The 53,768-nt window shown below is 63.0% G+C and carries 65 protein-coding genes (2 of these 65 cut by a window edge); 30 read left to right on the top strand and 35 right to left on the bottom strand.

Going from position 1 to position 53,768, the window contains the following annotated elements; all coding sequences use genetic code 11:
- From EN850_RS03340 to purL, 5 genes are all read right to left on the bottom strand, one after another.
- Positions 1 to 592 carry the beginning of a multidrug effflux MFS transporter gene (locus EN850_RS03340; protein WP_189521819.1) on the bottom strand. Its footprint begins 632 nt before the window's first position, so 592 of the gene's 1,224 nt are visible here — the first part of the coding sequence; its start codon is at positions 590 to 592; its stop codon lies off the left edge, out of view.
- A gap of 228 nt (positions 593 to 820) precedes the next feature.
- Complete coding sequence (gene grxD / locus EN850_RS03345; RefSeq protein WP_013895877.1) at positions 821 to 1,156, bottom strand: Grx4 family monothiol glutaredoxin; 336 nt, start codon at positions 1,154 to 1,156, stop codon at positions 821 to 823.
- A gap of 151 nt (positions 1,157 to 1,307) precedes the next feature.
- A complete protein-coding gene (locus EN850_RS03350; protein ID WP_015318146.1) occupies positions 1,308 to 1,541 on the bottom strand; it encodes a BolA family transcriptional regulator in 234 nt (77 codons plus the stop codon).
- 111 nt (positions 1,542 to 1,652) lie between these two features.
- Positions 1,653 to 2,204: a hypothetical protein gene (locus EN850_RS03355; RefSeq protein ID WP_246689136.1), complete on the bottom strand. Its 552-nt coding sequence runs from the start codon at positions 2,202 to 2,204 to the stop codon at positions 1,653 to 1,655.
- A 20-nt stretch (positions 2,205 to 2,224) separates the two neighbouring features.
- Positions 2,225 to 4,456 (bottom strand): phosphoribosylformylglycinamidine synthase subunit PurL, encoded by a 2,232-nt coding sequence (gene purL, locus EN850_RS03360; RefSeq protein ID WP_136090640.1) that lies wholly within the window; start codon positions 4,454 to 4,456, stop codon positions 2,225 to 2,227.
- Between the two features lie 232 nt (positions 4,457 to 4,688).
- Here purL and EN850_RS36245 point away from each other — a divergent pair, with 232 nt between their 5' ends.
- On the top strand, positions 4,689 to 4,853 hold the full coding sequence (locus tag EN850_RS36245) for a hypothetical protein (protein WP_167531216.1): 165 nt from the start codon (positions 4,689 to 4,691) through the stop codon (positions 4,851 to 4,853).
- Positions 4,854 to 4,929: 76 nt separating this feature from the next.
- On the opposite strand, the gene EN850_RS03365 is transcribed toward EN850_RS36245, so the two are convergent.
- On the bottom strand, positions 4,930 to 6,339 hold the full coding sequence (locus EN850_RS03365) for a PLP-dependent aminotransferase family protein (protein WP_136090641.1): 1,410 nt from the start codon (positions 6,337 to 6,339) through the stop codon (positions 4,930 to 4,932).
- A gap of 94 nt (positions 6,340 to 6,433) precedes the next feature.
- Here EN850_RS03365 and EN850_RS03370 point away from each other — a divergent pair, with 94 nt between their 5' ends.
- On the top strand, positions 6,434 to 6,685 hold the full coding sequence (locus EN850_RS03370) for a DUF1127 domain-containing protein (protein ID WP_127279750.1): 252 nt from the start codon (positions 6,434 to 6,436) through the stop codon (positions 6,683 to 6,685).
- An 8-nt stretch (positions 6,686 to 6,693) separates the two neighbouring features.
- Here EN850_RS03370 and EN850_RS03375 read toward each other — a convergent pair whose 3' ends face one another.
- From EN850_RS03375 to purC, 7 genes are all read right to left on the bottom strand, one after another.
- On the bottom strand, positions 6,694 to 7,335 hold the full coding sequence (locus EN850_RS03375; RefSeq protein WP_135918701.1) for a Pr6Pr family membrane protein: 642 nt from the start codon (positions 7,333 to 7,335) through the stop codon (positions 6,694 to 6,696).
- 7 nt (positions 7,336 to 7,342) lie between these two features.
- Positions 7,343 to 7,750 carry a hypothetical protein gene (locus EN850_RS03380; RefSeq protein WP_135880197.1) on the bottom strand — a complete coding sequence of 136 codons (408 nt, stop codon included), beginning with the start codon at positions 7,748 to 7,750 and terminating at the stop codon, positions 7,343 to 7,345.
- A complete protein-coding gene (locus EN850_RS03385) occupies positions 7,747 to 8,412 on the bottom strand; it encodes a glutathione S-transferase family protein (RefSeq protein ID WP_135880198.1) in 666 nt (221 codons plus the stop codon). Before EN850_RS03385 ends, EN850_RS03380 begins: the two co-directional genes overlap by 4 nt.
- 64 nt (positions 8,413 to 8,476) lie before the next feature.
- Complete coding sequence (purQ, locus tag EN850_RS03390) at positions 8,477 to 9,145, bottom strand: phosphoribosylformylglycinamidine synthase subunit PurQ (RefSeq protein WP_127280766.1); 669 nt, start codon at positions 9,143 to 9,145, stop codon at positions 8,477 to 8,479.
- Positions 9,142 to 9,396: a hypothetical protein gene (locus EN850_RS03395; RefSeq protein WP_127280765.1), complete on the bottom strand. Its 255-nt coding sequence runs from the start codon at positions 9,394 to 9,396 to the stop codon at positions 9,142 to 9,144. The genes purQ and EN850_RS03395 overlap by 4 nt, the downstream gene beginning before the upstream one ends.
- Positions 9,397 to 9,414: 18 nt before the next feature.
- Positions 9,415 to 9,657, bottom strand: a complete 243-nt coding sequence (gene purS / locus EN850_RS03400; protein WP_127280770.1) for a phosphoribosylformylglycinamidine synthase subunit PurS — start codon at positions 9,655 to 9,657, stop codon at positions 9,415 to 9,417.
- A 43-nt stretch (positions 9,658 to 9,700) separates the two neighbouring features.
- Positions 9,701 to 10,495 (bottom strand): phosphoribosylaminoimidazolesuccinocarboxamide synthase, encoded by a 795-nt coding sequence (gene purC / locus EN850_RS03405; RefSeq protein ID WP_013532127.1) that lies wholly within the window; start codon positions 10,493 to 10,495, stop codon positions 9,701 to 9,703.
- A gap of 276 nt (positions 10,496 to 10,771) precedes the next feature.
- On the opposite strand from purC, the gene EN850_RS03410 reads away from it, so the two are divergent.
- The gene (locus EN850_RS03410; protein ID WP_127280658.1) at positions 10,772 to 11,092 is read left to right on the top strand and encodes a DUF1476 domain-containing protein; all 321 of its coding nucleotides are present in this window, start codon (positions 10,772 to 10,774) and stop codon (positions 11,090 to 11,092) included.
- Positions 11,093 to 11,201: 109 nt separating this feature from the next.
- Positions 11,202 to 11,975, top strand: a complete 774-nt coding sequence (locus EN850_RS03415; protein WP_127280659.1) for an HpcH/HpaI aldolase/citrate lyase family protein — start codon at positions 11,202 to 11,204, stop codon at positions 11,973 to 11,975.
- A gap of 19 nt (positions 11,976 to 11,994) precedes the next feature.
- On the opposite strand, the gene EN850_RS03420 is transcribed toward EN850_RS03415, so the two are convergent.
- Positions 11,995 to 12,549 carry an alpha/beta hydrolase gene (locus EN850_RS03420; RefSeq protein WP_127280660.1) on the bottom strand — a complete coding sequence of 185 codons (555 nt, stop codon included), beginning with the start codon at positions 12,547 to 12,549 and terminating at the stop codon, positions 11,995 to 11,997.
- Positions 12,550 to 12,794: 245 nt separating this feature from the next.
- Between EN850_RS03420 and EN850_RS03425 the strand changes: the two genes are divergently transcribed.
- Complete coding sequence (locus EN850_RS03425) at positions 12,795 to 13,607, top strand: VOC family protein (protein WP_135915482.1); 813 nt, start codon at positions 12,795 to 12,797, stop codon at positions 13,605 to 13,607.
- Positions 13,608 to 13,797: 190 nt separating this feature from the next.
- Here EN850_RS03425 and purB read toward each other — a convergent pair whose 3' ends face one another.
- The 3 genes from purB to EN850_RS03440 all read right to left on the bottom strand — a co-directional run bounded on the left by purB (position 13,798) and on the right by EN850_RS03440 (position 16,510).
- Positions 13,798 to 15,105 carry an adenylosuccinate lyase gene (gene purB / locus EN850_RS03430; RefSeq protein WP_136090642.1) on the bottom strand — a complete coding sequence of 436 codons (1,308 nt, stop codon included), beginning with the start codon at positions 15,103 to 15,105 and terminating at the stop codon, positions 13,798 to 13,800.
- Positions 15,106 to 15,263: 158 nt separating this feature from the next.
- Positions 15,264 to 15,728: a hypothetical protein gene (locus EN850_RS03435; protein ID WP_189590973.1), complete on the bottom strand. Its 465-nt coding sequence runs from the start codon at positions 15,726 to 15,728 to the stop codon at positions 15,264 to 15,266.
- Between the two features lie 56 nt (positions 15,729 to 15,784).
- The gene (locus tag EN850_RS03440; RefSeq protein ID WP_127279376.1) at positions 15,785 to 16,510 is read right to left on the bottom strand and encodes a DUF2259 domain-containing protein; all 726 of its coding nucleotides are present in this window, start codon (positions 16,508 to 16,510) and stop codon (positions 15,785 to 15,787) included.
- Positions 16,511 to 16,643: 133 nt separating this feature from the next.
- On the opposite strand from EN850_RS03440, the gene EN850_RS03445 reads away from it, so the two are divergent.
- On the top strand, positions 16,644 to 16,898 hold the full coding sequence (locus tag EN850_RS03445; RefSeq protein WP_023773164.1) for a DUF2171 domain-containing protein: 255 nt from the start codon (positions 16,644 to 16,646) through the stop codon (positions 16,896 to 16,898).
- 9 nt (positions 16,899 to 16,907) lie between these two features.
- On the opposite strand, the gene EN850_RS03450 is transcribed toward EN850_RS03445, so the two are convergent.
- Entirely contained in the window at positions 16,908 to 17,933 is a 1,026-nt protein-coding gene (locus EN850_RS03450) for a P1 family peptidase (protein ID WP_135915483.1), read from the bottom strand.
- On the bottom strand, positions 17,933 to 19,006 hold the full coding sequence (locus EN850_RS03455; protein WP_135915484.1) for an ABC transporter substrate-binding protein: 1,074 nt from the start codon (positions 19,004 to 19,006) through the stop codon (positions 17,933 to 17,935). Before EN850_RS03455 ends, EN850_RS03450 begins: the two co-directional genes overlap by 1 nt.
- A 178-nt stretch (positions 19,007 to 19,184) precedes the next feature.
- On the opposite strand from EN850_RS03455, the gene EN850_RS03460 reads away from it, so the two are divergent.
- The 7 genes from EN850_RS03460 (at position 19,185) to EN850_RS03495 (ending at position 25,691) form a co-directional block, all read left to right on the top strand.
- Positions 19,185 to 19,712, top strand: coding sequence for a flavin reductase (locus tag EN850_RS03460; RefSeq protein ID WP_127869549.1), 528 nt, complete (start codon positions 19,185 to 19,187; stop codon positions 19,710 to 19,712).
- A complete protein-coding gene (locus tag EN850_RS03465; protein WP_135915486.1) occupies positions 19,709 to 20,638 on the top strand; it encodes a MoxR family ATPase in 930 nt (309 codons plus the stop codon). Before EN850_RS03460 ends, EN850_RS03465 begins: the two co-directional genes overlap by 4 nt.
- A 5-nt stretch (positions 20,639 to 20,643) precedes the next feature.
- Positions 20,644 to 21,894 carry a VWA domain-containing protein gene (locus tag EN850_RS03470; protein WP_135915487.1) on the top strand — a complete coding sequence of 417 codons (1,251 nt, stop codon included), beginning with the start codon at positions 20,644 to 20,646 and terminating at the stop codon, positions 21,892 to 21,894.
- A 49-nt stretch (positions 21,895 to 21,943) separates the two neighbouring features.
- Positions 21,944 to 22,282: an XdhC family protein gene (locus EN850_RS03475; RefSeq protein WP_127280086.1), complete on the top strand. Its 339-nt coding sequence runs from the start codon at positions 21,944 to 21,946 to the stop codon at positions 22,280 to 22,282.
- A 6-nt stretch (positions 22,283 to 22,288) separates the two neighbouring features.
- On the top strand, positions 22,289 to 22,993 hold the full coding sequence (locus EN850_RS03480) for an XdhC family protein (protein ID WP_136090643.1): 705 nt from the start codon (positions 22,289 to 22,291) through the stop codon (positions 22,991 to 22,993).
- Positions 22,990 to 24,600, top strand: a complete 1,611-nt coding sequence (locus EN850_RS03485) for a molybdopterin-binding/glycosyltransferase family 2 protein (RefSeq protein WP_136090644.1) — start codon at positions 22,990 to 22,992, stop codon at positions 24,598 to 24,600. The genes EN850_RS03480 and EN850_RS03485 overlap by 4 nt, the downstream gene beginning before the upstream one ends.
- Before the next feature lie 236 nt (positions 24,601 to 24,836).
- The gene (locus EN850_RS03495; protein WP_135915490.1) at positions 24,837 to 25,691 is read left to right on the top strand and encodes an alpha/beta hydrolase; all 855 of its coding nucleotides are present in this window, start codon (positions 24,837 to 24,839) and stop codon (positions 25,689 to 25,691) included.
- Positions 25,692 to 25,701: 10 nt separating this feature from the next.
- Here EN850_RS03495 and EN850_RS03500 read toward each other — a convergent pair whose 3' ends face one another.
- A complete protein-coding gene (locus EN850_RS03500) occupies positions 25,702 to 26,751 on the bottom strand; it encodes a DUF1176 domain-containing protein (protein ID WP_136090645.1) in 1,050 nt (349 codons plus the stop codon).
- 140 nt (positions 26,752 to 26,891) lie between these two features.
- On the opposite strand from EN850_RS03500, the gene EN850_RS03505 reads away from it, so the two are divergent.
- From EN850_RS03505 to EN850_RS03525, 5 genes are all read left to right on the top strand, one after another.
- Complete coding sequence (locus tag EN850_RS03505; protein ID WP_135915492.1) at positions 26,892 to 27,398, top strand: DUF1993 family protein; 507 nt, start codon at positions 26,892 to 26,894, stop codon at positions 27,396 to 27,398.
- A 15-nt stretch (positions 27,399 to 27,413) separates the two neighbouring features.
- Positions 27,414 to 27,662: a hypothetical protein gene (locus EN850_RS36250; RefSeq protein ID WP_189522157.1), complete on the top strand. Its 249-nt coding sequence runs from the start codon at positions 27,414 to 27,416 to the stop codon at positions 27,660 to 27,662.
- A gap of 368 nt (positions 27,663 to 28,030) precedes the next feature.
- Positions 28,031 to 28,492, top strand: a complete 462-nt coding sequence (locus tag EN850_RS03515; protein ID WP_135932270.1) for a hypothetical protein — start codon at positions 28,031 to 28,033, stop codon at positions 28,490 to 28,492.
- 118 nt (positions 28,493 to 28,610) lie between these two features.
- Positions 28,611 to 29,678, top strand: a complete 1,068-nt coding sequence (locus EN850_RS03520; protein WP_136090646.1) for an aldo/keto reductase — start codon at positions 28,611 to 28,613, stop codon at positions 29,676 to 29,678.
- A 46-nt stretch (positions 29,679 to 29,724) separates the two neighbouring features.
- Positions 29,725 to 30,987, top strand: a complete 1,263-nt coding sequence (locus EN850_RS03525; RefSeq protein ID WP_189590974.1) for a cysteine desulfurase-like protein — start codon at positions 29,725 to 29,727, stop codon at positions 30,985 to 30,987.
- 15 nt (positions 30,988 to 31,002) lie between these two features.
- Here the strand turns inward: EN850_RS03525 and EN850_RS03530 are convergent, their stop codons facing one another.
- From EN850_RS03530 to EN850_RS03570, 9 genes are all read right to left on the bottom strand, one after another.
- The gene (locus tag EN850_RS03530) at positions 31,003 to 32,031 is read right to left on the bottom strand and encodes a histone deacetylase family protein (RefSeq protein WP_135864169.1); all 1,029 of its coding nucleotides are present in this window, start codon (positions 32,029 to 32,031) and stop codon (positions 31,003 to 31,005) included.
- Complete coding sequence (locus tag EN850_RS03535) at positions 32,028 to 32,546, bottom strand: GNAT family N-acetyltransferase (protein ID WP_127280114.1); 519 nt, start codon at positions 32,544 to 32,546, stop codon at positions 32,028 to 32,030. The genes EN850_RS03530 and EN850_RS03535 overlap by 4 nt, the downstream gene beginning before the upstream one ends.
- A gap of 9 nt (positions 32,547 to 32,555) precedes the next feature.
- Positions 32,556 to 33,485, bottom strand: a complete 930-nt coding sequence (locus EN850_RS03540; RefSeq protein WP_136090647.1) for a 3-keto-5-aminohexanoate cleavage protein — start codon at positions 33,483 to 33,485, stop codon at positions 32,556 to 32,558.
- Between the two features lie 5 nt (positions 33,486 to 33,490).
- Positions 33,491 to 34,867: an aspartate aminotransferase family protein gene (locus EN850_RS03545; protein WP_127869536.1), complete on the bottom strand. Its 1,377-nt coding sequence runs from the start codon at positions 34,865 to 34,867 to the stop codon at positions 33,491 to 33,493.
- A gap of 1 nt (position 34,868) precedes the next feature.
- The gene (locus EN850_RS03550; protein ID WP_136090648.1) at positions 34,869 to 36,509 is read right to left on the bottom strand and encodes a N,N-dimethylformamidase beta subunit family domain-containing protein; all 1,641 of its coding nucleotides are present in this window, start codon (positions 36,507 to 36,509) and stop codon (positions 34,869 to 34,871) included.
- A gap of 8 nt (positions 36,510 to 36,517) precedes the next feature.
- Positions 36,518 to 37,282 carry an amino acid ABC transporter ATP-binding protein gene (locus EN850_RS03555; protein WP_127869534.1) on the bottom strand — a complete coding sequence of 255 codons (765 nt, stop codon included), beginning with the start codon at positions 37,280 to 37,282 and terminating at the stop codon, positions 36,518 to 36,520.
- Positions 37,279 to 37,938, bottom strand: a complete 660-nt coding sequence (locus EN850_RS03560; RefSeq protein WP_127869533.1) for an amino acid ABC transporter permease — start codon at positions 37,936 to 37,938, stop codon at positions 37,279 to 37,281. Before EN850_RS03560 ends, EN850_RS03555 begins: the two co-directional genes overlap by 4 nt.
- A 13-nt stretch (positions 37,939 to 37,951) precedes the next feature.
- Positions 37,952 to 38,599 carry an amino acid ABC transporter permease gene (locus EN850_RS03565; protein WP_136090649.1) on the bottom strand — a complete coding sequence of 216 codons (648 nt, stop codon included), beginning with the start codon at positions 38,597 to 38,599 and terminating at the stop codon, positions 37,952 to 37,954.
- Between the two features lie 66 nt (positions 38,600 to 38,665).
- Complete coding sequence (locus EN850_RS03570) at positions 38,666 to 39,448, bottom strand: ABC transporter substrate-binding protein (RefSeq protein WP_136090650.1); 783 nt, start codon at positions 39,446 to 39,448, stop codon at positions 38,666 to 38,668.
- A 136-nt stretch (positions 39,449 to 39,584) separates the two neighbouring features.
- Between EN850_RS03570 and EN850_RS03575 the strand changes: the two genes are divergently transcribed.
- Entirely contained in the window at positions 39,585 to 40,544 is a 960-nt protein-coding gene (locus EN850_RS03575; RefSeq protein ID WP_127869530.1) for a LysR family transcriptional regulator, read from the top strand.
- A 15-nt stretch (positions 40,545 to 40,559) separates the two neighbouring features.
- Here EN850_RS03575 and EN850_RS03580 read toward each other — a convergent pair whose 3' ends face one another.
- Complete coding sequence (locus EN850_RS03580; RefSeq protein WP_127869529.1) at positions 40,560 to 40,976, bottom strand: acyl-CoA thioesterase; 417 nt, start codon at positions 40,974 to 40,976, stop codon at positions 40,560 to 40,562.
- Between the two features lie 202 nt (positions 40,977 to 41,178).
- On the opposite strand from EN850_RS03580, the gene EN850_RS03585 reads away from it, so the two are divergent.
- From EN850_RS03585 to EN850_RS03595, 3 genes are all read left to right on the top strand, one after another.
- Positions 41,179 to 41,427 carry a ParB N-terminal domain-containing protein gene (locus tag EN850_RS03585; RefSeq protein WP_127276129.1) on the top strand — a complete coding sequence of 83 codons (249 nt, stop codon included), beginning with the start codon at positions 41,179 to 41,181 and terminating at the stop codon, positions 41,425 to 41,427.
- A 122-nt stretch (positions 41,428 to 41,549) separates the two neighbouring features.
- Positions 41,550 to 42,035 carry an SRPBCC family protein gene (locus EN850_RS03590; RefSeq protein ID WP_127869528.1) on the top strand — a complete coding sequence of 162 codons (486 nt, stop codon included), beginning with the start codon at positions 41,550 to 41,552 and terminating at the stop codon, positions 42,033 to 42,035.
- A 26-nt stretch (positions 42,036 to 42,061) separates the two neighbouring features.
- The gene (locus tag EN850_RS03595; protein ID WP_136090651.1) at positions 42,062 to 43,018 is read left to right on the top strand and encodes an alpha/beta hydrolase; all 957 of its coding nucleotides are present in this window, start codon (positions 42,062 to 42,064) and stop codon (positions 43,016 to 43,018) included.
- Positions 43,019 to 43,066: 48 nt separating this feature from the next.
- On the opposite strand, the gene EN850_RS03600 is transcribed toward EN850_RS03595, so the two are convergent.
- Entirely contained in the window at positions 43,067 to 44,095 is a 1,029-nt protein-coding gene (locus EN850_RS03600) for a 2OG-Fe(II) oxygenase family protein (protein ID WP_135864177.1), read from the bottom strand.
- Positions 44,096 to 44,208: 113 nt separating this feature from the next.
- On the opposite strand from EN850_RS03600, the gene EN850_RS03605 reads away from it, so the two are divergent.
- The 5 genes from EN850_RS03605 (at position 44,209) to EN850_RS03625 (ending at position 47,747) form a co-directional block, all read left to right on the top strand.
- Positions 44,209 to 44,604, top strand: coding sequence for a GFA family protein (locus tag EN850_RS03605; protein ID WP_135880221.1), 396 nt, complete (start codon positions 44,209 to 44,211; stop codon positions 44,602 to 44,604).
- 149 nt (positions 44,605 to 44,753) lie between these two features.
- On the top strand, positions 44,754 to 44,951 hold the full coding sequence (locus tag EN850_RS03610; RefSeq protein ID WP_127276118.1) for a hypothetical protein: 198 nt from the start codon (positions 44,754 to 44,756) through the stop codon (positions 44,949 to 44,951).
- A 241-nt stretch (positions 44,952 to 45,192) separates the two neighbouring features.
- Positions 45,193 to 46,065, top strand: a complete 873-nt coding sequence (locus tag EN850_RS03615) for an undecaprenyl-diphosphate phosphatase (RefSeq protein ID WP_135915510.1) — start codon at positions 45,193 to 45,195, stop codon at positions 46,063 to 46,065.
- A gap of 148 nt (positions 46,066 to 46,213) precedes the next feature.
- Positions 46,214 to 46,840, top strand: coding sequence for a transglutaminase-like cysteine peptidase (locus EN850_RS03620; protein WP_135915511.1), 627 nt, complete (start codon positions 46,214 to 46,216; stop codon positions 46,838 to 46,840).
- A 115-nt stretch (positions 46,841 to 46,955) separates the two neighbouring features.
- Positions 46,956 to 47,747, top strand: a complete 792-nt coding sequence (locus tag EN850_RS03625; RefSeq protein ID WP_127276112.1) for a phosphodiester glycosidase family protein — start codon at positions 46,956 to 46,958, stop codon at positions 47,745 to 47,747.
- A 16-nt stretch (positions 47,748 to 47,763) separates the two neighbouring features.
- Here EN850_RS03625 and EN850_RS03630 read toward each other — a convergent pair whose 3' ends face one another.
- Entirely contained in the window at positions 47,764 to 48,396 is a 633-nt protein-coding gene (locus EN850_RS03630) for a DedA family protein (protein WP_136090652.1), read from the bottom strand.
- A gap of 327 nt (positions 48,397 to 48,723) precedes the next feature.
- Here EN850_RS03630 and EN850_RS03635 point away from each other — a divergent pair, with 327 nt between their 5' ends.
- Positions 48,724 to 49,797: a GH25 family lysozyme gene (locus tag EN850_RS03635; RefSeq protein ID WP_136090653.1), complete on the top strand. Its 1,074-nt coding sequence runs from the start codon at positions 48,724 to 48,726 to the stop codon at positions 49,795 to 49,797.
- 9 nt (positions 49,798 to 49,806) lie between these two features.
- On the opposite strand, the gene EN850_RS03640 is transcribed toward EN850_RS03635, so the two are convergent.
- Positions 49,807 to 50,118 (bottom strand): hypothetical protein, encoded by a 312-nt coding sequence (locus tag EN850_RS03640; protein WP_145973014.1) that lies wholly within the window; start codon positions 50,116 to 50,118, stop codon positions 49,807 to 49,809.
- A 108-nt stretch (positions 50,119 to 50,226) separates the two neighbouring features.
- Positions 50,227 to 50,415, bottom strand: coding sequence for a hypothetical protein (locus tag EN850_RS03645; protein ID WP_127276106.1), 189 nt, complete (start codon positions 50,413 to 50,415; stop codon positions 50,227 to 50,229).
- A gap of 186 nt (positions 50,416 to 50,601) precedes the next feature.
- Between EN850_RS03645 and EN850_RS03650 the strand changes: the two genes are divergently transcribed.
- On the top strand, positions 50,602 to 51,558 hold the full coding sequence (locus EN850_RS03650) for a DUF3592 domain-containing protein (protein WP_246689137.1): 957 nt from the start codon (positions 50,602 to 50,604) through the stop codon (positions 51,556 to 51,558).
- Positions 51,559 to 51,571: 13 nt separating this feature from the next.
- On the top strand, positions 51,572 to 52,108 hold the full coding sequence (locus EN850_RS03655) for a hypothetical protein (protein WP_246689138.1): 537 nt from the start codon (positions 51,572 to 51,574) through the stop codon (positions 52,106 to 52,108).
- A gap of 237 nt (positions 52,109 to 52,345) precedes the next feature.
- Here EN850_RS03655 and EN850_RS03660 read toward each other — a convergent pair whose 3' ends face one another.
- A protein-coding gene (locus EN850_RS03660; protein ID WP_136090655.1) for a vitamin B12-dependent ribonucleotide reductase crosses the window boundary here: on the bottom strand, positions 52,346 to 53,768 show its final stretch. The gene runs 2,357 nt beyond the window's last position; the window shows 1,423 of its 3,780 coding nt (coding positions 2,358–3,780); its start codon lies off the right edge, out of view — the gene reads right to left on this strand; it ends in the stop codon at positions 52,346 to 52,348.

A 53,768-nucleotide genomic window follows, 5' to 3' on the forward strand; every position in this document is an offset into this window, starting at 1 on the left:
TGGAGGAGACCGTCAGTGGCCGGCGATATTCGGGATGCAGCGTCTCGGGCAGGCGCAGCAACGACCATGCCGACACGACCAGCGCGCCGACGGCCATGGTGACGAAGATCCAGTGCCAGGTCGCGAACAGCATGATGAACTGGCCGATGCCTGGCGCCACGACCGGAATGGCCATGAACACCATGAAGATCAGCGACATGACTTCGGCCATACGCCGGCCGTCGAATGTATCGCGCACGATCGAGACCGCGATCACGCGCGTGGCCGCCGCGCCGATGCCTTGCACGGCGCGGCATATCAAAAGTGTCTCGAAGCTCGGCGCGATCGCGGCTGCGGCGGCCGCCGCCACGTAGATGATCAGGCCGGCGACGAGCGGCGAACGGCGCCCGTAACGGTCCGAGATCGGCCCGAAGAACAACTGGCCGCCGCCGAAACCCAGTATGTAGGCGGTGACCACATATTGCCTGTGGTTTTCATTCTCGACGCCGAGCGAGGCGCCGATCTGCTGCAGCGCCGGCAGCATGATGTCGATAGCCAGCGAATTGAGCGCCATCAGCGCCGCGCAGAGCGCGATGAACTCCCAGCGCGGAATGGGCAATTGGCTTGCCCCGGGCAAGGTGCTTGCCCCGGGCAAGGTGCTTGCCCCTTGCGGCGCTGATTTCTGCTGGTCCACGGCAAGTCCGATCTCTCAACCGAAAACGCGCCGGCGGGCCGGCGCATTGGCTCGTGCTGATCCCGGAATCCGGGATGTAAAAACTGCCGGGGTGGGGCAGCCCTGATGGTCGGGGGCATGTCGATATCGACATGGCCCAAACCGAAGTCAGGCGGCGCCTTTGACGCTCACGCCCTTCTCGACGAGGAAGGTCTGCAATTCGCCAGCCTGGAACATTTCGCGGATGATATCGCAGCCGCCGACGAATTCGCCCTTGACGTAGAGCTGCGGGATCGTCGGCCAGTTGGAATAGTCCTTGATGCCCTGGCGCAATTCGGCGGAATCCAGGACGTTCACGCCTTTGTAGTCAGCGCCGATATAGTCGAGGATCTGGACGACCTGGCCGGAAAACCCGCATTGCGGAAAGCCGGGCGTGCCCTTCATGAAAAGGACGACGTCGTTGCCCTTCACTTCATTGTCGATGTAGTCGTTGATACCGCTCATGGAATATCCTTTCACGCCCGTGGGAGTCAGGCTCGAAGCATGTCTTTCAAATAAACCCATAGGTTGCCCGAAACAAGACTTTAGCCATGCCATCACCCGAATGGCGCAAAGAATGGGCCGTTTTGGGCCAAGCGTGTCGGCGGGAAATGCCTCAGTCGGGAACGCTGGTCTGCAGCGCCAGCGCGTGCAGTACGCCGCCCATATTGCCCTTCAGCGCGTCATAGACCATCTGGTGCTGCTGAACGCGGCTTTTTCCCCGAAAGCTCTCGGCCACGACTTCGGCCGCGTAATGGTCGCCATCGCCGGCGAGGTCGCGGATCGTCACGCGGGCGTCCGGGATCCCGTCCTTGATCAGTTTTTCGATGTCGTGGGCGTCCATTGCCATTGCAGAAATTCCTGTTTCGGGAGGGCGGCGGCGCGGCGGCCCGTGCGATGAGAGTCGGCCAAGCCTAAAGCCTTTCCAATCCGGATTGAAGCGGTTCCGTTCTGTTGGCGTTCAGGAGATGGTTTCGCCCGGCCCCCGCGCCGGCTCGTCCTCGCGCATCGAAAAGGCGCGGCCAAGGGTGAAAACCAGCACGTAGAGCGGGATGTTGACCGCCAGGTTGGCAATCGGCAGATAGCTGGTCATTTGCCAGGCTGACGAGAAGAACGGCTGGCCGTAACCATCGCAGACAAGCGAAGACCCATACTCCCACAAGGCTCCCAAAACAGCCGAGACGGCGAAAAGCTTGATGCAGGTGACGACGTGCCTTGCCCGCGTTGGCTCCGGCAGCAGCCGGTTCCAGAGCACCAGGCAGACGATCGGAACCGCGTAGATGAGGTTCTGCAGGACAAGCATCGGAAGCGTATCATTGGCCGCGGCCAGAAACTCCGCGCGTGTTTCCAGCCTGGTACAAACCTCACTCGAGGTCGTCGACAGCAGGAAGAAGACGAACGGCCCGAGGCACCAGAAGAAGAACAGCGACGGCCAGAAGACGACTGCAAGCAGCGCCCGTACGGCCAGTTTCTTATGATTGAGCAGGATCTTCTTCCGAAAACCGGTTTCCACTTTTCGGGATCATGCTCTCGTCAACTGGCCTGGTCCATGAAGCGGGGGAACCAGCCTTCATGGGCGGCGGTCAGATCGCTGACCGGGATTGCCCTGGCATCGCCGAGCTTCAGCGCGTTGCCTCCCGTCGAGCCGATCCACGGCGCGAAGATGCCGAGTTCGCCCTGCTGCTTGCGGATAGCATCCCATTCATCGCCATGCGGATCGATCGACAGCGTCAGGAGATAGCGGCCCTGGTCTTCGCCGAACCAGACCGGGATCGGATCGGTGCCGACAAGCCCGGGAACGGTCGCGCCGATGCCGGACGCCATCGCCATTTCGGCCAAGGCCACCGCAATGCCGCCGTCTGAGACGTCATGTGCCGCCGTAACGATGCCGGACGCGATCAGCGAACGCACATGGTCGCCGACGCGCTTCTCGTGCTCGAGATCGACCGGAGGCGGCGGGCCATCGTTGCGGCCGTGGATATCCCTGAGATAGGCCGACTGGCCAAGATGCGTGCCCCAGGAAGCCGGCGCGCCGACCAGCAGGATCATCTGGCCTTCCGCCGCAAAGCCGATCCGCGCCATCTTCGACCAGTCCGATATCAGGCCGACGCCGCCGATGGTCGGTGTCGGCAGGATGCCCTGGCCGTTGGTTTCGTTGTAGAGCGAGACGTTGCCGGACACGATCGGGAAGCCGAGCGCCCGGCAGGCATCGCCGATGCCTTTCACGGCGCCGACCAGCTGGCCCATGATCTCCGGCCGTTCGGGATTGCCGAAATTGAGATTGTCGGTGGCGGCGAGCGGCAGCGCGCCGGTGGCGGTCAGGTTGCGCCAGCATTCGGCCACCGCCTGCTTGCCGCCCTCATAAGGGTCGGCCTCGCAATAGCGCGGCGTCACGTCGGACGAGAAAGCCAGCGCCTTGGTCGGATGGCCCTCGACCCGCACCACGCCGGCATCCCCGCCCGGAAGCTGCAGCGAATTGCCCTGGATCAGTGTGTCGTACTGTTCCCACACCCAGCGGCGTGACGACAGGTCCGGTCCGCCGAGCAACTTCAACAGTGCATCGGCGAGATCGGCCTGCGGGATATCGTTGGCGCCAAGCGGCGCCCGCTTCTTCGGCTCGACCCACGGACGATCGTATTCCGGTGCCTTGTCGCCAAGGTCCTTGATCGGCAGGTCGGCGACCTCGTCGCCCTGGTGCCGCACGCGGAAGCGCAGATCGTCGGTGGTCTTGCCGACGATGGCGAAGTCGAGGCCCCATTTGTGGAAGATCGCCTCGGCTTCCTTTTCCTTTTCGGGACGCAGCACCATCAGCATGCGTTCCTGACTTTCCGACAGCATCATCTCGTAGGCGCTCATGCGCTCTTCGCGCACCGGCACCTTGTCGAGGTCGAGCTCGATGCCGAGGTCGCCCTTGGCACCCATTTCGACGGCAGAACAGGTGAGGCCGGCCGCACCCATGTCCTGGATGGCGATGACGGCGCCCGAGGCCATCAGTTCGAGACAGGCCTCCAACAGGCATTTTTCGGTGAAGGGGTCGCCGACCTGCACTGTCGGGCGCTTCTCGTCGATCTTGTCGTCGAACTCGGCCGACGCCATGGTGGCGCCGCCGACACCGTCGCGGCCGGTCTTGGCGCCGAGGTAGACGACAGGCAGGCCGACGCCCTTGGCTTCGGACAGGAAAATGGCATTGGTCTTGGCAAGGCCTGCGGCGAAGGCGTTGACCAGGATGTTGCCGTTGTAGCGGGCGTCGAAATTGACCTCGCCGCCAACCGTCGGCACGCCGAAGGAATTGCCGTAGCCGCCGACGCCCGAAACCACGCCGGCGACGAGATGCCTGGTCTTGGGATGGTCGGGAGCACCGAAGCGCAGCGCGTTCATCGCCGCGATCGGCCGCGCGCCCATGGTGAAGACATCGCGCAAGATGCCGCCGACGCCGGTCGCCGCACCCTGATAGGGCTCGATGAAGGAGGGGTGATTGTGGCTTTCCATCTTGAAGACGACGCAGTCGCCGTCGCCGATGTCGACCACGCCCGCATTCTCGCCCGGGCCCTGGATGACCTGCGGACCTGTGGTCGGCAAGGTGCGCAGCCATTTCTTCGAGGATTTGTAGGAGCAGTGCTCGTTCCACATCGCCGAGAAGATGCCGAGTTCGGTAAAGCTCGGTTCGCGTCCGACGAGGTCGAGGATGCGCTGATATTCGTCGGGCTTCAGCCCATGCGCGGCGATGAGCTCTGATGTGATCGGTACGGAATTGGAAATGGTCATGGGCGGCGATTTATGTCCATGGAGCAGGGATTTTGAGTCTCCTCTTATCGCAAGCTTTGCGGCCGATACACCCGTCGGCGGAGGAAAAAGGCAGAAAGCAACAGGGTGATGACCCCGATGGGTCTTTCGTACGCGACGAAAGACGCCGCCAGCTATTGCAGCCCTGCAAAGTCAAATGGGGAACGCCATGATGTCCCAGCCGTTAGGTCCCTATCACCCAGGAGACAGCACGATGGCTACCAAGCAAGGCAAGAACGACAATCGCCTCTCGGACAAGGAGGCCCTCCATATCGCGGAGACCACCGACGTTTCGCCCCGGCAGGCCAAGGAATTGGCTGAGAAGCACGGCAAGGACAAGGCCGAGAAGGAAGCCAAGAACTTCAAGGCCGAAGGCTGATCCGGGTCCGGTGCTGACAAGTCCCGGTTTCGCAGGGCGGCATATTGAGGCAGCAGGGCGGGTGGCCGCGAAAGGTTCAGGAAAAACTGTCGTAGCCCGCGCGGCCCTCGTCCAGCAGCCGCCTGATCACCGCGACGCCGCCGGCAATATCCTCGCGCCGCCTCGGCTGCGAAACGCCGAAGCGCACCCCATGGAAAACCCACTCCGAGCGCCCCGCCTTGAACTCATCCTCGTCATCGATCAGCACGCCGTGCTCGAGACAGGCATTCTTGAACGTGCCGGAAAGCCAGGGATCGGGCAGGGTGAGCCAGACGAACGGAACTTTGTCGTGCGATTTGAATGAGAAGCCTGCCAAGCTTTCGCGCACAATGGACATGCGGGCGCCGATCTCCGCGATGCTGCGTTTGCGGATTTCGCTGGCCTGGCCGGAAAGCACCAGCCGGGCATTCACCTCCGCCAACAGGAACGGCATGCCGCCGGTCATCATCTTGTGGGCGACGCGGATGCGATGGCGATAGGCGGGCGGGCAGGACAGCCAGCCGCCACGCAGACCGGCGGCGACCGATTTCGACAGGCCGCCGGCAATGATGGTGCGTTCGGGCGCAAATTCGGCAAGCAGCGGTGTCGGGTCGTCGGTCAGATGGCCGTAGAGGTCATCCTCGATCAGGATGACGTTGTATTCACGGGCGACACGCGCGATGGCCTCGCGGCGCGCCGGTGACAAGGTCACCAGGGTCGGATTCTGCGCCGTCGGCATCAGAAAGACCATCTTGGGGTGCTTTTGTGCGCAGACGCGTTCGAAATCCGCCGGATCGAGGCCTTCATCGTCCGATGCCACCAGCGCGGTGCGCCGGCCGATCAGGCCGGCGCTGCGGGAAATTTGCGAGTAGGTGAGGTGCTCGAAGGCGACATAGTCGCCGGGCGTGGTCAGGGCCGCGATCGCGGCCATCACCGCGGCATGGGTGCCGAGGGTGGGGACGATTGTATCGGTCGTTGGCCGGAAGGAGTTTCGTGACAGCCACCGGGCGCCGGCTTCGTACCAGCGATCAGGAAAATCGCGCGTGTAGCTCGAAATCTCATGCGGATGGTCCTGTGCGGCACGCGAGAGCACGTCAGCGACAATGGCGCCCTGGCCAATGTCGGGGGCTGCCGTGCTGTCGAACCGCAGCTTGTCCGTGGGGGCGTCGACATAACGCGTGCCTTCCACGCTGGCGTCGGGCGCCTCTGGCTTTGTAATGGCAATGTTTTCGCCGAGCACATAGGTCCCCCGTCCGACCTCGCCACTGACGAGGCCGCGCTCACGCAGCAATTGATAGGCCCGACCGACCGTGCCGACAGTGGCGCCGATGTCGTAGGCGAGATCGCGCTGTGGCGGCAGTTTTGCCCCCGCGCCGATCACTCCCCGGTCGATATCCGCCTCGATGGAATCCGCGAGGCGCTGATACAGCGGACCTGAACCCGTGAGATCTGGAATCCAATTTGTCATGGTGACAAATTTCTATATTGCACCGTTTCGGGAGTCAATACATAATTAATGAGGCACTAAAAGGGGTGCAATCGATAATTTTGGCAGAAAGAAAATGGATACAATCGCAACATTCCGCCACTCGGCAACCGAATTGCTCGGCCAGCCGACCCGCCCGTCCGGGCAGCGCGGCTTCGCCAGCCGGCTTGTGCAAGTGGTCAGGTCGCTGGCGAAATGGATCGGCCATCTGCTGGAGCGCCGGCGCGGCCGGCTGGCATTGCTGGAGATGACCGACGATCAGCTCAAGGACATCGGCATCTCGCGCTGCGACGCCCACCGCGAGGGCATCAAGCCGCTGTGGGAATAGCGACCGGTCTATCGGTGGCCTTTTCTCCTGAGGCGCCCGACACCGTGATCGACGAAAACGGCGACGACGCATATCACCAGGAACAGCGCGGTGATGGCGAGCGCCGCGACAGTGACGCTCCCGACGCCGTTCTTGGCGATATCGAGGAAGGGGTAGGGCACCTCGCCCGCCAGCGGCGCCCGCGCCAGCGAATAGACCAGATAGGCGATGGGATAGACAACCCACCAGGAGACGTCGCTCCATCGCGTTCTGCCGTCGGCGCCTGATATCAGCCACCACAGCACGAACAGCACCGGCGTCACATAGTGCAGCAGGACGTCGCAGAGCAGGAACAGGCCCTGCGGCTGCCAGAGCCGCGCCAGTACCGTGGCATAGACGATGAAGACCAGGGTGATCGAGACCGCGACGCACGCGCGCATCCGGGGGCCGGCAAAGGCAGGCAGCCAGGCATAGCCGCTGGATGACAACAGCGAGATGTGGACCAGCACGGCGCCAATGTTGGTCAGGATGGTGAAGAAGCTGAAATAGAACACGATCGAGCCGAGCAGGCCGCGGCCCGCTTCCATCGATGCCGGAATGGTGATCGAGAACTGCAGGACGAGCGCGATCAGGCCAACAACCAATCCCGCGATCTGCAGGAACCGGCCCATGGCTGGCTCAAGCGGTGGCTGCGCAGGTCGGATTGCCCGCCTGCCAGCGCGCGATATCAGAACTGATGCGGGCGCCGAGCGGGTCGTTCATCAACGGTCCGAAGACGTCGACACGGCTTGAATTCCCCTGCGCCTGCACGACCAGCAACGGTTTGCCGCCATAGTGCTTGGCCGGCACCAGAAGGAAGCGCGGCGTGCCGCTGAACGAGTTCAGCTCATTGGCCATCTGATACTGCTTGAAGGCCGGATCCTTGCTGGCGATCCAGCATTTGTGGGCTGCTATCGCGACCTGTTCCATGGCCAGCAGCGCAGCACTCTTGCCCGAGGGCACAGGCGTGCTCTTCGGGGTCGATTGGCACGATGCCAGGGCAAAGCCTGCCGCGGCGACGAAGGCGACCGTCTTGCTCTTGATCAAGCGGCACCCATCTCGAGTTCGGACAGGAAGATCTTCAGGCCGTCTGTCATCTCGCCCCATACCCTGGACAATGCGGGATGCTGCGAGGCGATCTGCTCATAGGCATCGAATTTGGGATAGGCGTCGAGCAGGTCGTGGCGACCTGTCATGGCGCGGAAATTGTTGAAGATGAACCGCGTCGGCGTCAGCCAGGCATCGGCAAAGCTGATGTCGCTGCCGAGCGCGAAGGGGCCTTGCGCCATCCGCGCCTCGATGGCCGCCAGCCCATGGTGGAGACGGGCGAATTGGGCTTCGATCTCGGCATTGTTGCGCTTCGGCATGAAATGCAGCTCGAAAAGCTTCATTGTCGGCGTCAACACGTCGAGGTCGGTGATGCGGGCGAACATGCGCACCAGCGCGCGGTCCTTGGAATCGGGCGGCAACAGCGCCGGTTCCGGAAACCGCTCCTCGAGATATTCGGCGATGACCACCGATTCGACGATGGTTTCGCCCGAGCCGGTGATCAGCACTGGAATGCGGTTCATCGGCGAGATGGCCCGAAACTCTTCGGGGATCGGAAAACCCGGCGGCGGCGCGATGATCTTGAGCGGCACGTCCTTGATATAGGCCAGTGCGCGCACGATCGAAGAGTAGGGCGACAACGGCCGCGAATAGAGTTTCATGACCGTCTCTCCCTCACCCTATGATTTTGAATTGCCGCAATTCTTAAGGTTGCGGTTGCAAACTTCAAGCGGCAATGCCCAAGGCGCCTTCGAACAACGCCCTGCCGTCACTGCCGCCATGCGCTGCTTCGATCAGGTTCTCGGGGTGCGGCATCAGGCCGAGCACATTGCCTTGTTCGTTGATGATACCGGCAATGTCGTTGATCGAGCCGTTCGGGTTGGTGCCTTCGGCATAGCGGAACACCACCTGGCCTTCGCCTTCGAGGCGGGCAAGCGTCTCGGCGTCGGCGAAGTAATTGCCGTCATGATGGGCCACCGGCGAGCGGATGATCTGGCCCGGCTGATAGCGGCGGGTGAACATGGTGTTGGCGTTGGCGATCTCGAGCTTGACCTGCCGGCAGACGAATTTCAGCGATGTGTTGCGCATCAGCGCACCCGGCAGCAATCCCGCCTCGACCAGAATCTGGAACCCGTTGCAGACACCGATAACCATCACGCCCTTAGCCGCCTTCTCGGCCACTGCCCGCATCACCGGCATGCGCGCCGCGATCGCGCCGCAACGCAGATAGTCGCCGAAGGAAAAGCCGCCGGGAATGGCGATCAGATCGACATCGGGGATTTCGGTATCGGTCTGCCAGACGGTTGCCGGCGCCTGTCCGGAAATCTTGGTCAGCGCCGCGATCATGTCGCGGTCGCGATTGAGGCCAGGCAGGAGGACGACGGCTGTTTTCATTTTGGTTCGTAAGGCCTCTGTGCTTCGGCAAGATCGCGCAGGTCGAGACGGCGTTCTATGCGTTCAAGTCGATCATCCTGGCGGGCGAGAATGCCATAGATGTTGTGGATGTCACTTTGCGTTGCCACCATGTGACCTCGCATTACATTCAATTCCCGTTTCGTTTCGGAAACATCCTGACGAAGCTCACCAATTTCGTGATGCACGCGCTTCAGCAACTCGTACATCAACTCATTCGTGACTTCCGGCATAGTGCCTCCGACACAACCTCAGGTAAGTGTCACACTATAATTCTCGATCACCGTATTCGCCAGCAGCTTGTCGCACATGGCCTTCAAATCGGCTTCAGCCTTGGCCCTGTCGCTTTCCGCCAGTTCGACGTCGAACACCTTGCCTTGCCGCACCGCGCCGACGCCATCGAATCCCAGCCCCGACAGCGCGTGTTCGATTGCCTTGCCTTGCGGGTCCAGAACGCCATTCTTGAGGGTGACGGTAATGCGGGCCTTGATCACGCTGGACATGCTCCTGTTCTGAATGTCGGGTTGCAAGCCGCAATCAGTGCGGCTTGCCTTTGAGGCCGTCGGTCGAGGCGACCAGCACCGGGCCGGTAGGACGCGGCGGCTCGTTCTCGTTCATGATGCCGAGGCGGCGGGCGACTTCCTGATAGGCCTCGACGAGGCCGCCCATGTCACGGCGGAAACGGTCCTTGTCGAGCTTGTCCTGCGTCGCCACGTCCCACAAGCGGCAGGAGTCCGGCGAAATCTCGTCGGCCACGACGATGCGCATCATGTCGCCCTCGAACAGGCGGCCGCACTCGATCTTGAAGTCGACGAGCTGGATGCCGACGCCCATGAACAGGCCGGAGAGGAAATCGTTGACCCGGATGGCAAGCGCCATGACGTCGTCGATCTCTTGCGGGCTTGCCCAGCCGAACGCCGTGATGTGCTCTTCCGAAACCATCGGATCGTCGAGCGCGTCGGCCTTGTAGTAGAATTCGATGATCGAGCGCGGCAGGACGGTGCCTTCCTCGATGCCGAGGCGCTTGGACAGCGAACCGGCGGCGACATTGCGCACCACCACTTCGAGCGGGATGATCTCGACTTCCTTGATCAGCTGCTCGCGCATGTTGAGCCGGCGGATGAAGTGGGTCGGAATGCCCATGCGGTTCAAATGATTGAAAATGTATTCGGAAATGCGGTTGTTGAGCACGCCTTTGCCGTCGATGACCTCGTGCTTCTTCTTGTTGAACGCGGTGGCGTCGTCCTTGAAGAACTGGATCAGCGTGCCCGGCTCGGGTCCCTCATAGAGGATCTTGGCCTTGCCTTCATAAATGCGGCGGCGATTTTTCATTTGAATTTTTCTCTGGATTTGCGGGCAGGCGGTAAGGGACCACTTCCTGTCCGTCCGCCTGAACTAGCGCGGCGACGGTGACGTTCAATGCCGGGTCTATCCCAATCACATCGTTTGCTCAATCGGCAAATCCTTCGAATCAACCGCTTTCGGGACTGAAATGCCGCAGCGCAGCATATGACGAAGCATATTGACCGGCCCGCGACCTTTTGGTTTGTGCTTCGGCAACACACATATTCACCTGCCAACGAATCGGATTTGACCCGGAGGGACGCCATGAGCAGCATGAAAGACCGCGAAGAGGGCTTCGAGCGCAAATTTGCATTCGACGAGGAGCTTCGGTTCAAGGCTTCGGCGCGGCGCAACAAGGCGCTTGGTCTGTGGGCCGCCGAAAAGCTCGGAAAATCCGGTTCCGACGCCGACGCCTACGCCAAGGAAGTTGTTGTTTCCGACATCGAGGAAGCCGGCGACCATGACGTGTTCCGCAAGATCCGCAAGGATTTCGACGCTGCAGGCGTGGAGCAGTCCGATCATCAGATCCGCCGCACCATGGACGAACTGATGGCGCAGGCGATCGAGCAGATCAGGAATACCTGATCGGCCTCTTACTGGACCAATCGACCGCCCGGCCGATCCGGGCGGTTTTTCTTTGCCTTTGCGGCGGTTTCCGGCTGAAACTGGCGACGTCAATAAGGAAAGAGATTAGATGTCCCTGAAGTCCCGTCTTGCCGCAGATGAAACGCTGGTCACCGCCTGGTCTGGCGTGCCGGACGCCTTGACCGTGGAGATCCTCGCCAGGCAGGACTTCGATGCCGTCACACTCGACATGCAGCATGGCGGCCATCACGAGGACAGCGTCCTGCGCGGCCTGGCGCCGGTACTGGCCCTGGGCAAGCCAGCGCTGGTGCGCATCCCTGTTGGCCGTTTCGACATGGCCAGCCGTGCCCTCGATTTCGGCGCCGAAGCGGTCATTGCCCCGATGGTCAACTCGGTGGCCGATGCCAAGCTGTTCGCCGCCGCCATGAAATATCCGCCGCTCGGAGAGCGCTCGTGGGGCCCGACCTATGCCTTTCCCCGTCATGGCAAGGGCGACTATGCCGAATGGCTGCGCGACACCAATCAGCGCACCATGGCTTTTGCGATGGTCGAGACGCGCGCGGCGCTCGATGCGCTTGACGGCATACTGGATACCCCCGGCATCGACGGCATCTTCCTCGGCCCATCGGATTTCTCGATCGCCTGGTCGAACGGCGCGACAGTCAACTCGACGCTCGAAAGCATGATGGAGACAGTGGCCTCGGTTGCCGAGCGCACCCGCAAGGCCGGCAAGCATGCGGCGATCTACGTCGTCGAACCCGCTATCGCCGGCCGCGTCGTGTCGATGGGCTACCGCCTGCTCGCCACGGGCTCCGAGCATGCGCTGATTTCGCTGGGGGCAAAGACCCTGCTCAAGGGCATCAAGGATTCCATCGGCGCCTGATGCAGCGCGACCACGGACGCTAAGCCTTCAGGTCCGTCAGGAACTTGGCGAAGGTCATCGATCCCTCGGGCCACGGGCCAAAGCCTGAATCCTCGCTGAGATGACCGGTCTCGCCGGCGTCGATGAACAGCGAGCCCCAGGCGCCGGCGATGTCCTCGGCGACATCGAAGGGGCAGAAGGGATCGTTGCGGCTGGCGATCACGATGGAGGGAAATGGCAGCGGCTCGCGCGGATAGGGGCCGAAGGTCATCAGATGCCTCGGCTTGATCTTGGCATTGGCGACGTCGGGCGGTGCCACGAAGAAGGCGCCGGCGACCGGCTTCTGAAATTTCGGAATGGCCTGTACGGCCGCGGCCACTCCCAGTGAGTGAGCGACGAGAACGACAGGTCTCTCGGCCTCGTTGACCGCCTTGGCGACGCTCGCCGTCCAGTCCTCGCGCACCGGCTTCGACCATTCGGCCTGCTCCACACGGCGCGCGGTCGACAGCTTCGATTGCCAGCGGGTCTGCCAATGCTCGGGTCCGGAATTGGTGTATCCGGGAATGATCAGGATATCTGCGTCTTTGACTTTCATGGCGCTGAGATAGCGAGCGCGATTGTCTCATGCAACCGTTGATGGCTGCGCTCTTTGCACGCAATGGTGAACACCATGTTCGCTTTTCGCCGTCTTGTGTGAACGATGGCGATCGACGATCTCTGTGGGGAAAGAAACAGCCGTGGAGGGCCGGGATTTTGGTGCTGACACGACGTACAATGATTGGTGGCGCCGGGCTCCTGGCTTTGGGGGCTTCGCGAAACGTCGCCGCAACGGAGACAATGATGAGCGAACTGCCATTTGCCGCCACCACGCCGGTGAGCGTCGCCCGGGTCGGGCTGAAGGCGCGTGATGCCGAAAGCCTCGCGGCCTATTACCGCCGGGTTGTCGGCCTGCAGGAACTGAGCCGTGCCGATGGCGCGATCACGCTCGGCGCTGCCAACCGTCCGCTGCTGGTTCTTGAGCCGGACGCGTCCGCCAAGCCGGACGATCCGCGCAGCGCCGGCCTCTTCCACACGGCTTTCCTGCTGCCAAGCCGCGCCGATCTCGGCCGTTGGATCAACTACGCAATATCAGACAAGATCGCCATCGAGGGGGCTTCGGATCATCTGGTCAGCGAAGCGCTGTATCTGACCGATCCCGAGGGCAATGGCATCGAGATCTATGCCGATCGCCGCCCGCAGGACTGGAAATGGAGCGGCGACAAGATCGCCATGGCGACCGAGCGGATGAACATTCCTTCTGTCGTTGCCGAAGTGCCGGCCGGCGATGCGGGCTGGCAGGGCGCGCCGGAAAACAGCATTGTCGGCCACGTCCACCTCCGCGTCGGCAGGCCGGAAGAGGCCGAAGCCTGGTGGAACCAGGAATTCGGCTTCGACACGGTCGCCAAATATGGCGGCCAGGCGGTGTTCCTGTCGTCAGGCCATTACCACCACCACATCGGCGCCAATGCCTGGCAGAGCGCCGGCGCCGGTCGCCGCGACCCGTCTCGTTCGGGCCTCGCCTGGGTCGAAATGCGCTCGGACAATGTGGCGAGTGAAACGACCCGTGAGGACCCCTGGGGCACGGTGATCAGGACTGTTCCTGGCAAGGCGTGATTGGCGTCAACACAGCTTCTTTCTCCCCGTTTACGGGGAGAAATGCCCGGCAGGGCAATGAGGGGCGGCGCCGAGGTTGCAAGGTTATCGCTTCTGACACAATGCGATGAGTAGCTTTACCCGTCGAAGTTGGCGCTGCCCCTCATCCGCCTGCCGGCACCTTCTCCCCGTGAACGGGGAGAAGGAAAGCTCACGCCTCCCCGAACACACGCTTGAAAATCGTGTCGACGTGCTTGGTGTGATAACCTAGGTCGAATTTCTCGCGGATTTGCGCCTCTGGCAGCGCTGCGGTCACTTCCTTGTCGGCCAGAAGTTCCTCAAGGAAATCAGCGCCTTGTTCCCATACTTTCATGGCGTTGCGCTGCACCAGCCGGTAGGAGTCCTCGCGCGACAGGCCGGCCTGAGTCAACGCCAGCATCACGCGCTGGGAATGCACCAGTCCTCGGAACTTGTTCATGTTGTTCAGCATGTTCTCGGGATAGGCGACGAGTTTGTCGACGACGCTGGTCAGACGTGACAGCGCGAAATCGAGCGTCACGGTGGCGTCCGGGCCGATCATGCGCTCGACCGACGAATGCGAAATGTCGCGTTCGTGCCAAAGGGCCACGTTCTCCATCGCCGGCAACGCCATGGAGCGCACCATGCGGGCAAGGCCGGTGAGGTTTTCGGTCAGCACCGGATTGCGTTTGTGCGGCATCGCCGACGAGCCCTTCTGGCCCGGCGAAAAAAACTCTTCCGCTTCCAGCACTTCGGTGCGCTGCAGATGCCGGACTTCGATCGCCAGCCGCTCGATCGAGGAGGCAATGACGCCGAGCGTGGCGAAGAACATGGCGTGGCGGTCGCGCGGGATCACTTGCGTCGATACCGGTTCCGGCTTCAGCCCCAGCTTTTGGGCCACATGTTCCTCGACATAGGGCTCGATGTTGGCGAAGGTGCCGACTGCCCCTGAAATCGCACAGGTGGCAATGTCTTCGCGCGCGTGCACCAGCCGCTCGCGGCAGCGCGAGAATTCGGCATAGGCCTGCGCCAGCTTGATACCGAAGGTGGTCGGCTCGGCATGGATGCCGTGGCTGCGGCCGATGGTGACGGTGTCCTTGTGCTCGAAGGCGCGGCGCTTGAGCGCTGCAAGCAACGCATCGATGTCGGCGAGCAGAATGTCGCTGGCACGGGTGAGTTGCACCGCAAAGCAGGTGTCGAGCACATCAGATGACGTCATGCCCTGATGGATGAAGCGCGCATCGGGTCCGACGAATTCGGCAAGATGGGTGAGGAAGGCGATGACGTCATGCTTGGTGACGCGCTCGATCGCGTCGATCTTCTCGACGTCGAATTCCGCAGCACTTCCCTTTTCCCAGATGGTTTTGGCCGCTTCCTTGGGGATGACGCCCAGTTCGGCCAGCGCGTCGCAGGCATGGGCCTCGATTTCGAACCAGATGCGAAACCGGGTTTCGGGCGACCAGATGGCGACCATTTCCGGCCGGGAGTAGCGAGGGATCATCGGTCTGTCCTGATGTGTCTAAAGCAATTCCAGGAAAAGTGCGCAGCGGTTTTCCGTCCGGAATTGCGAAAAAGAAAAAGTTAGAGCGGATCGGCGATTCTATCAAACGCTGAACCGCTCCAGGTTGGCCCGCCTCCTACCAGAGGTGGACCAAATGCTCAACGCTGATGCCGCGCAAACCAGAGGCCGGCAGCGAACAAGGCGACAAAACCAAGCGGAAAATAGAGCCGGATGCCCAGCACCACGAACTGGTAGGACGCCACCGCCACCGTGAAGGCAAGCTGAAAGCCCCAGGTGAGGGTGAATGCGGGCGCATGCCATTCGGCATAATAGGACCGGTACTGCAGCGCATACAGCCCGGCGGTCAGGCCAATCGTCGCCGCGGCGAGGCACACCAATGCCGCGGCGAAGGCGACCTCGGAGCCTCTTCCGAGCGAGACCAGCCGCGTCGCGAACAGGCCAACCGGAAACGCCAAGGCGCCGCCTGCGGCGAACAGCAGCGACACTGTGCGGATCTTGCCCGGCGTCACCCAATTGTCCAGAAACAGGTTGACGAGTGCGCTGGCGCCCATCGCCGCTGCCCACAGCAGGGCGCCGAGAAGCGCCGCGCGCGGTCTCGGCATCGCGTCGCGAAGGCGGCGCAGGGCGCGATTGCGCCTGACGGGTCGGACAAGCCCTGTCACAGGCGGCCGGTCACGGCGATCCAGCGAAAGTCCGGCCCCTCGAAACCATATTGGCGCACCGCGATCAGAACCGCATAGGCGCTGAGGCTGTCCATCGAGAATGTCTGCACCGCGCCGATGCGGTAGCCGTTCGGGCAGCCCCGGCTCTTGGGGATCGCCTTGTCCTCGTGCAGCAATTTGGTGGTGCCGCCATCCTGCGCCTCGATTCGCAGCAGACGGAAGCCATTGATCTCGCCCTGGCTGTCGCAGCCTTCGGTGTTGTTCATGCCGATCTCGTCCAACCGGAACTCGAGCGGCTGATCGACCGGGGAGAAGATCGGCCTCGGATTGACCGCCATGCGATGCGGATCGGCTGAAAGCTCGGTCACCGGGTTGAAACCGGCGGTGATGCCGCGATTGGCATTCAGCTCGGCCTGGCCGACAATGGCTTCGCCCTTTTGCCGGGCCTGGACGCGGGCAGCGTCGAGCGTTGCATTCTCATCGTCGAGCCGGACCCTGATCGGCGTGCCCTTGAGAAAGCTGTCGCTGCTTGTGTCGATGTAATAGCGGTTGGCATAGGGAAAGCCCGACCCGTCCTGGACGCCGTATTCCTCGAAGGCGAAGACGCTGCCATCCCGGGTGAAGCCGAGAATTTCAAGTTCCGCGACATCGCCGGCCTGGGCGGCGATCGACGCCGCGAGCTGCGCTGCCAGGGAAACGGCAAACAGGAAAAGCATTCGCATCGTTTTCACCCCGGCAGCCGTGATCGTTTCAATCCCTAGCACGACGAAATCAAAACGTCGTGCGGACCAAAGCCGATGCATCCAATCCGCTCGTCATTTGTTATTGTCGGCAATCCCCAATGGAGAAGCTACCATGACCGACACCAGCAAAATTCGTGAGCACATGGAAGTCGTCGGCGCCGATGGCGTGCATATCGGCACGGTCGACAAGGTCGATGGCCAGCGCATCAAGCTGACCAAGGCCGATAGCGGCGAGGGCGCTCACAAGGGCCATCATCATTATATTTCCCTGGCCCTGGTTGCCGAGGTCGATGGCAAGAAGGTTTGGCTGTCGGCGAATTCCGATGTCGCGGTGACGTTCGAGGAAGAGAAATCCGATCCGGTTTGATCGAAGGCCTTAGCCCAGGCGCGACGACCAGACTGGGAACAAATCATTATCGGCTGGCGTCGCGGCAAACACCCCACGGCTGATGGCGCGTGCCATGGTCGCGCCGGCCACGGCATAGAGGTCGACTGCGGCGTCGGCGGTGAGTTCGATCCCGCTCTTGCCGGTCGCCAACGCGAACACCAGATCGCCGTCGGCCGGCGTATGGGTCGGCCAGATGGCGCGCACGAAGCCGTCATGCGCCGCAATCGCCAGGCGTTTCGCGGCGGCCTTGGTGAGGACCGCGTCCGTCGCGATGACGGCGATGGTCGTGTTGCCGCCGGTTTCCATCTGCCGCCCGTGTTCCTTGTCGCGGTATTTCAGCAAGATCCGCTTGGCGTCTTCGGGCATGGGCGAGAGATAGCCGAGCCCGCCGAATTCATCGCCGATTTCGAAGGGCGCCGCCCAGAAATGGCGGGTGCGGCCAACGGTTACAGAGCCGGTCGGGTTGACGGCGGCCAGCGCGCCGATGGTGATGCCATTGTCCAGCAGCGTCGAGGCGGAGCCAAGGCCGCCCTTCAGGCCCGAAGTCAGTGCGCCGGTGCCGGCGCCGGCCGTGCCAAGCAGGAAATCGGCAGCGGCAGCCTGCACCGACTCGTAGCCGAGGTCGCGATAGGGCGGATAACGGCCCCAGTCCTTGTCGCCGCCATTGCGCAGGTCGAATAGGATCGCCGCTGGCACGATCGGCACCCGGAAGCCGCCCACCTCGAGGCCGATGCCGCGCTCGCGCAGCGCGGCCTGCACGCCGGACGCGGCATCGAGGCCGAAAGCCGAACCGCCCGACAGCACAACGGCATGGATTGTCTCGACGGAATTGTGCGGTTCCAGCAAATCCGTCTCGCGGGTGCCGGGCGCGCCGCCCAGGATCTGGACACCCGCCACCGCCGGCTCGTCGCAAAGCACGGTCGTCACGCCGGACTTCAGCCTGGCATCGGAAGCGTTGCCGACGCGCAGGCCGGCAACGTCCGATATGAGATTGCGCGGGCCGGTGCGGAACATCAGTTGTTTTCCAAGGGCACGAAGCGGGTGCCGTCGAAGCGGAAGACACGGTAGGGGCTCCGGCTGAGGTCGCCCTTGGCGTCGAAGCGGACCGGCCCGATCGCCGTGGTGAAATCATGCCCGGTGAGTGCGTCGGTCAGCGGCTTGCCGGAGCTTTCGGACAAGCCTGCCGCCGCCTTGGCGATCTCGATCGCCGCATAGCCTGGCAAGGTATAGCCGTCCGGCACGATCTTTCGCGCGGCGAAGCTCTCCAGCACTTTAGGGTTCGCGATATCCGCCCATTCCGGCTGGGCGATCATCAGCGTACCGGATGCATAGGGCACGTCACCGGGCGGCGTGCGCAGGTTTTCGCCGCCGGCAAGGACGATGCCGGCCTGGAGCTGGGCGGCATCGCGCCCCATGATGGCGATGTCGTCACCGTCGCCGCCGGCAAAGACATGCGTGGCGCCAGCCTTCTTCAGCCGTCCGATCAGGCCGATCTGGTTGTCGAGCTGCGGCCGGAACGTGTCGACGAAGACCGGTTTCAACGCTGCCTGCTCCGCCGCGGCGCGAAATGTCTCGGCGATCTCGCGGCCATAGATGGTGCCGTCGTCGATGATGGCGAACAATTCATCACGCCACAGGCGGGTCAGGTTAGAGGCGACGGCGTTGCGCTCGTCATCGCCGCGCGGCCCGAGGCGATAGACCGGCCAGCCGGTCTTGGCGCGGCGGTCGGTCAGGCTTTCGGTTCGCACGCCGACGGTGATGACCGGGATGTTGGCGTCCTTCAGGACAGGCATCGCCGCTTCGATCGCCTCCGTGCAGAGAAAGCCGATCACGACATTGACCTTGGCTGCCGCGAACTCCCTTGCCGCTGCGGCGCCGCCGTCGCCGGTGCAGGCGTCATCCACGGTCTTGAGCTGGACGCCGTCCGCCTCCGCGGCGAGTTCGGCGCCAGCCTCGATCTGCTTGCCGAGGATGGCCGACGGTCCCGACAGGGGCGCGGCGACCCCGATCGTGAGCGTCTGTGCGCCAGCGGCACCGGTCAGCAACAGCCAGGCCAGTGCGATGGATATCGTTGCCCCGGATCCCATCCTGCCGAACCGTCCCTCCAAGCCCGCGACGTCGCGTGGGCACCAATTCCCGCCAAGACCTAAAGGCTGTCCGGCCTTGGTGCAACACGCGAATTCGGGATATGGGCCAAGCACTTCGCTTGTGGCATGTGATGTCTGGCCATATATGTCAGGCGAACAATGGCCACGGAAACTTCCAGTGCTGAAGAAGAACGATATTGGACCGCAAGCCTATCGCGACGCGATGAGCCATTTTGCCGGTCACGTCCATGTGGTGACCACCGATGGGCCCGCCGGCAAGCGCGGGGCGACGGTGATCGCGGCCTGTTCGGTGTCGGACACGCCGCCGACCATCCTGGTCTGCCTCAATCGTGAAAATGCCAAGAATGAGCTGTTCGTGAAGAACGGCAAATTTGCCCTGAACACGCTGGCTTCGCACCAGGAGCCGCTGTCGATTGGATTCTCCGGCATGACTGGGTTGCCGGTCGAAGAGCGTTTCGCGCTCGGCGAATGGGATGTCATTTCCACTGGTGCGCCGACATTGAAGGGCGCGCTCGCCGTGTTCGACTGCGAGTTGATCGATACCAAGGACCTGGCCACCCATCGTGTGCTTTTTGGCAAGGTGACAGGCCTGCGTATGGGCGATAATTTGCGGCCGCTGATTTACCACGCACGCGGCTACCACGTTCTGGAAAGTGGGGCAGCCGTACCTACGGAGAAGGAATGAGCGACTTGAAACCGCGCCCCGTGCCGGGGACGATCGACGAAACGCTCGATCTCCTGACCGGTGCGGACTATGTCGCGGACCGGTCGCTGGCAACGGTGCTTTTCCTGTCGCTGCGCATGAAACGGCCGCTTTTCCTCGAGGGCGAGGCCGGCGTCGGCAAGACCGAGATCGCCAAGGTGTTGGCAGAGGCGCTCGGCCGCCGGCTGATCCGCCTGCAGTGCTATGAGGGGCTCGATGTCTCCTCGGCCGTCTATGAATGGAATTACGCCGCGCAGATGATCGAGATTCGCATGGAGGAGGCGGCCGGCAAGGTCGAGCGCTCCGCCATGGAGCGCAACGTCTTTTCCGAAAAAAACCTGATCCGTCGGCCGGTGCTCGATGCGCTGACCGGAAAGACGGGTGCGGCCCCGGTCTTCCTGATCGACGAGCTCGACCGCACCGATGAAGCCTTCGAAGCCTTCCTGCTCGAAATCCTCTCCGACTTCCAAGTGACGGTGCCTGAACTCGGCACCATCAAGGCGGAAGAGCCGCCGATCGTCATCATCACCACCAACCGCACACGCGAGATCCACGACGCGCTGAAGCGGCGCTGCCTCTACCACTGGGTCGATTATCCCGTTGCGGAACGAGAGCTGGAGATCGTGCGCCGCAAGGTGCCACGGGCCAACCAGCGGCTTTCCGCTGAAGTGGTCTCCTTCATCCAGAAGCTGCGCCAGATCGAACTGTTCAAGGTGCCGGGCGTCGCCGAGACTATCGACTGGGCCGGGGCGCTGACCGAACTCGACAAGGTGGCGCTCGATCCGGAGACCGTGTCCGACACGATCGGCGTGTTGCTGAAATACCAGGACGACATTGCCCGCATCGGCGCGGGCGAGGGCCGGCGCATCCTCGACGAGGTCAAGGCTGAGCTCGCGGCGGCGGAGTAGCAAGAGTGAACGCGCCGCGTCCCGACCCCAGAGAGGCGACGGCCGACGGCCGGATCGCCGACAACATCGTCTATTTCGCCCGCACCTTGCGCAAGGCCGGCATGCGGGTCGGGCCAGCCTCGGTCAAGGACGCCATCGAGGCGGTACTCGTCTCCGGCATCGGCTCGCGCGATGATTTCTACTGGACGCTGCACGCCGTGCTGGTGTCCCGGCACGAGGATCATGCCATCTTCGACGAAGCCTTCAGGCTGTTCTGGAAATCGCGTGAACTGATCGAGAAGCTGCTGGCGATGTTTTCGCCGGTGGCGCCTGACGTCAGGGAGAAGCAGAAGCCGCGCGCGGCCGAAAGCCGTGTCAGTCAAGCGATGTTCGAGGGTCACCAGAAGAACCAGCCGCCTCGGGAAATCCCGGAGATCGAGGTCGATGCCCGCTTCACTTTCTCCGGCAACGAGCTGTTGCGGGGCAAGGATTTCGCGCAGATGAACGCAGCCGAGATGGCCGATGCCAGGAAGGCGATCGCGGCGTTGCGGCTGCCCGTGGACATGATGCGGACCAGGCGGTTCAAGGCCGATGCGCACGGCCGCCGCATTGATCCGCGCGCCATGATGCGCGCGGCCGCGCGCACCGGCGGTGAATTGATCCTGCCGAAATTCCGCTCGGTCCGCGAAGTCCACCCGCCTCTGGTGGTGCTGGCCGACATTTCCGGTTCGATGAGCCAGTACACGCGCATCTTCCTGCATTTCCTGCATGCGCTGACGGAAAAGCGCCGGCGCGTGCATACCTTTGTCTTCGGCACGCGGCTGACCAATCTCACCCGGCAGATGCGCCACCGCGATCCCGATGCCGCCCTTGCCGACTGTTCGGCGGCGGTCAAGGACTGGTCCGGCGGCACGCGCATCGGCGATACGCTGGCCGAGTTCAACCTTGTATGGTCGCGGCGCGTGCTGGGGCAGGGCGCCGTGGTGCTTCTGATCACCGACGGGCTGGAGCGTGACGATGTCGTGGGCTTGTCGGAAGAGATGGAGCGGCTGCACAAATCCTGCCGGCGGCTGATCTGGCTGAACCCTTTGCTCCGCTTCGACGGTTTTCAGGCGCGCCCTCGCGGTGTGAAGGCGATGCTGCCGCATGTCGACGAATTCCGCTCGGTGCACAATCTCGACGCGCTCGCCGATCTCTGCGCATCGCTGGACAAGAAATCGGCGCTTTCGGTCGATCCGCGCCGGTGGATGGATGCTGGCGCCAGGCACGCCGCATAGCCATATGTTTCCCGGCTCCTTGAAAAAACAGACCCTGAGAGAAGCAACGATGAGCGACAGCATCTATCTCGATGAGGCCCGCGACCCGCTGATCATCGCGGAAGCCTGGATGAAGGACGGCAAGGATGTCGCCATCGCGACCGTGGTCGAGACCTGGGGTTCGGCGCCGCGTCCGGTCGGCAGCCACCTTGTCATCGATGCCGATGGCAATTTCCACGGTTCCGTTTCGGGCGGCTGCGTCGAGGGCGCCGTCGTGACCGAGGCGGTCGACGTCATCGGCTCCGGCAAGGCCAGGATGCTTGAGTTCGGCGTCGCCGATGAGACGGCCTGGCAGGTGGGCCTGTCCTGTGGCGGCCGCATCAAGGTTTATGTTGAGCGATTGGGCTGACCTCGGATGGATCCCTATGCGCTGAAAACGCTCAATGCCGAGCGGCGCGCCCGCCGCGCGGCGATCCTCGTCACCGATCTCGGTGATGGTCGCGACCGTATCGTGCGCGAGGGGGACAACGTCGCCGGCGATCTCGGAGTGGCGATCGCCAAGGCGTTTCGATCCGGCAATTCCGGCTCCGTCGAGGCGGAAGGACGGACCTTCTTTCTCAATGCGCATCTGCCGCGGCCGCGCCTTGTGGTGATCGGCGCTGTCCACATCAGCCAAGCACTCGCGCCGATGGCCCGGATCGCCGGCTATCCGCTGGAGATCATCGATCCGCGCACCGCCTTTGCCACATCAGACCGTTTTCCCGATGTCGCCTTGCATGCGGACTGGCCGCAGGATGTGCTGGGGCGCCAGCCGCTCGACGCTTACACCGCGCTCGCCGCCGTCACCCATGATCCGAAGATCGATGATTTCGCGCTGAAGGCGGCACTCGACGCCAACTGTTTCTATGTCGGGGCGCTCGGCAGCAGCAAGACGCACGCCAAGCGCGTCGAGCGCCTGCTGGCGCTGGGCGCGAGTGCCGACCAGATCGCGCGTATTCACGCGCCGATCGGGCTGGACATTGGGGCGGCAAGCCCCGCCGAGATCGCCGTCGCCATTCTCGCGCAGACCATCCATGCCTTCCGCTCGCGCGGCCTCGAAGCGAAGGGCGCTGTGGCGTGAAATTCGGTCCGATCCCGATCGAGGCGGCCGAGGGGGCTGTGCTGGCCCATGCCACCACCGCCGGCGAAAGGCGGTTTCGCAAGGCGCACAGGTTGAGCGCCGAAGATGTCTCCACGCTCAAAGGGGCGGGTATCCTGCAGGTTGTCGCCGCCGTGCTGGCCTCCGACGATCTCGGCGAGGACGCCGCCGCGCAAACGATTGCGCAGAGCATGACCTTTGGCGGCATCGAGGCAAGGCCCGCCGCCACGGGTCGGGTCAATCTTCACGCCAAGGCGGCCGGTATCTTCACGGTCAAGGCCGCTGTCATCGACGCCATCAATGCCGTCGATCCGGCCATCACCATCGCCACGCTGGCTCAGCATGCGGCGGTCGAGAAGGGTCAGATGGTTGCGACGGTGAAGATCATCCCCTTCGCGGTCGCCTCATCGCTGGTCGACGCCGTGATGAAGATCTGCGCAGGCGGCGAAATCTTCGCAGTCAACGCCTATCGGCCGGTGCGTGTCGGCGTCATCCAGACGGTGCTGCCGGGCACCAAGCCCGGTGTGCTCGACAAGACCTTGCGCGTCACCGAAGCCCGGCTCGCGCGCTCGGGCGGCAGGCTGACGGCGGAGCGCCGCACGCCGCATGAGATCGGCCCTGTCGCCGAGGCCGCCATCGCGCTCGCGCGCGACAACGACATGGTGGTGATCTTCGGCGCTTCCGCCATGAGCGATTTCGCCGATGTCGTTCCGGCGGCGATCGAGAGGGCCGGGGGGAATGTTGTCCGTGCCGGCATGCCGGTCGATCCCGGCAATCTGTTGGTGCTCGGCACACTCGGCGGCAAGCGCGTCATCGGCGCGCCTGGCTGTGCCCGCAGCCCCAAGGAGAACGGCTTCGATTGGGTGCTCGACCGGTTGATTGCGGGCCTCGATGTCACGGCGGGCGACATCGCCGGCATGGGCGTCGGCGGCCTGCTGATGGAGATACCGACGCGGCCGCAGCCGCGCGAGCCGCTGCCGGCCAAAAACCGGCTCAAGGTTGCAATCGTGCTTCTGGCGGCGGGCCGGTCGAGCCGCATGGGTGGACCGAACAAGCTGATGGCGCTGTTCGACGGCCAGCCGCTGGTGCGCCGCACCACCGAACGCGCGCTCGCTTCGAAGGCTTCGGGCACGATCGTCGTCACCGGCCATCAGCGCGAGCGGGTGCGCGCCGCACTGTCGGGCCTCGACGTCACCTTCGCCGACAATCCCGACTTTGCCGATGGCCTGTCGACCTCCCTGAAGGCCGGAATTGCCTATCTGCCTCAAGACGTCGCGGGTGCGATGATCGTTCTTGGGGACATGCCGGGCGTCGCATCCGATGACCTCGACCGGCTGATCGATGCGTTCCGCAAGGCCGGCGGCAACTCAGTGGTTCGCGCCTCGCATGAAGGCAAACGCGGCAATCCGGTGCTTCTGCCGCGTTCGCTGTTCGCGGCCGTCGGCCATCTCGAAGGCGATACCGGCGCACGTCATCTGGTCGAGGCCGAGGGGCTCGATGTCATCGATGTCGAGATCGGCGAGGGCGCGTCCGTCGACGTTGACACCCGAGAGGCTCTCGAAGGCGCGGGCGGCGTGCTGCAGGATTGACAAACCCGAGCCGAATTACGCATGCCTGAGTGATGTTTTTCAGTTCACCAGCGTTTGCGCTTCTACCCCCCTCTGGCCTGCGGGCCATCTCCCCCTCAAGGGGGGAGATCAGCAGTTTCGATGACGGTGTCCACCGTGCAACTTTGGAGCATGGCGAAAGCCGAACGCGTGTCCAATCTCCCCCCTTGAGGGGGAGATGGCCGGCAGGCCAGAGGGGGGCGTGCCGCGCTGCCTTCATGGCCTTGCTTTTCCTGTTTTCCGCCGCCCACGCCAATGCGCTCGAACTGAAATCCTTCAAAGACGATCTCTTCGCCTATCCGGCGACGCTCTCATCCGACACAAATGGTGCCTACACGGTCCTCGACTACCGTGAAATGCGCGATATCAACCAGCGTGACGAGGTGCCGGAAAAGCGCGTGCATGCCCAGTATGCCGACACCGGCGTGCGCAAGACGCAGCAGGATCTGATGCTGAAGACGGACGCCGGCGATGTCAGGCATGTCGCCGTCGGCAAGACGCAAGGGGCCGCCGTCATCGTGCTCTATCTGCACGGGCAGGGTGGCAGCCGCAAGCAAGGCATCGACGACTTCACCTTCGGCGGCAATTTCAACCGCCTCAAGAACCTGATGGCCGGCAATGGCGGGCTCTATATCTCTCCGGATTTTCCTGATTTCGGGGACAAGGGCGCAGCACTGGTCGCGGCCCTGATCGACCATTATGCCGAACAGTCCCCGGGCGCGAAAATCTTCGTCGCCTGCGGCTCGATGGGCGGTGCGCTGTGCTGGAAGCTTGCCGCCCGCAAGGATACGGGCGGGCGCATCAATGGATTGCTGCTGCTCGGATCGCTGTGGGACGAGAGCTTTCTCGCTAGCCCCGCCTTCAAGCGTCGCGTGCCAGTGTTCTTCGGCCAGGGCAGCCATGACGTGGTCTTTCCCGTGGCCAACCAGGAAGCGTTCTTCCGCTCCATCCTAGCCAGGTCGAAGACCTATCCGACCCGCTTCGTCCGCTTCGAGACCGGCACGCATGGCACGCCGATCCGCATGGTCGACTGGCGCGGCACGCTGAACTGGATGCTGTCCAAGGCGCCCTGATCGGTGCGGCTCAGGGCGCCGTGTTGTAGTCGACGATGGTCTGCGGATTCTCCTCGCCGTCATAGGACGCATCGACGTCATACTGGACCAGCGAGAAATCGCCGTTGCGGAACAGGTAGGTCCCGGAATCCGAGGCATCGCCGACGCCCCGCCATTTGTTGAAGGTGGTGATCGTGTGGGTGTCCTGGTCATAGTCGGAATTGACCGCCCACCCCGTGGTCTGGAAGCCGATCACCGTCACGCTCAACAGCTTGCCTTCGCTGTCGTTGTTCTCGTAGCGTATGTCCGTCTCCGGCTCGGCGAATTGCAGTTGCCTGACGCCGTCCACCTCGTCGGTCATGTAGTAGACCGAGCTATCATTGTAGGCGGCGGCCGAGCAAGAGAAATGGAACAGCCGGGTTTCCTTGTCCGGGTCGCCCGGCTGAGCATTCTTGTCCTTGTATTTGATCGAAAAGACCTCCGGCTCATTGGCCAGGAGTTGCTTGTCACACTGGTCGCCATAGGTCGCCAGGAAGGCCTTCTTGGCTTGCTCCAGTGCGGTATCCTTCTTCGGCGGCGGCGGACCGTCGCCGCAGCCTGGCGGCAGCGCCTCGTCGAAATCCGCGGTGGAGGGCTTCAGCGCTCCCTTGTCGATAAAGATCGGCTGGAAGGGCGGCGCCTGGATCTGGGCATTGACCTGGCGCAGCGTGTAGCAGCCGGCGAAGACCTTCGCTTCGCCCTTCTTGTCAGTTGCCTGGATGGCGACCGGGACATTGTAATAGATGCTGCCCGCCGCGCCCTCGTCCGAAATCGGACCGGTCTTGACCTCCACCGTATCGGTGCCGTCATAGCCTTTGACGAACGTATCGAAATCCTTTGCCGGCTTTGTATCGCCGTAGTAGCCCCAGGCGCGGGCGAATTCATGCCGGTTGATGGCGCTATAGAGCGAGTGGACGACCGCATCGGCGCTCGAGCGATCATCGACGTAAGGCGTTTCGGGCGTATCGCTGGCGGCCAATGCCGTCTGAGCTGTCGTGGCAAGGGAGAGAAGGGCTGTCGCTGCGAGAAGGGCGCGTCTCATCGGGAATCTCCGCTCGATAACGAAGATTCTACCATGGCGATTGCGGCGACGTGGTGACGCAGTGCGGCTGCACCTTGAAGAATCGTGCTTGAGGGCGCTACGTCCTCCCGCCGGCGTTCCTGCCGGACAGGAGATCTGACGTGACGATATCGATGTATGAGGCATCCGTGCCCGTGTTTTCAGCCAGGCTGAAAGCACTTTCCAATGTGCTCGCGGCAGCCGAACAAAACGCGCTTGACCGCAAGATCGACCCGCAGGTGTTTTTGACGGCGCGGCTTGCGCCCGACATGTTCGCTTTGACTCGGCAGGTGCAGATCGCCACCGACCATGCCAAGGGAGCACCCTCACGGCTGGCCAGCCGCGAAGTGCCGAAATACGAAGACAATGAGGCAAGCTTCGCCGATCTCGAAGCGAGGATCGCCAAGACACTGGCCCATCTGGCGACTTTTTCGGCCGCCGATATCGACGGGTCGGATGACAGGATGATCGAGTTGAAGCTGGGGGGCCGGGAAACCACATTGAGCGGCATGCAGTATCTGCTGCATGTGGCCATGCCCAACTTCTATTTCCACCTCACCACCGCCTACGACATCCTTCGCCACAATGGCGTGCCGTTGGGCAAGGCGACGTTCCTAGGATCGCGTTGAGGCGTGAGGTTCGAGATGTCCTGGATCGATCCGGGACATCTCGCGGGATGCAGCCTAGCGGATGGACATTTCGCGGGCGATACGCGGGAAATCGGCGGGCTTGATGCCGATGTCGGCACGCTCGGCGCTGCTCATCGAATGAAGCAGCGCCAGCGCCGCACGATATCTCTGATGTTCCTGTGGGCGCGGCCGGGCAAACATTTCCGTGAAGAAACCCATGATTCAGGCTCCTGGTTGGTCCTCCACACCACACAATATACGTGAATCGTGACAATTGTGCAGTGCAGCATTTGCATGCCTGCCATGTCCGAATGATTTTCATAAATTTTTTTTTCGGCTCCGTGAAACTTTCGCGCAGCGCGACTCGTAGGCTTCGACGCTGGCACGTGGCCAGTTTTTCCTCGCCACTCCTGGCGAATTTCCGGACTGCATGAAAGTGCAGTCCGGCTTTTGGTCGAGGAGCCATTGATCCTCGATAGCAATCCTCGCAACGGCTAAATTCGTTAAGACCGGTGGCATGTATTTTTAACGAGCCGGTTCTATGCTCTGCAATCCAGACAGTTCTGCAATCCAGACAGTCAGGCAAGGGGGAGGCTGACATCGCTAACAGCGCCAAGCGTGATTTCGCTTCGTTGCTCGACGACCTCTTCGTTGCCTCCGACAAGGGCGACGGCATCGAGGGCGACGAGACCGGCGCGCGCCCATCCATCCCGTTCGACTATCTTTCGGTCGCCGATGAACTCCATTCCGGCCGCATCAAGGTATCCGCCGCGGAATATCGCGAGGCTGGTGCTGATCTGGCCAGCGAATTTGCCGCCCTGCTTGAGCAGGCTAGGCTGGCCCTGGCTGGCGAAGAACCGAAGCCGGAAGAAGAATTGCCGCCAATTGATCCTGAATCGATTGCGGTCGAACTGGGACTGAATCAGCCCAAGGTCGTTGCCGATTTCAGTCGCATGCGCCGCAGCTTTGCTTTTGCCAACCATCCTGACCGGGTTGCCCCGCATTTGCGCCAGCGCGCGATGATCCGCATGCAAGTGGCCAACATGCTGATCGACGAGGCCAAGCGCCGCGCCGTGGCCGCCGCACGCCGCTAGCCGTCCCTGCTCACGCAAAAGTCGGCCTGGCAAGGCTTGGAGAGCGCCTCCGCTTTCCTATAAGATGAGGTTTCCTCCCGCGCAGCCGCGCATGTTTTTCCCTCCGGAGCAGAATTCCATGCACAAACGCCGTCTCGGTCGGACCGATCTTCTTGTTACCCAGATTTGCCTCGGTTCGATGACCTGGGGCCAGCAGAACACCGAGGCCGAGGGCCATGCCCAGATGGACCTGGCCTTCTCGCGTGGCGTCAATTTCATCGACACCGCCGAACTCTATCCGATCCCGCCCAAGGCGGAGACGCAAGGGCGGACCGAGAAGATCATCGGCAGCTGGATGAAGGCCAAGGGCAATCGCGACAAGGTGATCCTCGCCTCAAAGGTGGTCGGCCGGACCGCCAACAGCTGGTTTCGCGGCGACCGACCCTCGCAATTGGTGCGGGCCGATATCTTTGATGCCATCGACAAGTCGCTGACCAAGCTCGGCACGGACTATCTCGACCTTTATCAAATCCACTGGCCGGAACGGGACATCCCATGGGGCGCCAACCCGACGCGCGTCGGCGCGGTGGCGCGGCGCGCCGATTCTGTCGGCGCGCCAGTCGGCGAGACACCGATCGCCGAGACGCTTGCGGTATTCGAGGAACTGGTGAAGGCAGGAAAAATCCGCCATTTCGGCCTGTCGAACGAGAGTTCGTGGGGCGTGATGCGCTTCCTCGCCGAGGCCGACAAAGGGATCGGTCCGCGCGTCGCCTCGATCCAGAACGCCTACAACCTCGTCAACCGGACCTTCGAGGTGAACCTCGCCGAGGTCTGCGAACGCGAAGGAGTGTCGCTGCTTGCCTATTCGCCGCTGGCGCAGGGTTATCTGACCGGCAAGTACGATCACGGCGCCCGCCCGCAGGGCTCGCGCTCGCAGCTCTTCAACCGCGGTCAGCGTTATGAGACGCCCAATGCCGCTGAGGCGCAGCTCGAATACAATGAACTGGCGCGCTCTTTCGGCCTGGAGCCGGCGCTGTTTGCCAATGCCTATGTATCGAGCCGGCCTTTCGTCACATCGAACATCGTCGGCGCGACAACCATTTCGCAGCTGGAGATGGCGCTGTCCTCGGTTGATGTCGTCTGGACCCAAGAAATGCAGAAGGCGGTGGACGCCATTCACCAGCGGGTCGGCAATCCCTGTCCGTGACCGGGCCGGTGCGGAATTGTCGAGCAACAGCAAAGGGGTGGAGACGATGGTGGATTTTTCGATCGAGGCCGTGCGTGGAAAATTTCCCGCTCTCTCGCTCACCGACAAAGGGCGCCGGCGCATCTATCTCGACAATCCCGCCGGGACGCAGGTGCCTCAGGCCGTCGCCGATGCGGTCTCGCGCTGCCTTTTGACGACCAATGCCAATCTAGGCGGCTATTTTGAAACGACGATCGCGGCGCAGCAGGTCGTCGATGAGGCGCACCAGGCGATGGCCGATTTCCTTGGCGCGGCGAGCCCGCAGGAAATCATCATCGGCGCCAACATGACGACGCTGACCTATCACATGTCGCGGACGCTCGGCCGCACGATGAAGCCAGGCGACGAGATCATCCTCACCCGCATGGACCATGAGGGCAATGTGTCGCCATGGCTGCAACTGGCCGAGGATCTCGGCCTCGTCGTGCGCTGGCTGCCGTTCGACGAAAAGACCTGGCAGGTCGAGGAGGCGACGCTCGCTGGTCTGCTGTCTGGGAAAACACGGTTGGTGGCGTTGAACTACGCCAGCAATCTCACCGGCTCGATCAACCGGGTCAAGTCCTTGACCCAACTTGCAAAAAAGGCCGGAGCGTTGGTCTATGTCGATGCCGTGCAATTCGCGCCACATGGCCTGATCGACGTGCAGGAGCTCGGTTGCGATTTTTTGATCTGCTCGGCCTACAAATTCTTCGGCCCGCATATGGGCATCCTGTGGGGCCGGCGCGACATCCTCGAAGGTCTGAAGGCCTATAAGTGCCGCTGTTCCTCGAACGGTCTGCCGGAGCGCTTCGAACTCGGCACGCCGCAGATCGAACTGATGGCCGGCCTCACCGCCGCAATTGACTATTTTGCCGACCTCGGCGCCGGCGAGGGCGGATCGAGAAGGCGCAGGATTGCCAAGGCGTTCGAAGTCTCCATCGCCTATGAAAACCCGCTGGCGCAAAGGTTGATCGATGGTCTGTCCGATATTTCAGGGCTGGCGATCCATGGCATCACCGATCCGAACCGGCTCGGCGATCGCGTGCCGACTGTTTCCTTCACCGTGGACGGCATAGTGCCCGAAACGATCGTGCGGCAGATGAACGCCGAAAACATCTTCCTGTGGTCGGGTCACAACTATGCCTGGGAGATCGTCCACCAGCTCGGCATTCCGGCCGAGCAAGGCGCCGTGCGCATCGGCATCGCGCATTACAACACGGCGTCCGAAATCGACGAGACGCTGGAAAGCGTGCACCGGGTGATTGCCATGCTCAGGCAGCAACGGTCCTGATGCGGGCTTGAACGCTCAGCGCGCCTTGCCGCCAAAACCGGTGAGGAAGGCGGTGAGATTGTCGCCGAGTTCGTCGCAGAGATAGCCGCCTTCCTGGACGATGACCGTCGGCAGGTCGAGCCCGGCGATCGCCTCGCCGATGCGCGAGAAGCCTGGCGTCGTCACCGAAAGCCCGCCGAACGGATCGCCCTCGAACGCGTCGAGGCCGAACGCCACGACCAGCGCATCGGGAGAGAAGGCGCGGATGCGCTGGAACGCCACGCCGAGCGCTTCCAGAAATGCCGCATCCGCGGATTTGCGCGGCAGCGGCAGGTTGAAATTGTAGCCGAGGCCGGGACCTTCGCCGCGCTCGTCGGCATGGCCCCAGAAGAACGGGTAGAAGCGCACCGGATCGGCATGCAGGGAGACGGTCAACACGTCGGACCGCGCATAGAAGATGCCTTGCGTGCCGTTGCCGTGATGCAGGTCGACATCGAGGATCGCCACGCGGGCCGCCTGTCTACGCAGCACCTGTGCCGCGACGGCCGAATTGTTGATGAAGCAGAAGCCGCCGGCGACATCGGCAAAAGCGTGATGGCCAGGCGGCCGGCACAGCGCATAGGCGCCGGAAGCGCCTGCCATCACCGTTTCCGCCGCCTCGACGGCGCTCCAGGCGCTCCACAGCGCGCTCTGCCATGTCTCGCCCGAGATCGGGCAGGCCGTGTCTGCCATATGATAACCGGCCTGGCCGACAGCGGAGGCCGGATAGGAGCCGTTGCGGGCGATCGGGTGGATATTGGGGATGACCTCCGCCGACGCTCCGTCGATCCGCTGCCAGCGCTCGAAAATATGTTCGAGGAAGTCGAGATATTCGGGCGTATGCACGGCGGAGACCGGGCCGAGCCCATGATTCCCGGGTCTTTCGATGGTGCAACCCGCAGACCTTGCGCCGGCTAATAATCTTTCGACGCGTTCCGGTTTTTCAGGATTTGGTTGCGCGGCACCGCTGGAAAGGAAAGCCTTGGGGTCGTGCCGCTTCTGCTCCTGCGCGTAGAAGGCTTTCATGGCTGGTCCCCATTTTCCGGCGTGTCGGCGAAGGCGAAAAACGCCTCGCCGATGATTTTCTGCGTCTGCTCGTAGCTCGACCAGGCAATGCCCAGCCTCTCGTAAAAAGCCTTGGCGCCCTCATTGTCGGTGTCGACGGACAGCCTCAGATAAACGCCGCCATCCCTGCGGCATTCCGCCGCCACGCGGCGCAGCAGGCGTTCGCCGATCTTGCGGCCACGGAACCGGTCTTCGACATAGAGGTCCTGCACATAGACGCCAGGCCGCCCCATCCAGGTCGAGAAGATCGGGAAATGCAGGCACAATCCGGCGAACTCGCCATCCACTTCGGCGATCAGCGTCGAGAAAGCGGGCTTTGCGCCGAAGCCCCAGGTTCTGAGATCGTCCGCCGTCGAGATGATTTCCTCGGGCGCGCCGATATGGGTGCCGAGCTTCAGGATCGCCGCGTGGATGGTTTCGACGTCATCGATGGTGCCAGGGCGAAGGAGGACATCATTGGAGGCTGGATTGGTCACGGTCTTGTCTCAAAAAGCCACGCGGTCGCCGCCCTTGAGCGCCAGCATGTCGCGCGCTTCCGCCGGTGTGGCAACCTCCAGCGACAGCCCATCGAGAATGCCACGGATGCGGCGCACCTGGTCGGCGTTGGATTTCGCCAATTGGCGGCCGTCGTAGAGACTGTCCTCCAGCCCGACACGCACATTTCCGCCCATCGCCGCGGCGATCGAGATCAGTGGCATCTGCTGGCGGCCGGCGGCCAGCACCGAGAATTGATAGCTGTCGCCGAACAATTTGTCGGCGATCCGCTTCATATGGATGAGATTGTCCGGGTCGGCGCCGATACCGCCCAGTATGCCAAGCACGAACTGGATGAACAGCGGCCCGGACACCAGCCCCCGGTCGCGGAAATGCGCCAACGAATAGAGGTGGCCGACATCGTAACACTCGAACTCGAAGCGGGTGCCGCAGCCTTTGCCAAGCCGCTCGAGCACGCCTTCCATGTCGGCGAAGGTGTTTTTGAAGATGGTGTCGCGGGTTGCTTCGAGTAGCCTCGGCTCCCATTCGTGCTGCCATTCCCTTGGCTTGTCGAGCATTGGGAACAGCGCGAAATTCATCGAACCCATGTTGAGCGAACACATTTCGGGTTCAGCCCGCAGCGGTGCCGCCAACCGTTGGTCCAATGTCATCAGCGAGGAGCCGCCGGTGGTGATGTTGATCACTGCGTCGGTCGCCTGCCTGATGCGCGGCAGGAACTGCATGAACACCTCGGGGTCGGCGGTCGGGCGGCCATCCCTGGGGTCGCGGGCATGCAGATGGAGGATCGAGGCCCCCGCTTCGGCCGCGGCGATGGCGTCCGCCGCGATCTGGTCCGGCGTCACCGGCAGATGGGGCGACATGGACGGCGTATGCACCGAACCGGTGACGGCGCAGGTGATGATGACTTTTCGCGGCGCCATTTCTTCTACCCTCGGCCTTCGACCGGCAGGTCCAGTTCGCCGGCCAGGATTTCGAGCGAGTCGCCGATGATGGAGATGATCTCGCCGACCTGCTCGCTGGTGACGATCATCGGCGGCGCCACCATGAAATTGTCACCGTCGACGCCGCCCTTGACCCTGCGGCCGTAGATGATCAGTCCGCGCTCATAGGCGAGGTCGAGCAGCCGTTGCGTCGCTTTCTTGGGCTGGTCGATCGGCTTCAGAGTTTCCGGATCGGCGACCATTTCGGCGCCCGTAAGCAGCCCCTTGCCGCGCACATCGGCAATGAATGGAAAGCGTTTCGCAAGTGCCTTCAGGCCGTCCATCAGCACATCGCCCATGGCAGCCGCATTGGCGATCAGGTCGAGCCGGTCCATTTCGCCCAGCACCGCAAGCCCGGCGGCGCAGGCCAGCGGATTGCCGGCATAGGTGTGGCCGTGCTGGAAGCCGCCGGTGGCGAGCAGCGGCTCGACCAGCCGCATCGGCGCCGCCAGCGCGCCGAGCGGCGCGTAGCCCGATCCCAGCCCTTTCGACAGCGCGACGATGTCCGGCTTGCAGTTCCAATGGTCGCCGCCGAGGAATTTGCCGGTGCGGCCCGCACCGCTCATCACTTCGTCGTGGATGAGCAGGATGCCGTAGCGGTCGCAGATTTCGCGGATGCGCGCATAGTAGCTGTCGGGCGCCACCAGCGCGGCGGTCGCCGCGCCGCCGATCGGCTCCATGATGAAGGCGACGACGCTTTCGGGGCCTTCGGCGAGGATCTTTTCCTCCAGCATGTCGGCATAGCGGACGCCGCGCTGCTCCATCGAGAAATTGTCGCGGTCGCGCCAGGCGGTTGGTGCCGGCACGGTCGGCATCACCCGCATCATCGGCGTAAAAGTCTCGGCCAGCGCATCGTCGCCGGTGATCGAAAGCGAACCCAGCGTGCCGCCATGATAGGAAGGAAAGCGGGTGATCACTTTCCAGCGGCCGGCCTGGCCGGTGGCGACGGCCCATTGCCGGGCCAGCTTGATGCAGGATTCCGTCGCCTCCGAGCCGCCGGAGACGAAGAAGATGCGGTCCATGCCTTGCGGAAGCTTGCCGGCAAGTTCTCGCGCCAGTTCTTCCGCTGGCTCGTTTTCGAAATGCAGCCGGTAGGCGAAGGTGGCGCGGTCCATCTGCCGCTTCATGGCATCGAGCACATTGCGGTTGGAATGGCCGATATTGGCGACCATCGGGCCGCTCGATCCGTCGATGAAACGGCGGCCATCCTGCGTCCACATGTAGATGCCTTCGGCGCGATCGATGAGCGGTCGGCGCAGGCTGGACAGATAGAAGAGATGCGATTCTCGCCGAGTTTCGGCGGCATGCTGGACTTTCGACATGTCAGGACTTTCCAAGATAGCGATCGAGGACATTCTGGGTAACCCGTTCGACCATCGGGTCTTGTCTTAGCAGGCCGGCGACCCATTCGCAGCTTCCGGCGTGGAACACCTCGCCCTTGCCGCGTGGAAAATTGACGATCATGCCATTGCTGCGTTTGACCTTTTCGAGATTGGCGTCGCTCCTGTCGCCGAACAGCGTCTCGGCGCTGAAGCGGCCATCCTCGTCGGTGAGGAACTGGTCCTCGACCGGGATGTCGGCGGTTTCCTCGACCTGGCTGGCCATGCCGACGGCCAGCACCTGCAAGCCATCGGGCGCGCCGCTGGTCGCGGTCGGGTAGGGCAGGCCGCCACGGATCTCGAAATCGAGCCCGTCGACCTCATAGCCATAGACATGGCTGTCGGCGCCCAGCAGGTCGCCATAATAGATGCCGGTCCCGGCAAAGGCCCAGTGCTCTGGCCGGTAGACCGGAAACCCGCGCACGCCGCGCGGCGCGCAGCCGCCCCAGCCCGCGTAAAGGCCACGGGTGGCGTTGAGCCCGAAGGTCGCGGCACCCGGCCTGCCGATTTCGGGCGCTTCCCAGGAATTGGTGGCGCGTGTCACGTCGCCGCCGCGATAGGCGGGGTCTTCGGCCCGCGCGCGGTATTTGTAGCAAACCTGCCGGCGGCCTTCATCCTCCAGCCGGGTTTGCCACATGAAATTGCCGGCAAAGCGCGCCGCATGGCCGCCGCGCTCGACATAGAAGTCGACGGCATCGCGCATTTCCCAGGTCCAGTATTCGTCATGGCCGACGAAGACCGCGCAGTCGTAGCCGTCGAGAATCTCGGGCGAGAAATGCAGGTCGTGCTGGCTGGTCAGATCGGCATCATAGCCGGCCCGTTCGGCAAAGCGAAAAAAATGGCTGTCGTAGCTGGCCCAGCCCGACGAGGCGTATTTCTTCGAATGGCCGGTGGCGAGCGCCCATTCCATGTGCGGATAGCGCGGCACCGTCTTCGGCGGCACCGCGACTTCCAGCGGCACGCGCGGCGCGTCCGCAGGCAGCACGGCAAAGCCGCGGCACCAGGGGCGCTGCGTCGACACGATGGGCGAGTACTGGTCGCGGTCGGGCCCGGTAATGCCCTGATAATGGTTGGAACCGCCCCAGGTGTTGTATGCGAGCCAGGTGCCCGTCGCCGCCACCTGCAGCACTCGGCCCGGCTTCTTGCCCGGTTGGGGCGAGACGATAAAGATGTGGTGACTTTGGATCGGCTTGCCGTCGCGCCCGTCGGCGGTCAGAGTCACGCGATAGGCGCCGGACGGCCAGTCGTTTTCCACACGGAATTCAAAGGAGGATTCCCAGCCGCAGCCTTCGGCCGAGCATTGGTCCGGACTGACCTGCCAGCGCGACGCGATGCCGGATGTCTCGAACACTTTCGTCTCGGTGCCGCCGTCACGGGTGATGGTCATGCTGAATGACGGAGCTGTGGAACTGACATGCAGCGTAACCGTCTCGCCGGCGCGATACGAAAACCGGTCGCTGTAGCACCAGATCTCGCCGCGCTCGCCATCCATGCCTGGCCACTCGTAATAGTGGCCGCGAACCGCGTGGCGGCGCTGCTCCGCCGTCAGTCCGAAATCGGGGAATTCCGTGGGATATCTGGTCATCATCATGCTCAGGCGGAAAGATATTTCTTGAGGAAGCCGCGCGTGCGTTCCTTTCGCGGCGCGCGAAAGATCTCGGCTGGCGGGCCTTCCTCGACAACCACGCCGCCATCCATGAACAGCACCCGGTCGGCGACCTCGCCGGCAAAGCGCATCTCATGCGTTACGATGAGCATGGTCATGTGTTCGGCGGCAAGCTGTTTCATCACCGCGTTGACCTCGTCGACCAGTTCCGGGTCGAGCGCCGAAGTGGCTTCATCGAACAGCATCACCTTGGGCTGCATGGCCAGAGCACGGGCAATCGCCACACGCTGCTTCTGGCCGCCCGAAAGCCGTGAGGGGTAGGCGTCGATCTTGTCGGCGAGCCCGACCTTGGAGAGGAGCTCGTGCGCGAGCGCCTTGGCATCGGCTTTCGGCATGCCTTTCAGGATCACCGGCCCCATGGTGATGTTCTCGATCACGGTCAGATGCGGGAACAGGTTGAAGTGCTGGAACACCATGCCCATTTGCTGGCGCACCTTGTTGATGTGCCGCTCGAAGGCCTGGCCATGCAGTGGCTGGTTGACCTGCACGCCGTCCAGCCAGACTTCGCCACCGTTCAATGTCTCGAGATGATTGATCGAGCGCAGCAGCGTGCTCTTCCCGGAGCCGCTCGGCCCGATGATCGCCACGATCTGCCCACGCTCGACCGACAGGTCGATGCCCCTGAGAACCTCGACGGCGCCGAAGGATTTGCGTGCCCCGCGCACCTCCACCATTGGCCTCTGCGTGCTCATCGGGAAACCTCCACATGCCGTTCAAACCGATGCAAGGCCGCCTCGAGCACAAGGTTGAGAATGTAGTAGAGCACGGCAGCCGTAATGTAGAATTCGAACGGGCGGAACGTTTCGCTGATCGCCAGTTGCGCCGAGTGGACCAACTCCGCGATACCGATGACCGAGACGATGGAGGATTCCTTCAGCAGCGCGATCAGGTTGCCGCCGATCGGCGGCGCCGTGTTGCGGATGGCTTGCGGTATGACGACGTAGCGCAGCGCCTGCCATTTGCCGAAGCCGATGCTGCGCGCGCCTTCCGTTTGGCCGACGTCGACCGCCACGATGCCCGCGCGAATGACATCGGCATTGTAGACGGCAAAATGCAGCCCAAGCCCGATGATGCCGGCGGCAAGGGCAGGGATGTCGATGCCGATCTGCACCAGTCCGAAATAGATCAGGAAAAGTTGCAGCAGCAGCGGCGTACCCATGAACACCCACATGAAGGCGCGCACCGGGTAGGCCAGCATCGCCGGTGCGTAGAGGACGATGACGGCGAACAGGATGCCGAAGGCGAAACTGAGGGCTCCAGCCGAGACCGTCAGCACCGATGTCCACCAGGCGCCTGTCAGAAGAAGGTCCCAGTACGGCACGACGACGCTGAAATCGAGACCTTGCATCACACTTCCCCGATCAGATGATGGCAAAGCGCTTGTCGAGCATGTCGACAATGCGGGCAATGGCGTAGACCATGATCATGTAAAGCAGGGCCGCGACGCCGAAAATCTCGAACGGCTTGTAGGTGGAGCCGATGAAACGCTGGGCCGTATAGGTCAACTCCACCACCGAAATGGTGGACACCAGCGCGGACCCCTTCAGCAAGGCGACCGTGTTGACGCCGAGCGGGCGGATCATCAGCCTCGCGGCCTGCGGCAGCACGACTTTGCGCAAGGTCTGCAAACGGCTGAATCCGATTGTGCGGGCAGCCTCCGTCTGGCCGCGGTCGACCGCCATCACCGCGCCCCGGATCGATTCCGCCATATAGGCGCCGATGTTGAGGCCAAGGCCGATCACACCAGCCGTGGACGGCTCCAGATTGATGCCGATCTGCGGCCCGCCGAAATAGAACACGAACAGCTGGATCAGGCAGGGTGTGCCGCGAAACAGGCTGACATAGACAGTGCCGACGGCCCGCAGCATCGCCGATCTCGACATCCGGGCGGCCGCCGCCAGCGCCGCGGCCGCCAGCCCCAGAACCAGGGCCAGCACTGTCAGTTCCAGCGTCACGAGCGCCGCTTCCACGAAAAACGGGAAGACACGGCTCATCAAGGAGAAATCCATGGGGTCTACCCGGCAGGAATGTCGTTTGGTTTTCAGGCGACCTGGCCGCCTGAAAACCGGATGGAATTAGCGGATGTCGGTGCCGACCCACTGCTTGGAGATCTTCTCGTAGGTGCCGTCTGCCATCATCCCGTCCAATGCCTTCTGCATGGCGGCCTTGAGCTCCGGATTGTCCTTGCGGATGGCTATGCCGATGGCGACGCTGCCGCCTTCGATGTCAGGCGTGTTGAGCCTGCGCACCTTCTCGCCGGTTTCCTTGACGGCGACCATGACCGGAATGTTGTCGACGACGATGGCATCGACACGGCCCGCCTTCAATTCCAGCAACAATTCCGGCAAGCCCTTGTAGGTGCGGACATCCCAGCCACCCTGCGCGCGCGCCCATTTCTCGTGCGTCTCGCCCAGCGTCACGCCAAGGGTCTTGCCCTTGAGGTCGTCGAGGCTCTGCACCTTGGAATCCTGGTTCACGAAGACCGCGCGGCCGGCGTGATAGTAGGGGCCGACGAAATCGACGACTTTCTCGCGCTCGGGCGTGATCGTCATCGAGCCGACCACGGTGTCGTATTTGTTTGCGAGCAGGCCGGCGATGATGCCGTCCCAGGCGGTAGTGATGATGGTGCCCTTGACGCCGATGCGTTCGGCGATGGCCTTGCCGATATCGGCGTCGAAGCCGACAACCTCGTTCTGGTCGTTGACGAAGTTGAAGGGCGGATACTGCCCGCTCATCGAAATCTTCAGTTCGCCCGCCGAGTTGATCGTTTCGAGATCGTCGGCGCTGGCCGAAACGGCGGTGAAGGCCGAAGCAAGCAGCAGTGCGGCAACCGCGATGCCGGAAAATACCTTGTTCATCTGAATTTCTGTCCTCTGGATGGAGCGCGAAGGCTTGTTCTTGGGAGGCGTTGGGGCGCTCTCCTGATGTCAATGATTGCCTTTGCTCCAGCATTGCGCAAATAGATAATGGGAATAGGAAGCATAGATACCAAGAATGGCATTGCCTCGCCCCGAACGGCTGGTCTGGGACCTCGACTGGAACCTGCTGCGCACATTCGTCGTCATCGCGGAGGTGAAAAGCATCACCCGGGCAGCCGAGCGCCTGAACCTCAAGCAACCCAGCGTCAGCAACGCGTTGCGGCGCCTGGAGGATCGCGTTGGCCGGCGCCTGGTCGAGCGTGATGCGACACGCTTCGAACTCACCGAGGTCGGGCGCCTGATCTATGAGCAGAGCGTGGAGGTGTTCGGCACCATATCGCAACTGCCGCTGCTGATGCGCGGGATCAGCGACGACGTCACCGGCCACGTCATGATCGCGACCGCCAGCCATGTCGTCTCGCCGCTGTTCGACCGGGCGCTGGCGGAATTCCACCGCAACTACCCGCGCGGCTCCATCACCATCTCGGTCGCGGCAAGCACGGAAGTGGCCAAGCAGGTGCGGGAGCGCCGCGCTTCCTTCGGCATCTGCCTGGTCAGCCAGCGCGATCCGGCACTGGACTACACGATGGTTTATCGCGAGTTCTTCGGCTTCTTCTGTGGCCCGCAGCACAGGCTGTTCGGGAAGACCGGATTGACGCTTGCGGATCTGCGGGGCGAGCCGTCCGTGTCCTTCCAGACCGATCACATTTCGGACGCCTTGCGGCCGGTGGCGTTGCTGCGCAGCGAGGCCAAGCTGAATGCCGATGTCGTCGGCGTGTCGTCCAGCCTGGAGGAGGTGCGGCGCATGATCGTGGCAGGGCTCGGCATCGGCCCGCTGCCGCTGCATGTCGCGCGGCGCGACGTGGCCGATGGTATGCTGTGGCGATTGCCGCCTTACGATGCGCCGCCGGCCATCGACATCTTCCTGCTGACCAATCCCGACAAGGCGATGAATCGGGCCGAGAAGGCGCTTTTGTCCGGAATTCAGGCCCTGATCGCCGAAACGCCCCTGCAGGATCGAATCTACAGCGATTGACGGGTCGACGCGGGTCTATTCGACAAGGAAGGCCGCGGCGCGGTCGCGCATCGGCTCATCCAGCGCCACCGAGGCCCTGGCGGTGAGATCGAAGCGCACGCTGGTCGTCCGGCTCGATGCATGGACGATGCCATCGATCGATCCGGACATCACCTGTTCGAAGGTGATGGAGGTGCGACCGACCTTGACCACATGCGAGCGGATGGTGAGGAGCGAGCCGGCTTTCGTTTCATGCCGGTAGTCGATTTCGGTGCGCACGTCGGCCCATCCGTTCTGGGAGCCCTGGCCGCCCTCCTGTCCGGCGATATGGCCGAGGAGCTGGAAACTGGCATCGTCGAACATCGCGGCGTAATGGCGCACATTCATGTGCCCCATCACGTCGCACATCCAGGGATGGGCGACGCCCACGAAGGTGACGAGGGATTTGCTCATGTGAATTGTTCCGTGGCCTTTGTTTGGATCGCGAGACGCCTTATCGAAACGCGCGGCTGCAGGCAAACCGGCGGATGACTTGGGTGAGGGCTTTCGAGCCGGCGATGGCCTGTAGGTCGACATTCCTTAGCCGGGCCCTTGGCCCTCCCGAGCAAACCGACTATCTCAGAAAGACGGCGGCAGTTCCGCCATGGGGACAGGCATGCTCAGGGTGCAAAAGGTCAAGGTCGACGACATCTACGTGCCCACCGCGCGCAAGAAGACGCTGCATCCCGAGACCGTCCGGCATCTCGCCGAGGATATCCTGGAAAACGGCATGAAGACGCCGATCCAGGTCCGCCACGATGGCAAGCGGCACATACTTGTCGAAGGACTGCATCGTCTGGAAGCAGCCAAGTGGCTCGGCGAGTCAGAGATCGACGCCTATCTGGTGCAAGCCAAGCGCCACTGACGCGCGCCTTCGCCCGAAGCACGCACAGTCTCCAGAATTTTTCACCTGGCATGTCGGGTTGCGTTGCATTGGCTCGTCCTTGGGACGGAAGCCAGATCAAGCCGAATCCCGAGGAGAAAATAGTGGCCACCAAGCTCGACATCGCCCCCGCCAACGACCGCGAACTGGTTCTCGCCCGCATCATCGATGCACCGCGCGAGAACGTCTATCGCTGCTGGACCGACCCGACCCTGATCACGCAATGGTTCGCGCCAAAGCCGTGGACGACGCCGCGTGCCGAGATGGACGTGCGCACGGGTGGCAACAGCCTCGTCGTCATGGCCGGTCCTGACGGCGATGAATTCCCCAATCCCGGGGTTTTCCTGGAAGTCGTTCCCGGCAGGAAGATCATCTTCACCGATGCCTATACCCAGGCGTGGGAGCCGTCGGAAAAACCGTTCATGACCGGCGTGCTGACCTTCGAGGACGAAGGCGAGGGCAAGACCCGCTACATCGCGCGCGTCCGGCACTGGAGCGTCGCCGACCGGCAGCAGCACGAGGCGATGGGTTTTCACGCGGGTTGGGGGCAATGCACCGACCAGCTCGAAGACCTCGCCAGGACGCTTTGACATCGGTCGACCAGGAGGAGACCGATATGTCCAGAACCCTGTTTTTTGCCATTCTTGCTTCGGCCGCGGCGTTTCTCGCTTGTCCGGGCACCATCAATGCAGAGGAGACGAAGCCCGCCATGACCACCGAAACGAAAACGCTGCCGAAGCCGCAAAAATCCGGCCTGCTGCCGATCAACGGCGTGAACTACTATTACGCTATCTATGGCAAGGGTGAGCCGCTGCTTCTGCTGCATGGCGGCCTCGGCTCCATCGACATGTTCGCGCCGATCCTGGCCAAGCTTGCCGAGAACCGTACCGTCATCGGGGTCGACCTGCAGGGGCACGGCCGCACCGCGCTTGGCGACCGGCCATTCACCCTGGAGGCGATCGGCGATGATATGGCTGGTATCGTCAAGACACTCGGCTACGACAAGGTCGACGTCATGGGCTATTCGCTGGGCGGCGGCGTTGCCTTCCGCATGGCGGTCCAGCATCCCGAGGCTGTGCGCCGGCTGGTCCTTGTCTCGACCGGCTACGCCGCCGACGGCTTCTATGACGAGATGCGTCCGCAGCAGGCGCAGGTGAGTGCCGCCGCCGCGGCGTTCATGAAAGAGACACCGATGTACAAATCCTACGTCGCCGTCGCGCCACATCCAGAGGACTTCCCGAAGCTGCTCGACGCGCTCGGCAATTTCATGCGCCAGAACTACGACTTCTCCGCCGACGTTCCCAAGCTGAAGATGCCCGTCATGCTCGCTTACGGCGACAGCGACATGTACAAGCCCGAGCATGAGATCAAGTTCTACCAGATGCTCGGTGGCGGCCTGAAGGATGCCGGCTGGATGCGTGAGAACCTGTCGCAGAACCGTCTCGCCATCCTGCCCAACCGCACCCACTACGACGTCTTCTTCGCTCCGGAACTGACGGCCGCCGCACTGCCTTTCCTCGATGGCCAGACCAAGGTGAAGAGCTGGGACGAGGTGGTCGGCGAAACCGAATGACCCTGCCATCTCTGGCGGCCGTCTCCAGCGAGACGGCCGTCGTGCTGTTTAGGAAGCCCTGGCGCGGCGTGGCTGTCTCAGATGCTTGATGCCGCCCATCTCGACGAAGTTGGTCGCCGATTCCCAGAGATAATCGCCGTAGAGGAAAGGCTCGAAGGGCTCGGCGCCGTCCAATGGCAGAGGCGATATCTCCGCGTCGACGCGCGGCTCGTAGAAGAACGGGATCGAGAACCGCGTCGTTTTGGGTGCAATGACCCGGTGCCGTGTCGCGCGCACGCGGCCACCGGTCCAGCGCTCCAGCAACTGGCCGAAATTAACCGCCAGCGTGCCATTGGCTGGAGGCACGTCGATCCATTCGCCGGCGAGGTTCTTTGCCTGCAAGCCCTCGACGCCGTCCTGCGCCAGCAAGGTGACGAAGCCTGAATCGGCATGTTCGCGGCCGATGATGGTGCGCGTTTCGCCCTTGTGGGTCACCGAAAACTCCGGCCCGCTTGTGTCGACGCCGGCACTGGCGTCGCGCAGGGGATAGCGGATCAGCCGCAGCGTCGAGATGCCACCAGCGAAATAGGCATCGAAGATCGTTTCAGGCAGGCCAAGCCCGCGTGCGATCGACCGCATCAGCATGGTGCCGACCGTCTCCATCGCGCGGTAGTAGTCGGCCGCGGCGGTGCGCCAGCCGGGCAAGGCATTTTCGGCCGGTAGTGGTGTCGGCTCGCACAGGGGATCGTCGGAGGTCGAGACTCGCGCCGCATCGGCAAGGTCCGGCCCCATGTCGATGCCTTCCTTGTAGGAAACGGCTTGCGGCTGCAGCGGAAACCAGCCGCGGTAGAAATTCTTCTTCGTGTGATCGAAATTCCAGCGCAGCAATTCCTGCTTGCCGGCATCGGGAAGCGCAAAGATACGCAGCAATCGCGCGCGCTTTTCCGGCGTCAGCCAGTCATCGCCGGGAAAATCCCGGACCGCCAGGAAACCGATCCCTGCCGCGGCAGCCATGATCCTGGCGTCGGCGCGGTCGCGGGCGGGCGAGGGCGGCCCGAACAGGTCCGCAATGCCGATTGTTTCGATGTCCGGTGTCATGAGGGTCCTGCCGCATCACGATAATCGATGACCTTGTATCAAAGCTTTTCAATTGACCCAATCGGCCTCGCCGCTACCTTGCCGCCTGTTCACTCCACCAATGGATTCAGGCGATGGCAAAATACGAAGGCGGATGCCTGTGCAAAGCGGTGCGCTACCGCACCGACGCCGACCCCATCAACGAGCGCATCTGTCACTGCCGGCTCTGCCAGAAGGCGATCGGCGCGGCCTTCAATGCGCGTGTTCTGTTCCGCATCGACGATGTGACGGTCGAGGGCCCGTTGGCCACGGTCAACACCTCGCCGGACCTCAAGCGCGGGTTTTGCCCGAACTGCGGCACAACGATGTTTTCGCGGCGCGACTCCGCCGGCATCATCGGCGTGACCACCGGTTCCCTGGACGACCCGTCGTTCTTCAGGCCACAGATGCATATGTGGACCGCCTCGAAACAGCCCTGGGTGATGCTTGACGACGGCTTGCCGCAATATGAAGGCGCTCCGCCGGCCTAGCTTCCTCCTTCTCCTCAACAGGACGACGTGCCCCGGGATGACCAAAAATTAATCCAAAGAGACACGCGATAGCCGGCAAAGCGTCATTGGCGGGCCATCTTTGTCACCCTATCTATGCGTCGCGGGCCCGGCATTCGAGGAGACGACGGATGAACGACAGCATCAGCACCCTGGACGAGCTTTTGAGCGATCCGATGGTCCTGCTTGTGATGGAGCGCGACCGTGTGCGCCCGGAACAGGTGCGCATGCTGCTTGAGCGGGCTCGCCGGCCTTCCCTCGATGAACCGGTTGTCCCGCCGGCGCATGTGATCGCCAGGACCTGCCAGAAACTGTGGCTGTGCCCCTGAGTAGCCTTGCGATCTTCCATGAACATCATTGGCCGGCCCGTGGGCCGGTTTGGATGCGGGTGGCGCGGCCCGCAAGCGTATTGCAATGTGTCCGCCGCCACGCGACGCTATGACGCCCGTTCGGGCCGCCAGCTTACAAATCCGTAAATTGATTCTGCGCCGCATAGCGGTATGGCTTGCCCGGCATTGATCGCCGCCGATCGTGCCTTCGCAAGTCCGATCCCTCCCGCATGGAACCGACATGGCTGATATCTGCACGCAAGGCGTCGACACGGGCTTTGTCGGCCTTGGATTTGCCAAGGTCGCTTTCCTCGGCCTTGTGCAAGGCATCACCGAACTGCTGCCGATCTCCTCGACCGCCCATATGCGCATCGTGCCGGCTGTGCTTGGCTGGCAGGACCCGGGCTCGGCTTTCTCCGCCGCCATGCAGCTGGCGGCCCTTGCAGCGGTGGTCAGCTATTTCTGGGGCGACGTGAGGGATCTCCTGTTTGGATCACTCGATGCCCTCACGCGCCGCGATTTTGCCGACCGGCATTTCCGTCTGGCGCTGTGGATCGTGCTGGCGACGATCCCCATCGTCATCGCCGGCGTGGCGCTCTCGGGCGTCCTCAACACCTGCAATTCGCCGTTGCGCAGTCTGAGCGTGATTGGCTGGGCCTGCATCGCCATGGCGGTCCTGCTGGCGCTGGCCGAGATTTTCGCCCGTCACAAGCGCACCGTGGGCGAAGCGTCGCTCGCCGACGCGCTCCTTGTCGGCGTCGCGCAGGTTGGCGCGCTGATCCCGGGCGTCTCTCGCTCTGGCTCGACGCTGACGGCGGCGCTGGGGCTTGGCTTCAAGCGGGCGGAGGCGGCCCGTTTCTCGTTCCTGCTCGGGCTGCCGGCGATCGCGCTCGCCGGCCTCAAGGAATTGTGGGAACTGCACAAGGTGCATCTCGACGCCCATGGATGGTCGGTTCTCGGCGTGGGACTGCTCGTGGCCTCGATATCGGCCTTCTTCGCCATCTGGGGCCTGATGCGCGTGCTCGAACGCTTCTCCGCCTGGCCTTTCGTCATCTATCGCGGCGCGCTCGGGGTCGTCCTGCTGCTCGGCGTGGCTCTGGGATGGCTAGCCTAGGCCGAACCGGCACGCTTGCGGTGTTGCGCTGCTGCAACCGCCTGGAGCGCATCAACCCATGCCCGAAGATGTGATCGGACGCCTTCATTGACTTCGGGCAATGTCCGCCTTTAACGTTCTGTTAACAAAAAACAGATGGCGGAGCCGCATGGCATCCTCGTTGGGTTTGCGCCGCAAGGCGAAGGGGCTGGGGCTTGCGATTGCCCTGATTGCTTTCTGTTCGGCGGCGAATTCCGCCTACGCGGCTCCCGCTTCCATGGTCATCGGCGGCTCGACCTCGCAGCCAATCGGCCACTATGATTTTTGCAAGATCCATGCTGCCGAGTGCTCCATCCGTTCACCCGACAGCGAGCCAGAACAGATGACTGGCAAGCTGTTGCGGGAGATCAGTGCCGTAAACCTTTCGGTCAACACGCGCGTCAAGCCGATGAGCGACATGGACAATTACGGCAAGGAGGAATGGTGGGCCTATCCGGACAATGGCTTCGGCGATTGCGAGGATTACGCGCTGGAAAAGCGGCGTGAGCTCAACAGCCTGGGCATCGCCATAGCCAATCTCCTGATGACGGTGGTTCGCAAGCCGGATGGCGAAGGCCATGCCGTGCTGACGGTACGCACCGACAAGGGCGACTTCATCCTCGACAATCTTGTCGACAAGGTTCGTCTCTGGAACCAGACGCCTTATCGCTATCTGAAAAGACAGGCGAGCGACGACACCGGGCACTGGGTCTCCATTCTCGCCGGCGAAGAGAAGCTGGTCAGCGCCGTCAAATAGCCGTCGCGGGCCGTCACCGGACCGTAGTCCACGCTTCCCCTGAGCAAATCCTTCATCGTACCGGCAAGCGGTGCTATCCACGACAACTCGTTGGAACCGACAATCCGGAACGCGCATGGATTTTTTGACACTCCTGCATTCGGCGCCCTTGTTGCTGACTTTGGTCAAGGCCGCGTTGCCGCACGCGCTTGCCACGACAATGGCGTTCGGCCAGTGGTTCGCTTCGGTGCCGCCGTGCCGTGACGTCGCCTTCGAGGCCGGCAGCTTTCTCGTCTGCGAGGTCGATCCAAAACTGTATTCGATCGAACTGTTCTGGAAAGATCAGGGCGGCAAGCCTTTTCAGTCGCTGCACAATCTCGACAACGCCCAGCGCGCGGCCGGCCGTACCATGCTGTTTGCCATCAATGCGGGCATGTATCACCCCGACCTCAGGCCGGTCGGCCTCTATGTCGAGCGCGGCCGGGAAATGGCCGGTGTGAAGACGGGATCGGGCAGCGGCAATTTTTCGCTGCAGCCGAACGGCATCTTCTATATCGGCGGCGGCAAGGCCGCGGTGCGGGCGACCAGGGACTTCGTCAGGCAGCGGCCAGCCACCGACTATGCAACGCAATCAGGGCCGATGCTGGTGATCGACGGCCAGCTTCACCCGAAATTCCGATCCGACGGCACGTCGCGCAAGAGCCGCGACGGCGTCGGGGTGCGAAAGGATGGCGTCGCCGTCTTTGCCATCTCGAACGGCACGGTGACATTCCATGCCTTCGCCCGCCTGTTTCGCGACGCGCTCGGCTGCGACAACGCACTCTTCCTCGACGGCACTATATCGAGTCTGCTCGCTCCGGCCATTGGCCGCAACGACGACTATTGGAACCTGGGGCCGATGATCGGCGTCTTCAGGAAACGCGGCTGACGCATGGCGCCATCCCCTAGGTCTGGGCATCGCGCCTGCCTCGCAGCCTGATGACAATCACGGCGACGATGATCGCCGCCACTATGGCCGCGATAACCGCCAGCCCGAACAGGCTGGTCGCGTCGAGTTCGGGCAGGCTGTCGGCCCCTTTCGCCACCAGCCATCCGGGCGACAGCACGACCGGCGCCCAGATGATCGCCGACAGGATGTTGGCGATCTGGAAGCGGCGCCTGTTCATGCCCATCATACCCGCGACCAGCGGCACGGTGGCACGCACCGGACCAAAGAAGCGGCCGACGAAAACTGCGGCGAAACCGTAGCGATGGAAGAACAGGCGCGCCCTGGCGATCTCGCGGCGATAGTGGTTGAGCGGCCATTTGTGGACGACGCCGCGCCCGAGCCATTTGCCGAGAAAATAGGAGATGGTGTCGCCGAGCGCCGCACCGATCATCGCGGCGAGGAGAACGGGCAGGGGTTGGACGATACCGGCGCCCACCAGGCCGCCGACGATGATCAGCACCGTGGTGCCGGGCAACAGGATGCCGACCAGCACCAGCGATTCGCCGAAGGCCAGCAGCCCGACCACGAGGCCGGCCCAGGCCTGATGGTTCTCGATGAAACAAACGCTTTGGTCGATGAACGACTGCACGCAAGCTCCCTTTTGAAAGTGTTTCTCAGCTGCCGCTGTCGAGCAGGCTCCTGAGTTCGTCGAGCTTGTCGTTGACGAGCCAGCCACGTGGCCCGGCGCCTTTTCAAGAATTTTGGGAACACCGGCGCAAACGCCGCATGCCGTTCTCAACAGCCACATCATGGCGCTGTCAAGGCTTGGCCGGGCCGCCGCCGGCGACTGTCTGAAAGGGGCCACAGCTATGGTAAAAAACTTGATTCAAACTTTATTGGTAATTTCTCGTTCATAACTCGTCTGGTTGTCCGTCGGCCGTCGCCTTCGGTCTGTTGTGTTTGAGTACAGGTCCAGATGCGGTTATCAGGCGTCATCAGTTTCGTGATCGCATCGCTGTGCCTCGCCGGCTGTTCGTCGACGTCGGGCATGGACGCGCTCGACATGCAGAAGCCATCCAATGAAACGACCAGTTCGGTGGTGCGGCCAAGCGCGCCGATCGCGTCCGTTCCGGTGGCCAGGGCAAACGCGCCGCGCAAGCGGGTTGAGGTTGCGTCCGCGGACGACACCGCTCGCCCCTTTGGCCTGGCGGAGGAAGAGACGGTGGCGTTTCCCGCACCCGAACTGCCCAACAGCGCCGAGCCGCCGATCGAGGAGGCTGCCCTGGTGTCGCCACCGAAGCTGCTGTCGCGGGCGGCACCGGCCATGCTCGCAGGACCGGTCACGCGCTACGGCTTCCGCGACGCCAAGCCGATCAATTTCGGCCGCTCGTCGCCCCGCCACCTTGCCGTGCACGGTGTCGACGTGTCGCGCTGGCAGGGTGACGTGAATTGGGAAAAGCTGCGCGCCCAGGGCGCCAACTTCGCCTACATCAAGGCGACCGACGGCGGCGACCACCTCGACCCGATGTTTATGAAGAACTGGCGCGGCGCGCAGGCCGCGGGGCTGAAGCGTGGCGCCTATCATTTCTTCTACTGGTGCCGCACCGCCGGCGAACAGGCCGACTGGTTCATCCGCAACGTGCCGAAGGTCGACGGTGCGCTGCCGCCCGTGATCGACGTCGAGTGGAACGGCGACTCCAGCTGCCAGCGCCGGCCGTCGCGCGAAAAGGTGCTGGAGAAGATGCAGGTGTTCATGGACAAGCTGGAGCGTCACTACGGCCAGCGGCCGATCATCTACACATCGCCCGACTTCTATCGCGACAACCTTCGGGGCGCCTTCCCAGACTATCCCTTCTGGCTGCGCGCCGTGGCCCGGCATCCGTCCAAGGTCTATCCCGATCGCAAGTGGCTGTTCTGGCAGTATTCCGGTTCCGGCCTGTCGCATGGCGTGACCGGTCGCATCGACCTCAACGTCTTCCATGGCGATGAGCGGCAATGGCGCGCCTGGGCCGGCGGTGGCGGCAGGCAGATGATGGCTGACGCGGATTAGGCAGCGCGACTAATGGGCGCGCGAGCCGGAAGCATCGCCGCGGGGCGCCTTGTCCGAGTGCCGGCGCGATTCGTCGAACGTGGCGAAGGCCAGAATCCCGGAAAATAAGCCGAAGCTGATCAGGACCGCCGCGATAACCATGATGTCGTAGCTGGGCACGTTCGTTCTCCGTTTGATGATTGCCATTGCCGGAGAAGACAGGATGAACGCAGGCAGGGCCTTGATCTGGGTCAACCAAGCCATTGAGGCGGCGCGCGATCCATTCATTGCTGCGGTGGACAGACCTGGATTCGAATGCCCGGACCGTCGCCATGCGTCCATTCAAAGGCAATCCCACCGGGGTAACGAGCGGAGATGGCGCGCCTGGGCGGGCGGCGCGGGCCGGCAGATGATGGCCGACGCGGATCAAAGCAGCGCTGGCTCGGATTCTTATTGCAGCTGAGCGCTGCGGCTGTTGCGTTCCTCGCTCAGCCGCAGCGCCGTCCTCAACCCCATGATCTCGGAAATCGCCGCGTCGATCATGGCCAGAAGCGTCAGCGTGTCGTGCTGGCTTGGATCGGCCCTGACATAGGCAAGCTGGTTCACGATGTCCTTGTCGTCGTCGGCTTCGTCGTTCATGTCCGTCTCCCGACTTGCAGCCTCGCGAAAGTTCCCGGCCCTTTTTAAGCCGATCGCCCCGGTCGTCAAATTACGCTTCAGCAATTCAGTGCGCGTGAGGCGCCGGCATTGGTGTTTTGCGAATAAGCGAGACATTGCCGCCGCGGTGCTGTCTAGTGCCGGTTCCTGTACTCCGGGGGGATCAGGGTGGAGCTCCAATTTCTGCTTGTCGGATTTGCCTGCGCGGTCGCCGGCATGTTGTCGTTCATCACCTTCGTGAAATGGCGGGAGGTGCAGGCCCTCAGCCACTGGTTGCCGACGCCGGGAAAGATCATTTCGTCGCGCGCCGAGGCGCGTGAGGTGAGAGTCTCGGGCGTTGGCCCGGACAGCAATGACACCACCGAAATCCGCAATTTTCCGGCGATCACCTTCGAATACAAGGTGGGCGGCAAGACATTTCGCGGCTCGCGTTACAGTGTGAAAGAGAATTTGGGAAATTTCGAAGTCGCTGAAACCCTGGCGCAGTTTCCGCGCGGCGCCGAGGTGACTGTCTTCTACAATCCGGCCGATCCGAGCAAGGCGGTGATCGAGCGCACCTTTCCCGATGGCGCCTTCAAATTCATGGCCAAGCTGTCGGCGGGACTGGTGATCGGCACAGTGGTTCTGGTGTTTTCCGTTGGCGGCGTCCTGGAGGGGATCAGGCCGCATCTGGCCAAGCCGCAGAATCTCGGGGCGGCGGCGCTGCTGTTGTTCATGGGCTTGTTCGTCCTGCGCATGGGTTTCGCCCAGAAGGCGCTTGCCAGGCAAGCGGTGCAATGGCCGGTCGCCGCCGGCCGCATCGATGCGTCGGGCCTGCAGACGATCCGCGCCAATGGCAGCTATCGCTGGCGCACCGTCTTTCGGTCGCGCATCGTCTACAGCTATGGCGTCGCCGGACAGCGCTACAGCGCCGATCGTGTCGCTTTCGGCGTCAGCGTGACGGCCTCGCTGCCCGGCCTCGTCGGCGGTCAGGCAAGACGGTATGTCGAGGGCAGCAAGGTCGACGTGCACTATGACCCGGCCAATCCCGCCTCGGCGGTGCTCGAATGCCGCGTGCGCGGGCTGTGGCTGCTGTGGGTTTGCTCGCTGGGCTTTCTCGGCGCCGCCGCCTGGCTGGTCGTTTGAGGCGCCTGCTTTCATGACGAGGCATTCAATGATCACCGGCAAACTGGCCTTGTTCTTCCTGGCTCTGCTCGGCGCCGTGCAGGCAGCGAGCGCAAAAGAGTGTCTGTTGAGCCACGCCACCTATCGCGAACCGCGTTCGGGTGCGGTCATGCAATTCCGGCCGCTCCACAATGAGCCGGCGGCGCTGACGGCCGAAGTGTTTTCGCTGACCGTGCCGAAGACCGACATTCGCCTGCCGGCCGACATCACCTGGACCAATGGCAGGAATTCGTTTCCGCTCGGCACCATCCGCCACACCTGTACCGACGACGACCGCGAGGCGGGGCTGGAGGATGGCAGCGGGCTGTGCCGGATATGGATGGGGCAGGTCTATGCCTTGACCGGAGGCGGCGCCGAGCAGCTGAATTCGCGCGAAGCGACGCCGGCGCCGAAAGGGCTGTTGCTGCCTGATTTCGGCGCTGCTTTCACCGAATTTGCCGACTTCGCCAAAGCCAATCGGAACGGCTCGGCATGGGACGCCTTCACTTTGGCGGGATGCAGCGATGAATAGCGCGATGGGACTGATCAGCCTGACCTGCGCCCTCTTGGCACCGGTGACGGGCAATTGCCGTGGCTCGTGCCGAAGAAGCCCGCATCATCGCGCCGCCCGGCGACAAATGCGTTTGGGAAAGCACCGTATATCATCGGCTCGGTCGTAAGATCGGGCCGAACAAAAAGCCAAGGCCGACCCCTTCGGGCCGGCCTTGGATACCGTGAATAAGCCGATGTTTAGTGCCTCAAATTCTTCTCAGCTGCACCCGCTCGTGGCGCCACACGTGTCGCACTTCTCGCAAGTCCCATTCCTTACCATGGTAAAATTCTGGCACTCGGAGCAGGAATTGCCGGTGTAGCCTTGCAGCAGCGACTTGGCGCGGCGGTCGGCGGCGAGTTTCTTCGCCTCGGCTGCTTCCTGGGCCGCCGTGTCGGTGAACAGCGCCGCGGTGGTGTCGGTCGAGGCATCGGAGGCCGCTTCCTCGAAGGCGATGTCCTCGGCCAGTTCCTTGGCCCGCTCCTCATAGTCGCGCTTGTAGGCGATCGCCTCGTCGCTGGCCGGCTTCAACGCCAGCACGTTGGAGCCGGAGAAGGCCGTCGGCGCCGAGCGGGCAGGGGTGCCGGAGCCGGCAAAGCCCTTCGGCTCGCTGCCGCTTGCCCTCGACACCAGCTTCACCGGCGAACCGCGGGTCAGGCCCTTGGAGACGGCGTCGGTCTTGCCTTCGCTGATGCCGCGGCCAAGCGCGGTGTTGGAGAAGTCCGACTGGTCGACATGGGCGAGATCGTTGCGGCCGAGATAGGAGATGGCCAGTTCACGGAACACGTAGTCGAGGATCGACGTCGCGCTCTTGATGGCGTCGTTGCCGATGACCATGCCGGCCGGCTCGAACTTGGTGAAGGTGAAGGCGTGCACATATTCGTCGAGCGGCACGCCATATTGCAGGCCGAGCGAGATCGCGATGGCGAAGTTATTGAGAAGGCCACGCAGCGTGGCACCCTCCTTGTTCATGTCGATGAAGATCTCGCCGAGACGGCCATCGTCATATTCGCCGGTGCGCAGGAATATGGTGTTGCCGCCGATCTTGGCCTTCTGCGTATAACCCTTGCGGCGGCCGGGCAGCTTTTCCTGCTCGCGCGACACACGCTCGATGATGCGTTCGACGATGCGTTCGGTGATCTGCGCCGCGCGCGCCGCCGCCGGTGCCTGGATCAGCTGCTCGACCGCATCGTCCTCGTCCTCCTCGCCATCGGCGAGCAGCGAGGCATTGAGCGGCTGCGACAGCTTCGAGCCGTCGCGGTAGAGCGCGTTGGCCTTCAGCGCCAGTTTCCACGACAGCATGTAAGCGCTCTTGGCGTCCTCCACCGTCGCGTCGTTCGGCATGTTGATGGTTTTGGAGATGGCGCCGGAAATGAACGGCTGTGCCGCCGCCATCATCTGGATGTGGCTGTTGATCGAAAGCGAGCGCTTGCCGATCTTGCCGCACGGGCTGGCGCAGTCGAACACGGCGAGGTGCTCGGCCTTGAGGAAGGGCGCGCCTTCCAGCGTCATAGCACCGCAGACATGGATGTTGGCGGCCTCGATGTCCTTCCGGGAGAAGCCCAGCGCCGGCAGCATTTCGAACGAGAAGTCGTTGAGCTGCTCGTCGGTGAAGCCAAAAGTCTCCTTCACCCAGTCGGCG

The organism is Mesorhizobium sp. M8A.F.Ca.ET.207.01.1.1 (genome assembly GCF_004794715.1).
Lineage (GTDB): Bacteria > Pseudomonadota > Alphaproteobacteria > Rhizobiales > Rhizobiaceae > Mesorhizobium.

Excerpts from the sequence above, each read along its gene's own strand:
- EN850_RS03585 (WP_127276129.1), top strand. The coding sequence starts at position 41,179 with ATGCTCAGGGTGCAAAAGGTCAAGGTCGACGACATCTACGTGCCCACC.
- EN850_RS03415 (WP_127280659.1), top strand. The coding sequence starts at position 11,202 with ATGTCCCTGAAGTCCCGTCTTGCCGCAGATGAAACGCTGGTCACCGCC.
- EN850_RS03625 (WP_127276112.1), top strand. The coding sequence starts at position 46,956 with ATGGATTTTTTGACACTCCTGCATTCGGCGCCCTTGTTGCTGACTTTG.
- EN850_RS03605 (WP_135880221.1), top strand. The coding sequence starts at position 44,209 with ATGGCAAAATACGAAGGCGGATGCCTGTGCAAAGCGGTGCGCTACCGC.
- EN850_RS03445 (WP_023773164.1), top strand. The coding sequence starts at position 16,644 with ATGACCGACACCAGCAAAATTCGTGAGCACATGGAAGTCGTCGGCGCC.
- EN850_RS36245 (WP_167531216.1), top strand. The coding sequence starts at position 4,689 with ATGGCTACCAAGCAAGGCAAGAACGACAATCGCCTCTCGGACAAGGAG.
- EN850_RS03600 (WP_135864177.1), bottom strand. The coding sequence starts at position 44,095 with ATGACACCGGACATCGAAACAATCGGCATTGCGGACCTGTTCGGGCCG.
- EN850_RS03385 (WP_135880198.1), bottom strand. The coding sequence starts at position 8,412 with ATGAAACTCTATTCGCGGCCGTTGTCGCCCTACTCTTCGATCGTGCGC.
- purQ (WP_127280766.1), bottom strand. The coding sequence starts at position 9,145 with ATGAAAACAGCCGTCGTCCTCCTGCCTGGCCTCAATCGCGACCGCGAC.
- EN850_RS03545 (WP_127869536.1), bottom strand. The coding sequence starts at position 34,867 with ATGTCGAAAGTCCAGCATGCCGCCGAAACTCGGCGAGAATCGCATCTC.
- EN850_RS03440 (WP_127279376.1), bottom strand. The coding sequence starts at position 16,510 with ATGCGAATGCTTTTCCTGTTTGCCGTTTCCCTGGCAGCGCAGCTCGCG.
- EN850_RS03520 (WP_136090646.1), top strand. The coding sequence starts at position 28,611 with ATGCACAAACGCCGTCTCGGTCGGACCGATCTTCTTGTTACCCAGATT.
- EN850_RS03620 (WP_135915511.1), top strand. The coding sequence starts at position 46,214 with ATGGCATCCTCGTTGGGTTTGCGCCGCAAGGCGAAGGGGCTGGGGCTT.
- EN850_RS03500 (WP_136090645.1), bottom strand. The coding sequence starts at position 26,751 with ATGAGACGCGCCCTTCTCGCAGCGACAGCCCTTCTCTCCCTTGCCACG.
- EN850_RS03525 (WP_189590974.1), top strand. The coding sequence starts at position 29,725 with ATGGTGGATTTTTCGATCGAGGCCGTGCGTGGAAAATTTCCCGCTCTC.
- purC (WP_013532127.1), bottom strand. The coding sequence starts at position 10,495 with ATGAAAAATCGCCGCCGCATTTATGAAGGCAAGGCCAAGATCCTCTAT.
- purB (WP_136090642.1), bottom strand. The coding sequence starts at position 15,105 with ATGATCCCTCGCTACTCCCGGCCGGAAATGGTCGCCATCTGGTCGCCC.
- purL (WP_136090640.1), bottom strand. The coding sequence starts at position 4,456 with ATGACCATTTCCAATTCCGTACCGATCACATCAGAGCTCATCGCCGCG.
- EN850_RS03555 (WP_127869534.1), bottom strand. The coding sequence starts at position 37,282 with ATGAGCACGCAGAGGCCAATGGTGGAGGTGCGCGGGGCACGCAAATCC.
- EN850_RS03455 (WP_135915484.1), bottom strand. The coding sequence starts at position 19,006 with ATGGGATCCGGGGCAACGATATCCATCGCACTGGCCTGGCTGTTGCTG.
- EN850_RS03580 (WP_127869529.1), bottom strand. The coding sequence starts at position 40,976 with ATGAGCAAATCCCTCGTCACCTTCGTGGGCGTCGCCCATCCCTGGATG.
- EN850_RS03435 (WP_189590973.1), bottom strand. The coding sequence starts at position 15,728 with ATGCCGAGACCGCGCGCGGCGCTTCTCGGCGCCCTGCTGTGGGCAGCG.
- EN850_RS03570 (WP_136090650.1), bottom strand. The coding sequence starts at position 39,448 with ATGAACAAGGTATTTTCCGGCATCGCGGTTGCCGCACTGCTGCTTGCT.
- EN850_RS03480 (WP_136090643.1), top strand. The coding sequence starts at position 22,289 with ATGGATCCCTATGCGCTGAAAACGCTCAATGCCGAGCGGCGCGCCCGC.
- EN850_RS03365 (WP_136090641.1), bottom strand. The coding sequence starts at position 6,339 with ATGACAAATTGGATTCCAGATCTCACGGGTTCAGGTCCGCTGTATCAG.
- EN850_RS03635 (WP_136090653.1), top strand. The coding sequence starts at position 48,724 with ATGCGGTTATCAGGCGTCATCAGTTTCGTGATCGCATCGCTGTGCCTC.
- EN850_RS03410 (WP_127280658.1), top strand. The coding sequence starts at position 10,772 with ATGAGCAGCATGAAAGACCGCGAAGAGGGCTTCGAGCGCAAATTTGCA.
- EN850_RS03610 (WP_127276118.1), top strand. The coding sequence starts at position 44,754 with ATGAACGACAGCATCAGCACCCTGGACGAGCTTTTGAGCGATCCGATG.
- EN850_RS03395 (WP_127280765.1), bottom strand. The coding sequence starts at position 9,396 with ATGCCGGAAGTCACGAATGAGTTGATGTACGAGTTGCTGAAGCGCGTG.
- EN850_RS03465 (WP_135915486.1), top strand. The coding sequence starts at position 19,709 with ATGAGCGACTTGAAACCGCGCCCCGTGCCGGGGACGATCGACGAAACG.
- EN850_RS03595 (WP_136090651.1), top strand. The coding sequence starts at position 42,062 with ATGTCCAGAACCCTGTTTTTTGCCATTCTTGCTTCGGCCGCGGCGTTT.
- EN850_RS03560 (WP_127869533.1), bottom strand. The coding sequence starts at position 37,938 with ATGCAAGGTCTCGATTTCAGCGTCGTCGTGCCGTACTGGGACCTTCTT.
- EN850_RS03350 (WP_015318146.1), bottom strand. The coding sequence starts at position 1,541 with ATGGCAATGGACGCCCACGACATCGAAAAACTGATCAAGGACGGGATC.
- EN850_RS03615 (WP_135915510.1), top strand. The coding sequence starts at position 45,193 with ATGGCTGATATCTGCACGCAAGGCGTCGACACGGGCTTTGTCGGCCTT.
- EN850_RS03645 (WP_127276106.1), bottom strand. The coding sequence starts at position 50,415 with ATGAACGACGAAGCCGACGACGACAAGGACATCGTGAACCAGCTTGCC.
- EN850_RS03540 (WP_136090647.1), bottom strand. The coding sequence starts at position 33,485 with ATGGCGCCGCGAAAAGTCATCATCACCTGCGCCGTCACCGGTTCGGTG.
- EN850_RS03370 (WP_127279750.1), top strand. The coding sequence starts at position 6,434 with ATGGATACAATCGCAACATTCCGCCACTCGGCAACCGAATTGCTCGGC.
- EN850_RS03640 (WP_145973014.1), bottom strand. The coding sequence starts at position 50,118 with ATGGACGCATGGCGACGGTCCGGGCATTCGAATCCAGGTCTGTCCACC.
- EN850_RS03450 (WP_135915483.1), bottom strand. The coding sequence starts at position 17,933 with ATGTTCCGCACCGGCCCGCGCAATCTCATATCGGACGTTGCCGGCCTG.
- EN850_RS03495 (WP_135915490.1), top strand. The coding sequence starts at position 24,837 with ATGGCCTTGCTTTTCCTGTTTTCCGCCGCCCACGCCAATGCGCTCGAA.
- EN850_RS03655 (WP_246689138.1), top strand. The coding sequence starts at position 51,572 with ATGACGAGGCATTCAATGATCACCGGCAAACTGGCCTTGTTCTTCCTG.
- EN850_RS03530 (WP_135864169.1), bottom strand. The coding sequence starts at position 32,031 with ATGAAAGCCTTCTACGCGCAGGAGCAGAAGCGGCACGACCCCAAGGCT.
- grxD (WP_013895877.1), bottom strand. The coding sequence starts at position 1,156 with ATGAGCGGTATCAACGACTACATCGACAATGAAGTGAAGGGCAACGAC.
- EN850_RS03375 (WP_135918701.1), bottom strand. The coding sequence starts at position 7,335 with ATGGGCCGGTTCCTGCAGATCGCGGGATTGGTTGTTGGCCTGATCGCG.
- EN850_RS03475 (WP_127280086.1), top strand. The coding sequence starts at position 21,944 with ATGAGCGACAGCATCTATCTCGATGAGGCCCGCGACCCGCTGATCATC.
- EN850_RS03565 (WP_136090649.1), bottom strand. The coding sequence starts at position 38,599 with ATGGATTTCTCCTTGATGAGCCGTGTCTTCCCGTTTTTCGTGGAAGCG.
- EN850_RS03425 (WP_135915482.1), top strand. The coding sequence starts at position 12,795 with ATGAGCGAACTGCCATTTGCCGCCACCACGCCGGTGAGCGTCGCCCGG.
- EN850_RS36250 (WP_189522157.1), top strand. The coding sequence starts at position 27,414 with ATGTCCTGGATCGATCCGGGACATCTCGCGGGATGCAGCCTAGCGGAT.
- EN850_RS03550 (WP_136090648.1), bottom strand. The coding sequence starts at position 36,509 with ATGACCAGATATCCCACGGAATTCCCCGATTTCGGACTGACGGCGGAG.
- EN850_RS03420 (WP_127280660.1), bottom strand. The coding sequence starts at position 12,549 with ATGAAAGTCAAAGACGCAGATATCCTGATCATTCCCGGATACACCAAT.
- EN850_RS03575 (WP_127869530.1), top strand. The coding sequence starts at position 39,585 with ATGGCATTGCCTCGCCCCGAACGGCTGGTCTGGGACCTCGACTGGAAC.